General features: G+C 71.1%; 50 protein-coding genes and 4 tRNA genes. 41 read left to right on the top strand and 13 right to left on the bottom strand.

Features of this window, described 5'->3' with window-relative positions:
* Positions 1-386 precede the first annotated feature (386 nt).
* Positions 387-581 (top strand): hypothetical protein, encoded by a 195-nt coding sequence (locus M4J07_RS13865; protein ID WP_255971564.1) that lies wholly within the window; start codon positions 387-389, stop codon positions 579-581.
* A 76-nt stretch (positions 582-657) separates the two neighbouring features.
* Here the strand turns inward: M4J07_RS13865 and M4J07_RS13860 are convergent.
* A tRNA-Gly gene (locus M4J07_RS13860) sits at positions 658-728 on the bottom strand.
* A 175-nt stretch (positions 729-903) separates the two neighbouring features.
* Here M4J07_RS13860 and M4J07_RS13855 point away from each other — a divergent pair.
* The 5 genes from M4J07_RS13855 to clpX all read left to right on the top strand — a co-directional run bounded on the left by M4J07_RS13855 (position 904) and on the right by clpX (position 5,651).
* Positions 904-980: transfer RNA gene (locus tag M4J07_RS13855), tRNA-Pro, on the top strand.
* Positions 981-1,143: 163 nt separating this feature from the next.
* Positions 1,144-2,541: a trigger factor gene (tig, locus tag M4J07_RS13850; RefSeq protein ID WP_255971562.1), complete on the top strand. Its 1,398-nt coding sequence runs from the start codon at positions 1,144-1,146 to the stop codon at positions 2,539-2,541.
* Between the two features lie 335 nt (positions 2,542-2,876).
* Positions 2,877-3,482, top strand: coding sequence for an ATP-dependent Clp protease proteolytic subunit (locus tag M4J07_RS13845; RefSeq protein WP_255971568.1), 606 nt, complete (start codon positions 2,877-2,879; stop codon positions 3,480-3,482).
* 67 nt (positions 3,483-3,549) lie between these two features.
* Positions 3,550-4,209 (top strand): ATP-dependent Clp protease proteolytic subunit, encoded by a 660-nt coding sequence (locus tag M4J07_RS13840; RefSeq protein ID WP_018531452.1) that lies wholly within the window; start codon positions 3,550-3,552, stop codon positions 4,207-4,209.
* A 155-nt stretch (positions 4,210-4,364) separates the two neighbouring features.
* Positions 4,365-5,651 (top strand): ATP-dependent Clp protease ATP-binding subunit ClpX, encoded by a 1,287-nt coding sequence (gene clpX / locus M4J07_RS13835; RefSeq protein ID WP_255971558.1) that lies wholly within the window; start codon positions 4,365-4,367, stop codon positions 5,649-5,651.
* An 82-nt stretch (positions 5,652-5,733) separates the two neighbouring features.
* On the opposite strand, the gene M4J07_RS13830 is transcribed toward clpX, so the two are convergent.
* On the bottom strand, positions 5,734-6,696 hold the full coding sequence (locus tag M4J07_RS13830; RefSeq protein WP_255971556.1) for a hypothetical protein: 963 nt from the start codon (positions 6,694-6,696) through the stop codon (positions 5,734-5,736).
* Positions 6,697-6,811: 115 nt separating this feature from the next.
* On the opposite strand from M4J07_RS13830, the gene M4J07_RS13825 reads away from it, so the two are divergent.
* Positions 6,812-9,469: a valine--tRNA ligase gene (locus tag M4J07_RS13825; RefSeq protein ID WP_255971554.1), complete on the top strand. Its 2,658-nt coding sequence runs from the start codon at positions 6,812-6,814 to the stop codon at positions 9,467-9,469.
* Between the two features lie 64 nt (positions 9,470-9,533).
* Here M4J07_RS13825 and M4J07_RS13820 read toward each other — a convergent pair whose 3' ends face one another.
* The 4 genes from M4J07_RS13820 to M4J07_RS13805 form a co-directional block, all read right to left on the bottom strand.
* Positions 9,534-9,728: a hypothetical protein gene (locus M4J07_RS13820; RefSeq protein WP_255971552.1), complete on the bottom strand. Its 195-nt coding sequence runs from the start codon at positions 9,726-9,728 to the stop codon at positions 9,534-9,536.
* A 32-nt stretch (positions 9,729-9,760) separates the two neighbouring features.
* Positions 9,761-10,816: a glycosyltransferase family 2 protein gene (locus tag M4J07_RS13815; RefSeq protein ID WP_255971550.1), complete on the bottom strand. Its 1,056-nt coding sequence runs from the start codon at positions 10,814-10,816 to the stop codon at positions 9,761-9,763.
* Between the two features lie 158 nt (positions 10,817-10,974).
* Positions 10,975-11,700 carry a response regulator transcription factor gene (locus M4J07_RS13810; RefSeq protein ID WP_255971548.1) on the bottom strand — a complete coding sequence of 242 codons (726 nt, stop codon included), beginning with the start codon at positions 11,698-11,700 and terminating at the stop codon, positions 10,975-10,977.
* Positions 11,697-12,266, bottom strand: coding sequence for a hypothetical protein (locus M4J07_RS13805; RefSeq protein WP_255971546.1), 570 nt, complete (start codon positions 12,264-12,266; stop codon positions 11,697-11,699). Before M4J07_RS13805 ends, M4J07_RS13810 begins: the two co-directional genes overlap by 4 nt.
* A gap of 273 nt (positions 12,267-12,539) precedes the next feature.
* Between M4J07_RS13805 and M4J07_RS13800 the strand changes: the two genes are divergently transcribed.
* Positions 12,540-13,730, top strand: coding sequence for a sensor histidine kinase (locus tag M4J07_RS13800; RefSeq protein WP_255971544.1), 1,191 nt, complete (start codon positions 12,540-12,542; stop codon positions 13,728-13,730).
* 33 nt (positions 13,731-13,763) lie between these two features.
* Here M4J07_RS13800 and M4J07_RS13795 read toward each other — a convergent pair whose 3' ends face one another.
* A complete protein-coding gene (locus M4J07_RS13795) occupies positions 13,764-14,774 on the bottom strand; it encodes a rod shape-determining protein (RefSeq protein ID WP_255971542.1) in 1,011 nt (336 codons plus the stop codon).
* A gap of 133 nt (positions 14,775-14,907) precedes the next feature.
* Here M4J07_RS13795 and folC point away from each other — a divergent pair, with 133 nt between their 5' ends.
* From folC to M4J07_RS13745, 10 genes are all read left to right on the top strand, one after another.
* Entirely contained in the window at positions 14,908-16,446 is a 1,539-nt protein-coding gene (folC, locus tag M4J07_RS13790; protein ID WP_374215034.1) for a bifunctional tetrahydrofolate synthase/dihydrofolate synthase, read from the top strand.
* A 5-nt stretch (positions 16,447-16,451) separates the two neighbouring features.
* The gene (locus M4J07_RS13785) at positions 16,452-16,796 is read left to right on the top strand and encodes a DUF4233 domain-containing protein (RefSeq protein WP_255971540.1); all 345 of its coding nucleotides are present in this window, start codon (positions 16,452-16,454) and stop codon (positions 16,794-16,796) included.
* Positions 16,797-17,002: 206 nt separating this feature from the next.
* Positions 17,003-17,416 (top strand): nucleoside-diphosphate kinase, encoded by a 414-nt coding sequence (ndk, locus tag M4J07_RS13780; RefSeq protein WP_255971538.1) that lies wholly within the window; start codon positions 17,003-17,005, stop codon positions 17,414-17,416.
* A gap of 296 nt (positions 17,417-17,712) precedes the next feature.
* Entirely contained in the window at positions 17,713-18,732 is a 1,020-nt protein-coding gene (locus M4J07_RS13775) for a rod shape-determining protein (RefSeq protein WP_059131610.1), read from the top strand.
* Between the two features lie 155 nt (positions 18,733-18,887).
* Positions 18,888-19,838, top strand: coding sequence for a rod shape-determining protein MreC (gene mreC, locus M4J07_RS13770; protein WP_255971529.1), 951 nt, complete (start codon positions 18,888-18,890; stop codon positions 19,836-19,838).
* Positions 19,839-19,856: 18 nt separating this feature from the next.
* Positions 19,857-20,531 carry a rod shape-determining protein MreD gene (gene mreD, locus M4J07_RS13765; protein ID WP_255971527.1) on the top strand — a complete coding sequence of 225 codons (675 nt, stop codon included), beginning with the start codon at positions 19,857-19,859 and terminating at the stop codon, positions 20,529-20,531.
* An 86-nt stretch (positions 20,532-20,617) separates the two neighbouring features.
* On the top strand, positions 20,618-22,798 hold the full coding sequence (gene mrdA / locus M4J07_RS13760; protein ID WP_255971525.1) for a penicillin-binding protein 2: 2,181 nt from the start codon (positions 20,618-20,620) through the stop codon (positions 22,796-22,798).
* A gap of 6 nt (positions 22,799-22,804) precedes the next feature.
* On the top strand, positions 22,805-24,007 hold the full coding sequence (gene rodA, locus M4J07_RS13755; RefSeq protein WP_255971523.1) for an FtsW/RodA/SpoVE family cell cycle protein: 1,203 nt from the start codon (positions 22,805-22,807) through the stop codon (positions 24,005-24,007).
* 92 nt (positions 24,008-24,099) lie between these two features.
* Positions 24,100-25,620: a CYTH and CHAD domain-containing protein gene (locus M4J07_RS13750; protein WP_255971521.1), complete on the top strand. Its 1,521-nt coding sequence runs from the start codon at positions 24,100-24,102 to the stop codon at positions 25,618-25,620.
* A gap of 41 nt (positions 25,621-25,661) precedes the next feature.
* On the top strand, positions 25,662-27,617 hold the full coding sequence (locus M4J07_RS13745) for a TIGR03960 family B12-binding radical SAM protein (protein WP_255971519.1): 1,956 nt from the start codon (positions 25,662-25,664) through the stop codon (positions 27,615-27,617).
* 71 nt (positions 27,618-27,688) lie between these two features.
* On the opposite strand, the gene M4J07_RS13740 is transcribed toward M4J07_RS13745, so the two are convergent.
* A complete protein-coding gene (locus M4J07_RS13740; RefSeq protein ID WP_255971517.1) occupies positions 27,689-28,273 on the bottom strand; it encodes a TerD family protein in 585 nt (194 codons plus the stop codon).
* Positions 28,274-28,418: 145 nt separating this feature from the next.
* Between M4J07_RS13740 and M4J07_RS13735 the strand changes: the two genes are divergently transcribed.
* From M4J07_RS13735 to obgE, 7 genes are all read left to right on the top strand, one after another.
* A complete protein-coding gene (locus M4J07_RS13735; protein ID WP_255971515.1) occupies positions 28,419-29,582 on the top strand; it encodes a hypothetical protein in 1,164 nt (387 codons plus the stop codon).
* Between the two features lie 46 nt (positions 29,583-29,628).
* Entirely contained in the window at positions 29,629-30,426 is a 798-nt protein-coding gene (locus M4J07_RS13730) for a TIGR03936 family radical SAM-associated protein (protein ID WP_255971513.1), read from the top strand.
* A gap of 249 nt (positions 30,427-30,675) precedes the next feature.
* Entirely contained in the window at positions 30,676-34,743 is a 4,068-nt protein-coding gene (locus tag M4J07_RS13725; RefSeq protein WP_255971511.1) for an Rne/Rng family ribonuclease, read from the top strand.
* A 236-nt stretch (positions 34,744-34,979) separates the two neighbouring features.
* Entirely contained in the window at positions 34,980-36,302 is a 1,323-nt protein-coding gene (locus M4J07_RS13720; RefSeq protein ID WP_255971509.1) for a phospholipase D-like domain-containing protein, read from the top strand.
* Positions 36,303-36,490: 188 nt separating this feature from the next.
* Positions 36,491-36,811, top strand: a complete 321-nt coding sequence (gene rplU / locus M4J07_RS13715) for a 50S ribosomal protein L21 (RefSeq protein WP_030362614.1) — start codon at positions 36,491-36,493, stop codon at positions 36,809-36,811.
* 14 nt (positions 36,812-36,825) lie between these two features.
* The gene (gene rpmA / locus M4J07_RS13710; protein ID WP_255971503.1) at positions 36,826-37,080 is read left to right on the top strand and encodes a 50S ribosomal protein L27; all 255 of its coding nucleotides are present in this window, start codon (positions 36,826-36,828) and stop codon (positions 37,078-37,080) included.
* 107 nt (positions 37,081-37,187) lie between these two features.
* Positions 37,188-38,627: a GTPase ObgE gene (obgE, locus tag M4J07_RS13705; RefSeq protein ID WP_255971501.1), complete on the top strand. Its 1,440-nt coding sequence runs from the start codon at positions 37,188-37,190 to the stop codon at positions 38,625-38,627.
* 144 nt (positions 38,628-38,771) lie between these two features.
* On the opposite strand, the gene M4J07_RS13700 is transcribed toward obgE, so the two are convergent.
* Positions 38,772-40,865: a hypothetical protein gene (locus M4J07_RS13700; RefSeq protein WP_255971499.1), complete on the bottom strand. Its 2,094-nt coding sequence runs from the start codon at positions 40,863-40,865 to the stop codon at positions 38,772-38,774.
* Between the two features lie 250 nt (positions 40,866-41,115).
* Here M4J07_RS13700 and proB point away from each other — a divergent pair, with 250 nt between their 5' ends.
* The 5 genes from proB (at position 41,116) to M4J07_RS13675 (ending at position 46,130) form a co-directional block, all read left to right on the top strand.
* The gene (gene proB, locus M4J07_RS13695; RefSeq protein ID WP_255971497.1) at positions 41,116-42,243 is read left to right on the top strand and encodes a glutamate 5-kinase; all 1,128 of its coding nucleotides are present in this window, start codon (positions 41,116-41,118) and stop codon (positions 42,241-42,243) included.
* Between the two features lie 167 nt (positions 42,244-42,410).
* A complete protein-coding gene (locus tag M4J07_RS13690; protein ID WP_255971495.1) occupies positions 42,411-42,896 on the top strand; it encodes a hypothetical protein in 486 nt (161 codons plus the stop codon).
* A 124-nt stretch (positions 42,897-43,020) separates the two neighbouring features.
* A complete protein-coding gene (locus tag M4J07_RS13685) occupies positions 43,021-44,307 on the top strand; it encodes a glutamate-5-semialdehyde dehydrogenase (protein ID WP_255971493.1) in 1,287 nt (428 codons plus the stop codon).
* Positions 44,308-44,375: 68 nt separating this feature from the next.
* On the top strand, positions 44,376-44,972 hold the full coding sequence (locus tag M4J07_RS13680; RefSeq protein ID WP_255971490.1) for an SCO2584 family spore wall biosynthesis protein: 597 nt from the start codon (positions 44,376-44,378) through the stop codon (positions 44,970-44,972).
* 78 nt (positions 44,973-45,050) lie between these two features.
* Positions 45,051-46,130 carry an SCO2583 family membrane protein gene (locus M4J07_RS13675; protein WP_255971488.1) on the top strand — a complete coding sequence of 360 codons (1,080 nt, stop codon included), beginning with the start codon at positions 45,051-45,053 and terminating at the stop codon, positions 46,128-46,130.
* A 9-nt stretch (positions 46,131-46,139) separates the two neighbouring features.
* Here M4J07_RS13675 and M4J07_RS13670 read toward each other — a convergent pair whose 3' ends face one another.
* Positions 46,140-47,234, bottom strand: a complete 1,095-nt coding sequence (locus M4J07_RS13670; RefSeq protein WP_255971486.1) for a M48 family metallopeptidase — start codon at positions 47,232-47,234, stop codon at positions 46,140-46,142.
* A gap of 112 nt (positions 47,235-47,346) precedes the next feature.
* Between M4J07_RS13670 and M4J07_RS13665 the strand changes: the two genes are divergently transcribed.
* The 7 genes from M4J07_RS13665 to M4J07_RS13635 all read left to right on the top strand — a co-directional run bounded on the left by M4J07_RS13665 (position 47,347) and on the right by M4J07_RS13635 (position 51,607).
* Complete coding sequence (locus M4J07_RS13665) at positions 47,347-47,490, top strand: hypothetical protein (protein ID WP_255971484.1); 144 nt, start codon at positions 47,347-47,349, stop codon at positions 47,488-47,490.
* Positions 47,491-47,605: 115 nt separating this feature from the next.
* Positions 47,606-47,770, top strand: a complete 165-nt coding sequence (locus tag M4J07_RS13660; RefSeq protein WP_255971482.1) for a hypothetical protein — start codon at positions 47,606-47,608, stop codon at positions 47,768-47,770.
* Between the two features lie 43 nt (positions 47,771-47,813).
* Positions 47,814-48,476 (top strand): nicotinate-nucleotide adenylyltransferase, encoded by a 663-nt coding sequence (gene nadD, locus M4J07_RS13655; RefSeq protein WP_255971480.1) that lies wholly within the window; start codon positions 47,814-47,816, stop codon positions 48,474-48,476.
* 25 nt (positions 48,477-48,501) lie between these two features.
* Positions 48,502-50,163, top strand: coding sequence for an LCP family protein (locus M4J07_RS13650; RefSeq protein WP_255971478.1), 1,662 nt, complete (start codon positions 48,502-48,504; stop codon positions 50,161-50,163).
* A 140-nt stretch (positions 50,164-50,303) separates the two neighbouring features.
* Positions 50,304-50,762: an RsfS/YbeB/iojap family protein gene (rsfS, locus tag M4J07_RS13645; protein WP_255971476.1), complete on the top strand. Its 459-nt coding sequence runs from the start codon at positions 50,304-50,306 to the stop codon at positions 50,760-50,762.
* Positions 50,759-51,403: a histidine phosphatase family protein gene (locus M4J07_RS13640; protein ID WP_255971474.1), complete on the top strand. Its 645-nt coding sequence runs from the start codon at positions 50,759-50,761 to the stop codon at positions 51,401-51,403. Before rsfS ends, M4J07_RS13640 begins: the two co-directional genes overlap by 4 nt.
* 131 nt (positions 51,404-51,534) lie before the next feature.
* Positions 51,535-51,607 (top strand) — tRNA-Ala (locus M4J07_RS13635).
* Positions 51,608-51,633: 26 nt separating this feature from the next.
* Here M4J07_RS13635 and M4J07_RS13630 read toward each other — a convergent pair.
* Entirely contained in the window at positions 51,634-52,521 is an 888-nt protein-coding gene (locus tag M4J07_RS13630; protein ID WP_255971472.1) for a helix-turn-helix transcriptional regulator, read from the bottom strand.
* Positions 52,522-52,734: 213 nt separating this feature from the next.
* On the opposite strand from M4J07_RS13630, the gene M4J07_RS13625 reads away from it, so the two are divergent.
* The 3 genes from M4J07_RS13625 (at position 52,735) to M4J07_RS13615 (ending at position 54,629) form a co-directional block, all read left to right on the top strand.
* Positions 52,735-54,090 carry an MFS transporter gene (locus M4J07_RS13625; protein WP_255971470.1) on the top strand — a complete coding sequence of 452 codons (1,356 nt, stop codon included), beginning with the start codon at positions 52,735-52,737 and terminating at the stop codon, positions 54,088-54,090.
* A gap of 88 nt (positions 54,091-54,178) precedes the next feature.
* Positions 54,179-54,385 (top strand): hypothetical protein, encoded by a 207-nt coding sequence (locus M4J07_RS13620; RefSeq protein WP_255971468.1) that lies wholly within the window; start codon positions 54,179-54,181, stop codon positions 54,383-54,385.
* 10 nt (positions 54,386-54,395) lie between these two features.
* Positions 54,396-54,629: a hypothetical protein gene (locus M4J07_RS13615; RefSeq protein ID WP_127831505.1), complete on the top strand. Its 234-nt coding sequence runs from the start codon at positions 54,396-54,398 to the stop codon at positions 54,627-54,629.
* Here the strand turns inward: M4J07_RS13615 and M4J07_RS13610 are convergent.
* Positions 54,598-55,788, bottom strand: a complete 1,191-nt coding sequence (locus M4J07_RS13610) for a glycosyltransferase 87 family protein (protein WP_255971462.1) — start codon at positions 55,786-55,788, stop codon at positions 54,598-54,600. The two genes, M4J07_RS13615 and M4J07_RS13610, sit on opposite strands and share 32 nt — an antisense overlap.
* Positions 55,789-55,934: 146 nt before the next feature.
* On the opposite strand from M4J07_RS13610, the gene M4J07_RS13605 reads away from it, so the two are divergent.
* A tRNA-Ala gene (locus M4J07_RS13605) sits at positions 55,935-56,007 on the top strand.
* A gap of 72 nt (positions 56,008-56,079) precedes the next feature.
* Here M4J07_RS13605 and M4J07_RS13600 read toward each other — a convergent pair.
* Positions 56,080-57,654 carry an NADH-ubiquinone oxidoreductase-F iron-sulfur binding region domain-containing protein gene (locus M4J07_RS13600; RefSeq protein WP_255971460.1) on the bottom strand — a complete coding sequence of 525 codons (1,575 nt, stop codon included), beginning with the start codon at positions 57,652-57,654 and terminating at the stop codon, positions 56,080-56,082.
* Positions 57,655-57,671: the final 17 nt, after the last annotated feature.

Below are 57,671 nucleotides of genomic sequence, written 5' to 3'. Positions count from 1 at the left end.
GACTCCGGGGATATGCCCGATTCGGTGGAATATGTTCCGCAGTAATTCAGCCGTCGGATTCTGTTGATTTCCTTGTGCGTACGCCAAGGGGAAACTGCGGGAAAACCGGGAAAGACATGCGTGGGGCATGTGTGCACCGCATGTGCGCCGATGGAAACGATCAAGCCGAATTCCGACCCCCGCCGGACACCCCCACGGCCCCGCCGACGTGCACTGCTCATGCGCCCCAAGGCCACAGGCCCCTCGCGCCCCCGCGCGCGCATGGCCGACGATGCGTCACCGACCGCATACAGGAGCCGTGTTGGTGGCACGATGGTTCTGGCGGGGGGTGTGTGGGGCTGAGCCCCCCGGGCCGGGAGAGCGGACCGACCTAGGGTGTGATCAGTGTGGCCATTTCGCTGTCAGTGGTGCTGTTGTTGGCGATCGTTCTCGTCGTGCTGATGCGCGGCGGCTCGATCAAGGCAGGGCCCGCCATAGTGGCGGTGCTCTTCGGCTTCTTCCTGGCCTCGACGGGAATGGCCCCCGCCATCAACAACTTCCTCAACTCCGTCGCGGACAGCATCAGCGCGATCAATTTCTGAGGCGGCGGCCGGGGACGCGAAAAAGCCCCCGGCCCGGTCCACGCGGAGTGGATCCGGGCCGGAGGCCTTTGTCGAGAGCGGGCGACGGGAATCGAACCCGCGTAGCTAGTTTGGAAGACTAGGGCTCTACCATTGAGCTACGCCCGCACGGCTCGCACCGCAGGTCGGTGACAGCGGCACGGTGGCATCGTAGCGGGTCCGGGGCCCCGCCCGCACACCCCATTACCGAGCCCCTCCGGTGCGCCCTCGATGCGCCCTCCGATGCGCCCCGCAATGCGGGAGCCGCACCGCCTGCGGGCATGTACCCTACGTGTCGCACCGACGGGGTGTGGCGCAGCTTGGTAGCGCGTCCGCTTTGGGAGCGGAAGGCCGTGGGTTCAAATCCCGCCACCCCGACCAGCGTTGTCGCGGCGTCGTGCGGGCCGCTGCGGATCACCGTAGGGCCCAGTTCAAGATCGCATTGTGGGCGGGCTCCGGCGTGCCGTTACTATGCAAGCTGCATGCCCGTGTGTCTCTCAAGCCGGGCAGAACCCAAGAAGTCAGCCCCCAAGGAGACCGAACCGTGAAGAGCGCCGTGGAGACCCTGAACCCGACCCGGGTTCGGCTCAGCATCGAGGTGCCCTTCGAGGAGCTCAAGGACAGCCTCGACGCGGCGTACAAGAAGATCAACCAGCAGGTCACGGTGAAGGGCTTCCGCAAGGGCAAGATCCCGGCCCGCGTCATCGACCAGCGCTTCGGCCGCGGTGCGGTCCTCGAGGAGGCCGTCAACGACGCGCTCCCGAAGTTCTACACCGAGGCGGTCAACGAGGCCGAGCTCAACGTCCTCGGCCAGCCCGAGGTCGACATCACGGAGCTGAAGGACGGCGAGACGCTGAACTTCACCGCCGAGGTCGACGTCCGCCCGACCATCGAGATCCCGGACTACTCCGGCATCGAGGTCGAGGTCGACGCCGTCGAGGTCACCGACGAGGACGTCGACAAGTCGGTCGAGCAGCTGCGCGACCGCTTCGCCTCGACGAACCCGGTCGAGCGCGCCGCCGAGGACGGCGACGTCGTGACGATCGACCTGGAGGCCAAGGTCGAGGGCGAGGTCCTCGAGGACGGCGTCGCCTCCGGCGTCTCCTACACCATCGGTTCCGGCGAGCTGCTCGACGGCATCGACGAGGCCGTGAAGGGCCTGGAGGCCGGTGGCGAGGCCACCTTCACCTCCGAGCTCAAGGGCGGTTCCGCCGAGGGCAAGGAGGCCGAGGTCACCGTCAAGGTCACCCAGGTCGCCGCCCGTGAACTCCCGGCCCTGGACGACGAGTTCGCCCAGCTCGCCTCCGAGTTCGACACCCTCGACGAGCTGAAGGCCGACAGCCGCAAGCGCCTCGAGAACATGAAGCAGTACGACCAGGCCACGCAGGCCCAGGAGCGCGTCCTGGAGAAGCTGCTCGAGCTGGTCGAGGTCCCCGTTCCCGAGAAGCTGCTCGAGGACGAGGTCAACACCCGCAAGCACAACCTCGAGCACCACCAGCTCGGCCAGATGGGCCTGGACATCGAGAAGTACCTCGAGATCCAGGGCAAGACGGTCGAGGAGTTCGACGCCGAGACGCGCGAGCAGGCCGTCAAGGGCATCAAGACGCAGTTCGTCCTCGACGAGCTCGTCAACAAGGAGAAGCTGAACGTGAACCAGGAGGAGCTCACCGAGCACCTCATGCGTCGCGCCGCCTCCTCCGGCATGTCCCCCGACCAGTTCGCCCAGGCCGTCGTCGAGGGCGGCCAGGTCCCGATGCTGGTCGGCGAGGTCGCCCGCGGCAAGGCCCTTGCCGTGGTCGTCGAGGCCGCCACCGTCAAGGACACGAACGGTGAGGTCGTCGACCTGGAGGACGATGAGGAGGAGACGACGGAGGAGGCCACCGAGGCCGCCGCCGACGCCACCGAGTCCGTCGAGTCCGCCGAGGACAAGACCGAGGCCTGAGCCTCGCAGCAGTACCTGTGACAGGCCCCCGGAACTTCGGTTCCGGGGGCCTGTCGTGCCCCGCAGGGGCGCGGGGAACGGCGCGAGCGACCACGGACCACTCGCACCCGCCGACCGGCACCGCGAGGCAGACGCGTCCGCGGGTCCCGCCACGAGCGGAGCGACCTGCGCTCACAGCGAACAGTTCCTTCTGCGGGATTCCCCGGAGGGACCCGCGCGTTAGGGTCCATGAAGAGGCGGGCAGGGGAGTCCCGAGCGAGGCCCCCGCCCCCAGCTAGAGACGCGAGACGGCGCGTAGCCGTCAGAGACGAGCAGGTGGATACGTGACGATTCAGATGCCTTCCGCCGCCGGCGAGCCGTCCATCGGTGGTGGCCTCGGCGACCATGTCTACAACCGGCTGCTCGGCGAGCGAATCGTCTTCCTCGGCCAGCAGGTCGACGACGACATCGCCAACAAGATCACCGCGCAGATGCTCCTCCTGGCCGCAGACCCGGACAAGGACATCTACCTCTACATCAACAGCCCCGGTGGCTCGGTGACGGCCGGCATGGCGATCTACGACACCATGCAGTACATCCCGAACGACGTCGTCACCATCGGCATGGGCATGGCCGCCTCCATGGGCCAGTTCCTGCTCACCGGCGGCACCGCGGGCAAGCGCTTCGCGCTCCCGAACACCGACATCCTGATGCACCAGGGCTCCGCCGGCATCGGCGGCACGGCCTCCGACGTCAAGATCCAGGCCGAGTACCTGCTGCGCACGAAGCAGCGCATGGCGAGGATCACGGCCCAGCACTCCGGCCAGACCGTCGAGACGATCATCCGTGACGGCGACCGCGACCGCTGGTACACCGCTGAGGAGGCCAAGGACTACGGCCTCATCGACGAGATCATCACTGCCGCTACGGGTGTTCCGGGCGGCGGCGGCACCGGCGCCTGATCCCCGCGATCAGCGTCGGCCTGCCCCAAGCCCACTGCTTCCTTCACCAGGACGGAACACCGCCATCATGAACAACATCCCCGGCAGCGGCCTCTACACGGGCCCGCAGGTCGACAACCGCTACGTGATCCCGCGCTTCGTCGAGCGCACCTCGCAGGGCGTGCGCGAGTACGACCCGTACGCGAAGCTCTTCGAGGAGCGCGTGATCTTCCTCGGCGTGCAGATCGACGACGCGTCGGCCAACGACGTCATGGCGCAGCTGCTGTGCCTGGAGTCGATGGACCCGGACCGCGACATCTCCATCTACATCAACAGCCCCGGCGGCTCGTTCACGGCCCTCACGGCCATCTACGACACGATGCAGTTCGTGAAGCCGGACATCCAGACGGTCTGCATGGGCCAGGCGTCCTCCGCGGCCGCCGTGCTCCTCGCCGCCGGCACCCCGGGCAAGCGCATGGCCCTGCCGAACGCCCGCGTGCTGATCCACCAGCCCTCCGGCGGCACCGGCCGTGAGCAGCTCTCCGACCTGGAGATCGCGGCGAACGAGATCCTCCGGATGCGTACGCAGCTGGAAGAGATGCTGGCCAAGCACTCGACGACGCCGATCGAGAAGATCCGCGACGACATCGAGCGCGACAAGATCCTGACGGCCGAGGACGCCCTGGCGTACGGCCTCGTCGACCAGATCATCTCGACGCGCAAGATGAACAACGAGGCGATCGCGTAACGGCTCGCTGTATCGTCTGCCATCCCTTGGCACGGTTCACGTCAAAGTGAACCGTGCCAAGGGGGGCCCGAACGGGGGGCCCGGCAAGGTACCGTCGGATACAGGCACCAGGAGCCGCTGAACGTGGCGTCTCCCAGGCGAAGGGGAAGCACCTCGTGGCACGCATCGGTGACGGCGGCGATCTGCTCAAGTGCTCGTTCTGCGGAAAGAGCCAGAAGCAGGTCAAGAAGCTCATCGCAGGCCCCGGTGTATACATCTGCGACGAGTGCATCGACCTCTGCAACGAGATCATCGAGGAAGAACTCGCGGAGACGAGCGAAGTGCGTTGGGAAGAACTTCCCAAGCCGCGCGAGATCTACGAGTTCCTCGAGGGCTACGTCGTGGGCCAGGAGGCCGCCAAGAAGGCGCTCTCCGTGGCGGTCTACAACCACTACAAGCGCGTCCAGGCCGGCGAGAACGGCGGCGCGAGCGGCCGTGACGACGCCATCGAACTGGCGAAGTCCAACATCCTGCTGCTCGGCCCCACCGGCTCGGGCAAGACGCTCCTCGCCCAGACGCTGGCGCGGATGCTGAACGTCCCGTTCGCCATCGCCGACGCGACGGCGCTCACGGAAGCGGGCTACGTCGGCGAGGACGTCGAGAACATCCTGCTGAAGCTGATCCAGGCGGCCGACTACGACGTCAAGAAGGCCGAGACCGGGATCATCTACATCGACGAGATCGACAAGGTCGCCCGCAAGAGCGAGAACCCGTCGATCACGCGCGACGTCAGCGGCGAAGGCGTGCAGCAGGCCCTCCTGAAGATCCTCGAGGGGACCACGGCGTCGGTCCCGCCGCAGGGCGGCCGCAAGCACCCGCACCAGGAGTTCATCCAGATCGACACGACGAACGTGCTGTTCATCGTGGGCGGCGCGTTCGCCGGACTGGAGAAGATCATCGAGTCGCGGGCGGGCGCCAAGGGCATCGGCTTCGGCGCGACGATCCACTCCAAGCGCGAGCTGGAGGAGAAGGACCAGTTCCAGGAGGTCATGCCGGAGGACCTGGTGAAGTTCGGGATGATCCCCGAGTTCATCGGCCGTCTCCCCGTCATCACCTCGGTCCACAACCTCGACCGCGAGGCGCTCCTGCAGATCCTCGTCGAGCCGCGCAACGCCCTGGTGAAGCAGTACCAGCGCCTCTTCGAACTCGACGGCGTGGAGCTGGACTTCGAGCGCGAGGCCCTGGAGGCCATCGCCGACCAGGCGATCCTGCGCCGCACCGGCGCCCGCGGCCTGCGCGCGATCATGGAGGAAGTCCTCCAGTCGGTGATGTACGAGGTCCCGTCCCGCAAGGACGTGGCGCGCGTGGTCATCACCGCGGAAGCCGTTCACTCGAACGTGAACCCGACGCTGATCCCGCGGGACGCGCGCGGCGGCGGCAGCGGCGAGCAGAAGTCGGCGTAGCCGCGGAGCGGTCGACACGACGTGAGAGGGGCCCCGGTCGGACATCCGACCGGGGCCCCTCTCGTGCGCTGCGATCCGGGCGTCAGGCCTTGACGCGGACCTCGGCGCGGAACTTCTTCGTGGTCTCCGAAGCCGTCTTCAGGTCCGGGCTCTTGCCGGCCATCATGTCGGCGATCTCGACCGGCGCGACGAGCGCGACGGTGCTGTGGTCGCCCCAGATGCAGACCGGCATGTGGACCTTCTTGGGCCCGGTGGACGTACCCGACGACGGGTCGGTGTTCTCGACCGTCATCTCCTGGCACTTCAGGATGTAGTCGTCCGTGCTGTAGTCGGTCGGGTCACCGACGAGCTCGGCCTTGGCGTCGTCGCTGTCGCCACCCTTCGCGGCCTCCAGCGCACCCTTGGAGAACATGCCGTCGACGACCGACTCCGGGTCCTCGATCTCTCCGTACGCGCCCTGGAACTGGAGCACCTTGCCCGCGAGCGGGTTGGAGGTGTCCTGGACCTGGTACGAGGCGTTGACCGGCTTGCCGTTCTTCAGGCCGTCCTTCTCGGCGTCCTTCATGTCCTGCTCGTCGAAGCCGTCGCCGTCGTCGGCGCCCTTCTTGTACTCGCCCAGGACCGTGGCCGGCGTCGTCAGCTTGTGCGCGCCGTCGTCCGCCACCGACGCGCCGCCGCCCCCGCCGAGCACGAAGTACGCGCCCACGCCGAGCGCCGCCACCACCGCGACCGCGGCGATGATGATGCCGGTCTTCTTCTTGCCGCCCCCCTGCGGCGGGGCCGGCGGGTACTGGCCGTACGCGTCCTGCTGCGGCTGGCCGTAGGGGCCGGGCTGCTGCGGCTGGCTGTAGCCGCCGGGCTGCTGGCCGTACGGGTTCGGCTGCTGCGGCGGGACGCCCTGCGGCGCCTGCTGCGGGTAGCCGTAGCCGGGCTGCGGGGCCTGGGGCTGCTGGCCGTACGGGCCCGGCTGCTGCGGCTGCTGGCCGTAGGGCCCGGGCTGCTGGGGCTGCTGGCCTCCGTAAGGGCCCGGCTGGTTGTAGCTCATTGGTGGGGTTCCCTCCCGATGCTTATGTGCTCCCGACATCCTGACGTACGCGCGTGCGGTTCGGGCCACCGGATTCGGTTTCAGTACAGCCTTGTGACCCCTCTAAACTGGCGGCGTGACCGAGAACTCTCAGCAGCAGAACCCAGCGCCCACCACCGAACTGCCGACCCAGTACGCGCCGGCCGAGGTAGAGGGGGCGCTGTATCAGCGCTGGGTGGACCGCGGCTACTTCACCGCTGACGCCAAGAGCGAGAAGGATCCGTACTCGATCGTCATCCCGCCGCCGAACGTCACGGGCGCGCTGCACCTGGGCCACGCGTTCCAGGTGACGCTGATGGACGCCCTCACGCGCCGCAAGCGCATGCAGGGCTTCGAGACGCTCTGGCTGCCGGGCATGGACCACGCCGGCATCGCCACGCAGAACAAGGTGGAGCAGCAGCTCGCCGAGGAGGGCAAGTCCCGGCACGACATCGGCCGCGAGGCCTTCGTCGAGAAGACCTGGCAGTGGAAGAACGAGTACGGCGGCCGGATCCTCGGCCAGCTGAAGCGGCTCGGCGCCGGTCTCGACTGGTCGCGTGAGCGGTTCACCATGGACGAGGGGCTGTCCCGCGCCGTCCAGAAGATCTTCAAGGACCTGTTCGACGACGGCCTGATCTACCGTGCCGAGCGCATCATCAACTGGTGCCCGCGCTGTCTGACGGCCATCTCGGACATCGAGGTGGACTACCAGGACGACGACGGCGAGCTGGTCTCGCTGAAGTACGGCGAGGGCGACGAGACCGTCGTCGTCGCGACCACCCGGGTCGAGACGATGCTCGGTGACACCGCGGTCGCCGTCCACCCGGACGACGAGCGGTACGCGCGCCTCATCGGCAAGCGGATCAAGCTGCCGCTGACCGACCGGACGATCCCCGTGGTCGCGGACACGCACGTCGACCCGGAGTTCGGGACCGGCGCGGTCAAGGTCACCCCGGCCCACGACCCGAACGACTTCGCGATCGGGCAGCGGCACGACCTGGAGACCCTGACGGTCATGGACGAGCGCGGTGTGATCACCGTGCCCGGTCCGTTCCAGGGCCTCGACCGCTTCGAGGCGCGGTCCGCGATCGTCGCCGCGCTGCGCGAGCAGGGCCGGGTGGTCTCCGAGAAGCGGCCGTACGTCCACTCCGTGGGCCACTGCTCCCGATGCAAGACCACCATCGAGCCGCGGCTCTCGCTGCAGTGGTGGGTCAAGGTCGAGACGCTCGCCCAGGCCGCCGGTGACGCGGTCCGCGACGGGCGGGTCGAGCTCCACCCGAAGGAGATGGAGCGCCGGTACTTCGACTGGGTCGACAACCTCAACGACTGGTGCATCTCGCGCCAGCTGTGGTGGGGCCACCGGATCCCCGTCTGGTACGGGCCGGAGGGCCAGGTCGTCTGCGTCGGTCCCGACGAGGAGGCGCCCGGCACCGAGGCCGAGGGCTGGACGCAGGACGAGGACGTCCTGGACACCTGGTTCTCGTCCGGCCTGTGGCCGTTCTCCACGCTCGGCTGGCCGGAGCAGACCGAGGACCTCGCGAAGTTCTATCCGACCTCGGTGCTCCTGACCGGGCACGACATCATCTTCTTCTGGGTCGTCCGGATGATGATGTTCGGGCTCTACTCGATGGACGGCGAGATCCCGTTCCAGACGGTCGCCCTGACCGGTCTGGTGCGCGACGAGTTCGGCAAGAAGATGTCGAAGTCGAACCCGAACGCGGTGGACCCCATCGACTGGATGGACGCCTACGGTTCGGACGCCGTCCGGTTCACGCTGGCCCGCGGCGCCAACCCGGGTGCGGACGTGCCGATCGGCGAGGACTGGGTCCAGGCCTCCCGGAACTTCGCCAACAAGATCTGGAACGCGACCCGCTTCGCGCTGATGAACGGCGCGACGATCGAGGGCCCGCTGCCGGAGCCGTCGCAGATGACGGCGACGGACCGGTGGATCCTGTCGCGGCTCAACAAGGTCGTGGCCGAGGTCGACGCGTACTACGACGACTACCAGTTCGCGAAGCTCTCCGACTCGCTCTACCACTTCGCGTGGGACGAGGTCTTCGACTGGTACGTCGAGCTGTCGAAGACGACGTTCATGGCGGGCGGCGAGCCGGCCAAGGTGTCGGGCCGGGTCCTCGGTGAGGTCCTGGACGTGACGCTGCGACTGCTGCACCCGGTCGTGCCGTTCGTGACGGAGACGCTGTGGACGACGCTGACCGGTGGTGAGTCCGTGGTCGTCGCCGACTGGCCGAAGGCTGTGTCGGTTCCTGGTGCTGACGCACCGGGCGGCTTCCGGGACGAGGCGGCCGAGAAGGAGATCGAGACGGTCCAGCAGGTCGTCGTCGAGGTCCGCCGCTTCAAGGCCGAGCAGGGGCTGAAGGCCGGGCAGCGCGTCCCGGCCCGGCTCACCCTGGACGGCACGGCGCTGGCCCCGCACGAGCCGGCGATCCGTCAGCTGCTCAAGCTGCAGCCGGAGGGCGAGGACTTCGCGGCCGCCGCGACGCTGCCCGTCGCCGGTGCCGAGGTGGCGCTGGACCTGTCGGGCGCGATCGACGTGGCCGCCGAGCGCAAGCGTCTGGCCAAGGACCTCGCCGCCGCCGAGAAGGACAAGGCGCAGGCCGAGGGCAAGCTGGGCAACGAGAAGTTCCTGAGCAAGGCCCCGGACCACGTGGTCGACGGCATCCGCGCGCGCCTCGCCAAGGCGGACGAGGACATCGCCCGCATCCAGGCGCAGCTGGAGCGACTGCCGCAGGCGTGACCCTCGTACGGGCATGACGAAGGCCCCCGGGACCGCAGGGTTCCGGGGGCCTTCGTGCGTGCGGCTACGCGGTGGGGCCGGGGCCGTCGTCCTTGCCGCGCAGCACCGGGACCAGGCTGCGCAGGGCGAGTCCCGCGGCGATCAGGGTGAGACAGCCGACGACCAGGGCGAGGATGGCCAGCGGGTTCGAGCCGGTGGCGGCGAGGGCTCCGGTGCCGCCGCCACCGAGTATCGCGGCGTCGGTGGGCTTTCCGTACATGGTGGATCAACTCCTGTGCGTGGGGCGTGAGTTCAGGTGGCGACCCAGCGGGCCTCGCGGCGCAGCGCCAGATCGACGAGGGAGCGGACGAAGACGGCCTGGCGGAAGACGTCGTAGAGCAGCTCCGGGATGAGTGGCGCGGCCAGCAGCGCGGCCCGCCAGCCGAGGCGGCGCACGGTCAGGGTGCGTTCGGCGACGAACAGCAGGGTGATCGCGGTCCAGAAGACGGAGAAGCCGCCCCAGCCCACGAGCGTCAGGTTCAGCACGGCGAACAGGGCGAACAGGGCGAGCGCCAGGGCGCCGGCGCCGAGCAGCATCTGCTGGCGGAAGTACGGCGCGGTGACCTTGGTCCAGCCGTAGTCGCGCAGGTTCTCCAGGGCGCCGCGCTGCCAGCGCAGCCGCTGGTGCCACAACTTGCCGATGGAGGGCATCACTTCGGTGACCAGCCAGCAGCCGTCGGGGGAGACCGTGCGGTGGCCGAGCGTCTTGACCGCCTTGGTCATCTCGTCGTCCTCGGTGAGCGAGGCCAGCGAGTAGTAGCCGTCACCGCCGCCGATCGTCCCGGCGAGCCGGGCGTCGCGGACCTGGCGCAACACGTCGGCGCGGAACAGGGTGCCGGTGCCGGTGAGGACCACGGCCTCGTTCTTCTTGCGGCGGATCTCCAGTGCGTAGCGCTGGTACTCCATCCGCTGGAGCATGCCGAGCACGCCGCTGCCCTGTTCGCCGTAGAAGATGCCGCCGACCGCGCCGACCGTCCCGTCCTCGTCGAAGGCCTCGACGGCGCAGCGCACGAAGTCCGGGTTGAGGACGGTGTCGGCGTCCTGCACGAGGACGTACGCGTCGTCGTCCAGGTCCGCGAGCAGGGGCGCGAGAGCCTGGTTGAGTGCGCCGGCCTTCTTGTCCCTGTTGTCGGTGGGGAGGAAGACCTCGGCGCCGCAGTACTCGGCGATGCGGGCCGTCCTGTCGGAGCAGTTGTCGGCGACGACCACGATGCGGTCGGGGCGCCGGGTCTGCCGGTACAGGCCGGCCAGGGTGGCGACGATGCGGTCCTGTTCGTCGTGGGCGGGTATCAGGGCGACGAGTGTCATGGAAGAGCTGTCCCTTGCTCTGTCGTCGAAGCGTCGCAGGCAGGTCTTCCTGCGACACCGACGACTGTGGGACGGCAGGGTGGTGGGACCGTGGCACGCGGGTTGCGCGACGGTTGCTGAGGGCGGCGCGGGACGGAAAGGGCCCTTCGGCCCGGGTCCTAGGGCCGGGTCCGGCCGGGCGGAAGGTACCGGTAGCCGACGCCGCGGACGGTTTCCACGGGGGCGGGCCGGCCGGTGGCCCGCTCGATGCTGCGGCGCAGGCGCAGCACCGTGTACTTGACCTTCGACGGGTCCCCGTCCGGCCGGGTCCGCCAGGCCCGGTCGATGAGCTGCTGCGGGCTGAGCACCTGTCCGGCGTTGTAGGCGAGCGCGAACAGCAGGTCGAACTCCAGCGGGGTGAGGGGGACGAAGGTGCCGTCGAGCGAGGCTTCCCGGGTGGCGACGTCGAGGCTGAGGCAGCCGTCGTTGAGCAGCTGGTGCGTCGGTTCGGCGGGCCGGGCCCGGCGCAGTCGCGCCAGGATCAGCGCCTTGGCCAGGGGCCGGGGCATGTCGAGCCACAGCAGATCGTCGGCGCCCGCCCGGAGCGCCCGCAGGGCGATCCGCTCCCGGTAGCTGCGGTCGAGTGCCATGACGCGCAGGTCCTCGCTCAGGGCGCGGACCTGTTGCAGCACCTCCCACGGACCCGGGTCGCGCACCCGCAGGCTGAGCAGCATCAGATCCGGCCGGTACTTGTAGAGGTCGCGCAGGGCGTCCCGGCCGGTGTGCACGAGGTGGTACGTGAAGTGCTCGTCCTGCAGTTGCTGGAGGATCTCAGGGGGAGCGTCGGGCGGCGTCGCCACCAGCAGCAGCGGCAGGGCCCGTCTCCCGGGCGTGCCGTGGGTCATGCGACGCGCAGCCCGAGCCGGACCAGCTCCGCCTCCGCCAGCGCGTCCAGGGTCGCCGGGTCGCCCTCCCGCCAGCTCTCGGCGAGGCTGCCCGGGGTGCTGTCGGGGAGCGTGTCGGCGGTGCGGCCGACCTCGTCGAGGGGGCGCAGCAGGGCACGCAGGGCGAGGAGTTCACGGCCGTCCTCGGTGGCCGCGAGGTCCCGGGCGGCGGCGGCCTGCCGGACCCAGCGCAGCCGTCGCGGCAGCCACAGCAGGAGCAGCAGCCCCACGGGTACGACGAACAGGGCGACGGCCGCGAGGAGGGCCAGTGCCCGGGCGGGGCCCGCCCCGGGCGGCGCGGCGCTCGCGAGCCGGTCGCCGGCCAGGGCGACGTCGTGCAGCGTGCCGTTCATCCGCGGTCCGAGCAGCGGGATCCGGGGCCGGGGGTGGGGCGCGGGACGGGCCTCGAAGGAGATGAGCCGGTGCGCGACGACGGCGGCCGCGGCCCAGCCCGCGGTCCACAGCAGGACGGCTCCGTCGCCGAGGAGCTGCCGGGCGCGGCGGCCGGGGTGATGTGCGTACCACATGCTCCGATTGGACCCCCGGAGTCCCCGGACGGGGTGGTCACCGCGCCGGACGGCCGAGCGGGTTACGGCGGATGGACGCGCGCGACCGGCGGGCCGGGCGGGCCGCGCCGCGAACTGCGGCCGGGCCGGGCCGCGTTGACGGCCGGGGCCGCGCCCGGCCTTCCGGCGGCGGCCCGGCCCGGGAGCGGGGACCGGCGCGCCGGGGCGCCCGCCGTCACCCGATCAGGCCCCGAGCCGCCCGAACCGGGCACGGGGCCTTGGATGATGGACCCCATGCACGACCAGGCCGGCACACGGGCGATCCGCCGGGCGACGGCCGCGGGCCGTCGTCTGGGGCGCTGGTGGCCGCGGATGGAGCGCTGGCGCGGCACCCCGCACGCCGTCGACCTGGCCACGGCCGGCGGCTGCTTCGCCCTGATGAGTCTGGACATCCCGGGCCTCGCCAAGGCGGACAACTCCCTCAACGGCACGATGGCCACGATCGTGCTCGCCCTCGGCGCCGCGACGCTGCTGCTGCGCCGCCGGGTGCCGTGGGGCCCCTGGCTCCCGTACGCGGTCGCCCTCGTGTTCCTGGGCTGGCTGCACGAGCTGACCCTGATCCAGTTCGCGCTGTACTCCGTGGCCCGCTACCGGAGCCGCACCGCGGGCGTCCTCGCGTGCGCCGGATATCTCGTCGTGTGCGGCGTCTCGTACGCGCTCCCCGACTGGCCGGCCCACCGCGGCGAGACGGTCAGCCAGTTCCTCGGTCTCGTCGTGCCGGTCGGCGTGCTCGCCACCGGCGTCGGCATCGCCGCGAACCGGCGCGACCTCGTCCAGGCACTGGAGCGCCAGCGCACCGAGACCGCGCTGCTCCAGGCCGTGCAGGAGGAGCGCAGCAGCGTCGCGGGGGACGTGCACGACTTCGTGGGCCGCGAGCTGACCATGCTCGCGGTGCGTGCGGAGGTGCTGTCGCGGCGGGCCCGCGGCGAGCCCTGGGAGCGGGACTTCGACGAGCTGTCGGAGACGGCCCGCCGGGCGCACCTGCTGCTGAACGAGATCGTCGTGCGCCGCGGCAGCGGAGGCGGCGCCCCGACCCCCGGCCTGGAGGCCCTGCCCCGGCTCGCGCGGGAGAGCGGCGGCGCGGGCAACGAGGTGCGGGTGCACGTCGACGCCGCCGCCCACGACCAGTCCCCGCTGCGCCAGGCCGCCGTCTACCGGGTCGTCCAGGAGTGCCTGACGAACGCGGCCAAGCACGCCCCCGGGCAGCCGGTCGAGATCACGGTCGGGCTGACCGCGGACCGCCTCCGCGTCACGGTCGCCAACCCCCTCCCGGACACCGCCCCCGGCCTCGCCCCGGTCTCCGCGGGGACCGGTACGGCGGGGATGGCGGAGCGGGTGCACGCGATGGGCGGCACGTTCCGGGCGGGCGAGCGGGACGGCACGTACGAGGTGGAGGCGGAACTGCCGAGGTCCGGCGGCGGGTGAACCGGGCCCCTCGGGGCCCGGCGGGGGAGCGGGCTACGCCGCGGTCAGCATCCGCTGCAGGTCGTCGAACTCGTCCACGCACTTCCCGCAGCCGAGCGCGACGCTGTCCAGCGGATCGTCCGCCACGAACACCGGGATCCCGGTGGCGGACGCCATCCGCAGGTCGAGGCCCGGCAGCAGCGCGCCCCCGCCGGTCAGCACGATCCCGTGCTCCATGACGTCGCCCGACAGCTCCGGCGGGCACTCCTCCAGCGTCGCCCGCACCGCCGAGATGATCGCCTCGACCGGCTCGTCGAGCGCGGCCCGCACCTCGCGCACCGTCAGCTCGACGGTCCTGGGCAGCCCCGCGACCTTCTCCCGGCCCCGCACGGTGAACGACCGCATCTCGAAGGCGTCCTCACCCGGCACGGGCCACGCGGACCCGATCGCGACCTTCACGTGCTCGGCGGTCCGCTCCCCGATCAGCAGCCCGTGCTCCTTGCGCACGAAGTCGGTGATCGCCTCGTCGAGCCGGTCGCCGCCCACCCGCAGCGACTGCGACGTGACGACGCCGCCCAGTGAGATGACGGCCACCTCGCTCGTGCCGCCGCCGATGTCCACGACCATCGACCCGCGCGGCTCCGCCACCGGAAGGCCCGCCCCGATCGCCGCCGCCATCGGCTCCTCGATCAGGTGCACGGCCCGGGCCCCGGACCGCTGGGCGGCGTGCACGATGGCGCGCCGCTCGACCGGGGTGACGCCGCTGGGCACGCAGACGACCATCCGGGTGCGGGGCCGCCGGCCCGGCACGGCCTTGCGCACGAAGTGCCGGATCATCTCCTCGGCCGCCTCGTAGTCGCTGATGACGCCGTCGCGCAGCGGCCGGATCGCGGTGATCGACCCCGGGGTCCGCCCGATGGTCTCCTTCGCCTCGCTGCCCACGGCCAGCACGCCGCCCCGGCCGCCCTCCTTGACGGCCACGACCGACGGCTCGTTCAGCACGATGCCCTGACCGCGCACGTAGAGAAGGGTGTTGGCGGTGCCGAGATCGATGCCTATGTCCATGATCGCCAAGTTTGCAGGGCGATGCTGTGATCCGGGGGGCCCAAGGTCCCGAAACGGACGGGTCCAAGGTCCTGAACCGGCGCGGCGGGTGGTGTCCGCGCCGCTGTCGGTGCGGCTCCGTAGACTGGCGTACGTGAGTGACCTCCCCCCGCGCGACAGCAGCGACGACCACGCCCCCTTCGACGACGACGGCGCAGACGCCTTCGAGGAGATCGTGGGTGCCGAGACGACCCGCGATCCCGACCTCGCGGTGATCGAGGCGGGCAGCCGCACCCTGCGCACGCAGGGCGGGGCGCCGCAGGGCGACGGCATCCCGGCGCGCCCGCAGGACCCGGAGGTGGTGAAGGCGCTGCGCGAGGTGGAGGCCGACCTCGCCACGCGCTGGGGCGAGACGAAGCTGGAGCCGTCCGTCGCCCGCATCGCGGCCCTGATGGACGTCCTGGGCGAGCCGCAGAAGGCATACCCCTCGATCCACATCACGGGGACGAACGGGAAGACGTCCACGGCCCGCATGATCGAGGCGCTCCTCGGCGCCTTCGAGCTGCGCACCGGGCGGTACACGTCGCCGCACGTCCAGTCGATCACCGAGCGCATCAGCCTGGACGGCGCGCCGATCGGGCACGAGCGCTTCGTCGAGACGTACAACGACATCAAGCCGTACGTCGAGATGGTCGACGCCCAGCAGGAGTACCGGCTCTCGTTCTTCGAGGTGCTGACCGGCATGGCGTACGCGGCCTTCGCCGACGCCCCGGTCGACGTGGCGGTCGTCGAGGTCGGCATGGGCGGCAGCTGGGACGCGACGAACGTGATCGACGGATCGGTCGCGGTCATCACCCCCATCGACCTCGACCACACCGACCGGCTCGGTTCCACGCCCGGCGAGATCGCGGGCGAGAAGTCCGGGATCATCAAGCAGGGCGCCACGGTGATCATGGCGCAGCAGCCGGTCGACGCGGCGCAGGTGATCCTGAAGAAGGCCGTCGAGACGGACGCGACCGTGGCCCGCGAGGGCCTGGAGTTCGGCGTCGTCTCGCGCCAGGTCGCCGTCGGCGGCCAGCTCATGACGCTGCGCGGCCTGGGCGGTGAGTACGAGGAGGTCTTCCTCCCGCTGCACGGCGCGCACCAGGCGCACAACGCGGCGGTGGCGCTCGCCGCGGTCGAGGCGTTCTTCGGCGTCGGCGCGGAGCGGGTGGAGCCGCTCGACATCGACACGGTCCGCAAGGCGTTCGCCGCGGCCACCTCGCCCGGCCGCCTCGAAGTGATCCGCCGGTCGCCCACCGTCGTCCTGGACGCCGCGCACAACCCGGCGGGTGCCCGGGTCACCGCCGAGGCGATCAGCGAGGTCTTCGACTTCAGCCGGCTCATCGGCGTCGTCGGCGCGAGCGCCGACAAGAACGTGCGGGGGGTGCTGGAGGCCTTCGAGCCGATCTTCGCCGAGGTCGTGGTCACGCAGAACTCCAGCCACCGCGCCATGGACGCCGACGAGCTGGCGGGCATCGCCGTCGAGGTCTTCGGCGAGGACCGGGTGCAGGTCGAGCCGCGGCTCGACGACGCGCTGGAGGCCGCGATCACGCTCGCCGAGGAAGAGGGCGAGTTCGCGGGCGGGGGTGTGCTCGTCACCGGATCCGTGATCACGGTCGGCGAGGCCAGGCTGTTGCTGGGGAAGGGCTGATCGCTGTGCGTACGTTGTGTTCCTCGACCCTGATCGGGGAGTTCTTCATCATCGGCTTCGCCGGTCTCGTGGCGATGAAGGACCCCGATCTGTCGAGCGGTGTGGTGTGGACGGTGTGCGGCATCGCGATGCTGCTCAGCGTGCTGCTGTGCGGGATGGTGACGCGGCCGGGCGGGGTCCAGCTCGGCTGGGCGCTGCAGGGTGCGCTCGTCGTGAGCGGGTTCTTCGTCCCGCTCATGTTCTTCCTGGGGGCGTGCTTCGCGGCGCTGTGGTGGGCCTCGGTGCACTTCGGGCGCAAGGTCGACGAGGCGAAGGCCCGCTGGGCGGAGCAGGGGTCCAGCGCCGCTTGAGGGTGGGCGCGCGGTCGGGTGCGGGTCTCGTCGTGGTTGCTCGCGCAGTTCCCCGCGCCCCTGAAGGCGTGCGCTGGCGCGCAGCCTTCCCCCGGCCCCACGCGCCCGCAGACCCCCAGAACCTCGCCCCTACGGCGAGTGGCCCCGGTGACCCCCTGTAACCTCAGGGACCCGCACACCTAGGCCGCACAAGGAGTCCAGCCAAAATGACCCAGCGCACGCTCGTCCTGCTCAAGCCCGACGCCGTCCGCCGCGGCCTGATCGGCGAGATCATCGGCCGCATCGAGCGCAAGGCCGGCTGGACGATCAGCGCGCTCGAACTGCGCGGCCTGAGCCAGGAGACGCTGGAGCAGCACTACGGCGAGCACCAGGGCAAGCCGTTCTACGAGCCGCTGGTGGCGTTCATGTCGTCCGGCCCGGTCGTCGCCCTGGTCGTCGAGGGCGAGCGCGTCATCGAGGGCGTCCGCCAGCTCGCGGGCCCGACCGACCCGATCGCCGCCGCTCCCGGCAGCATCCGCGGCGACTTCGGCGTCATCGTCCGCGAGAACCTGATCCACGCCTCGGACTCCGAGGAGTCGGCCGAGCGCGAGCTGAAGATCTTCTTCCCGGGCCTGGCGTAAGTTTCTTTTCTGACGTCGCGTCAGTCACGCACGGCGACCGACCAGGGGCGGCCCGAGAAATTGGGCCGCTCTTTGGCATATGCGCCCCGATTGGGGGAACGGGACCCTCCGTCGGCACGTCCCCATTAGCGGGGCGGGGATTCATCTGCTGACAATGGCGAAGACCCTCGCGCCGTGATCGTGCAGGCGAGACTACGATGGAAGCCTCCACGCCACACGCGTCCACCTCTCGCCTACCTGACAAGCAATCAGAAGCTCCACTTGGGAAGGCCAGACGAATCCTGATGGGGAACTCAATGTCGTTCATCGGCCGTGACATGGCTGTCGACCTCGGGACCGCCAACACGCTGGTGTACGTCAGGGGTCGCGGGATCGTACTCAACGAGCCGTCCGTGGTCGCGATCAACACCAACACCGGTGGCATTCTCGCGGTCGGTGCCGAAGCCAAGAAGATGATCGGGCGGACCCCCGGCAACATCGTTGCCGTGCGTCCCCTGAAGGACGGCGTGATCGCCGACTTCGAGATCACCGAGCGCATGCTCCGCTACTTCATCCTGAAGATCCACAAGCGGCGCTACCTCGCTCGGCCTCGTGTGGTGGTGTGCGTGCCGTCGGGCATCACGGGAGTCGAGCGCCGCGCGGTCATCGAGGCCTCCTCGCAGGCCGGTGCCCGCCAGGTGCACATCATCGAGGAGCCCATGGCCGCGGCCATCGGCTCCGGCCTCCCGGTCCACGAGGCCACCGGAAACATGGTGGTCGACATCGGCGGCGGCACCACCGAGGTCGCGGTGATCTCGCTCGGCGGAATCGTCACGGCGCAGTCCATCCGCGTCGCGGGCGACGAGCTGGACAACGCGATCATTCAGCACATCAAGAAGGAGTACTCGCTGCTTCTTGGTGAGCGGACCGCAGAACAGATCAAGATCACGATCGGCTCCGCGTACGACCTCGACTCCGACGAGCACACCGAGATCCGAGGCCGGGACCTGGTGTCCGGCCTCCCGAAGACCGTCGTCATCTCGGCGGCCGAAGTCCGCAAGGCGATCGAGGAACCGGTCAACGCGATCGTCGACGCCGTCAAGACCACCCTCGACAAGTGCCCGCCCGAGCTCTCCGGTGACGTGATGGACCGCGGCATCGTGCTCACCGGCGGCGGTGCGCTGCTGCGCGGCCTCGACGAGCGGCTGCGCCGCGAGACGGGCATGCCGATCCACATCGCGGAGGACCCGCTGGACTCCGTGGCGCTCGGCTCCGGCAAGTGCGTCGAGGAGTTCGAGGCGCTCCAGCAGGTGCTGGACGCCCAGCCGCGCAGATGAGGTGACGCGAAAACGTCCGCCGTACGAGTGCCTGCCACTTCGTGCGGCGGATCGTTGATATAGAGGCAAGGCATAGAAATCCTCCGTACCCAGCTCTGCACGAAGCTCCACACGAAGCTCCGCAGTAACGATTGAGGAAGGCACGGCCGCCGCACGTGAGGGACACACGAGAGAGCCGGCTGCTCCTGGTGCTGCTGATCGCCATCGCGTTCGCACTGATCACGGTGGACATCCGCGGCGGCGAGGACTCGCCGGTCGACGGTGCCCGACAGGCCGCCGCGACGGTCTTCGGCCCGGTGGAGAACGGCGTCTCGGGCGCCGTCGACCCGATCGGCAACGCCATAAGCGCGGTCCGCGACTCCGGCAAGCGGCACGACCGCATCGGCCAGCTGGAGCGGGAGAACGCCGCGCTGAAGGCGAAGCTCGGCAGCGACGACCGCAACCAGAGCAAGATCCGCCAGCTCGACTCCATGCTGAAGACGGCGGGCGCCGGCCAGTACGGCATCAAGGGCGCCCAGGTCATCGCCATAGGGTCCGCACAGGGCTTCTCCTGGACCGTCACCATCGACGCGGGGGCCAGCGACGGCCTCAAGCGCGACATGACCGTCCTGAACGGACAGGGGCTCGTCGGCCGCGTCACGACCGTCGGCCCGAACACCGCGACGGTGCTGCTCGCCAACGACCCCGACTTCACCGTCGGCACCCGCATGGAGAAGACCGACGAACTCGGCTTCGCCTCCGGCCAGGGCGACCGGCCGCTGCGCGTCCAGCTGCTCAACGGCAAGGCGAAGGTCAAGAAGGGCGACCGGCTCGTCACGTTCGGCTCGCAGGCCGACAAGCCGTTCGTACCCGGCGTCCCGGTCGGCAAGGTCGTCCGCGTCGACCCGTCCGGCGGCGACCTGACCCGCACCATCTACGTCGAGCCGTACGTCGGCTTCACCAAGCTGGACATCGTCGGCGTCGTCGTCCAGGCCCCGCGCACCGACCCGCGCGACGAGGTCCTGCCGGCCAAGCCCGCCAAGCCGAAGCCCGCGCCGACCGTGACGGTCACCGCCACGCCGTCCGCGCCCGCCGGCGGCGGTGTCGACAACGGCTACGAGCAGTAGCAGGAGGAGCAAGAAACCATGCGCTTCAACCGAATGCTGCTCTCCACCACCCTCGTCGTCGTCGCCCTGGTCATCCAGGTCTGCGTCCTCGCGAGGCTCCAGCTCCCCGGCGCCGTACCGGACCTGCTGCTGCTGACCGTCCTCGGCCTGGCCCTGGTCTACGGCCACGTGGGCGGCGCCCTCATCGGCTTCGGCGCGGGCCTGCTCGCCGACCTCGCCCCGCCCGCCGACCACGCCGCCGGGCGCTACGCCCTGGTCCTGTGCGTCATCGGCTACCTGGCCGGACTCGCCAAGCCCGACAACGGGCAGCTGCGCTCCGCCGCGGGACCGATGCTCGTGGTCGTCGCCGCCGCCGTCGGCACGACCCTGCTGTACGCCGGCGTGGGCGCGCTCGTCGGCGACACCGCCGCCCGCCACGTGGGCCTCGGCAGCCTCCTGTTCACCGCCGCGCTCTACGACCTGCTGCTCGCGCCGTTCGTCGTGCCCGGCGTGATGGCCCTCGCCAGACGCGCCGAGAACGATCCGCTGGCCGACAGCTCCGGCGGCTCGGCCAAGGCCACCGACGTCTCCGCCGGCTGGCTCTCCGCCGGCACGGGCCTGCGCATCGGCAACCAGCGCAGCGGACTGCGGATGAAGTCGATCAAGGCGCGCACCGCCCGCGCGGGGCGGATCAAGGGGGTCAAGCGCCTGTGAGCACACGGCAGTTGACGCACAGCTTCGGCGTGTACAAGTACGCGTACCCGTACTCGTTCACGTACTGAGAGGGGGAGTACAACACCGTGACCAACATCCCCGAGACCGGCCGGACCCCACGGGTCCAGATCCGCCTCATCGTCCTCCAGATCCTCGTCCTCTCCCTGCTGCTCACGCTCGGCGGCCGGCTCTGGTACCTCCAGATCCGCAACGGCGACGAGTACGCCAAGGAGGCCTCGGGCAACCACGTGCAGCAGGTCGTCACCCCCGCCGTGCGCGGCTCGATCCTCGACGCCCGCGGCGTGCCCATCGCGGACAACGAGACCCGGCTCGTGGTCTCCGCCTCCCGTACCGACCTGATGAAGATGGAGGACGACGGCAAGGGCGTCCTCACCAAGCTCGCCGGTGTCCTCGGGATGGCGCCCAAGGAGGTCGAGGAGAAGGTCCGGCTGTGCGACGCCAAGACGCCGCAGCCCTGCTGGAACGGCTCGCCGTACCAGCCCATCCCGATCACCGACGAGGCCACCCCCAAGCAGGCGCTGCAGATCCGCGAGCGCGGCGAGGACTTCCCCGGCATCACCGCCGAGCCCACCGCCGTCCGCCGCTACGCGGGCCCCGGCAACTCCAACACCGCGCAGGTCCTCGGCTACCTCTCCCCGGTCACCGACGCGGAGATCGAGAAGGCCAAGGACACCGAGTCGCCCTACCTCCGCTCCGACCAGGTCGGCCGCAGCGGCCTGGAGCGCACCTACGACCAGCAGCTGCGCGGCAAGGCCGGCGTCACCCGCTACGAGGTCGACAACCTCGGCCGGGTCATCGGCCGCGCCAAGAGCGACAAGGCCGAGCCCGGGGCGAACGTCGTCACGTCGATAGACGCACGCGTCCAGTCCGTCGCCGAGTACGAGCTCAACGAGGCGATGAAGGCCGCCCGCCACGAGTTCGACAAGAACACCAACGAGAACTACAAGGCCGACTCCGGCGCCGTCGTCGTCATGGAGGCCAAGACCGGCCGCGTCGTCGCCATGGCGTCCAACCCGTCGTACGACCCGAACGCCTGGGTCGGCGGCATCTCCGGCAAGGACTACGCCAAGCTCACCGGCAAGAACTCCAACTACCCGCTGCTCAACCGCGCCATCCAGGGCCAGGCGGCCCCCGGCTCGATCTTCAAGGTCGTCCCGACGACGGCCGCGGTCAACGCGGGCTACCCCTTCAACGGCAACTACGACTGCTCCAGCTCGTACTCGATCGGCAGCCAGGTCTTCAAGAACTTCGAGTCCAAGGGCTACGGGCCGATCTCGCTCGGCCGCGCCCTGGAGGTCTCCTGCGACACCGTCTTCTACCGCCTCGCCCACGAGGAGTGGAAGAAGGACGGCGGCCTCAAGGGCCACAAGGACACCCAGGACTGGTTCTACAAGACCGCCAAGCAGTTCGGCCTCGGCAAGGAGACCGGCATCGACCTCCCCAACGAGGTCACCGGCCGGATCCCCGACCGCCAGTGGAAGCAGCGGTTCTGGAAGGCCAACAAGGACGCCTGGTGCAAGGCCGGCAAGAAGGACGGCGACTACGTCCAGCGGCTCAGCTACGAGAACTGCCTCGAAGGCAACCTCATGCGCGCCGGTGACGCGGTCAACTACTCCATCGGCCAGGGCGACACCCTCGTCACCCCCATCCAGATGGCGTCCATCTACGCCGCGATCTCCAACGGCGGCACGCTGCACGCCCCCGAGGTCGGCAAGGCCATCGTCAGCGCCGACGGCAAGCAGGTCCAGGAGATCGAGCCGAAGGTGAACGGCAAGCTCCCGATGACCGCCAAGACGCGCGACGAGATAGACGGAGCACTGGCGGGAGTGGCGACCCGCGGTACGGCGGCCTGGCGCTTCGGCGGCTGGCCCCAGGACAAGATCCCGATGCACGCCAAGACCGGTACGGCGGAGGTCTACGGCAAGCAGACGACGTCCTGGTTCGCGACGTACACCAAGGACTACTCGATCGTCATGACGATCTCCCAGGGTGGTACGGGTTCCGGCGCGTCAGGACCGGCGGTCCGCAAGATCTACGACGCCATCTACGGCCTCGACAGCAGCGGCAAGCAGGACCTGAAGAAGGCGCTGCTGCCCGAGCCGCAGAAGGCGCTGCCGAAGATCGAGTCGGACGGTTCGATCGACTCCCCGAAGATCAAGCCGTACGAGCCGAACAAGGAAGAGCCGCCCGCACAGCAGGAGTTGGCGGCCGGGCTGCCCACCTCCACGTTCACGAGGAGGGACTGACCGACGATGGCCGGCACCAATGGCTTCTCCGTCTCCGGGTACGGGCCCCAGCAGCGCTCCACCATGTCCCGGCTCATGGCCCGCGACTCGGTGGTGCGCCGGCTCGACTGGCCGATACTGCTGTCGGCGGTCGCGCTGTCGATGATCGGCGCCGCGCTCGTCTACTCGGCGACCCGCAACCGGACCGAGCTCAACCAGGGCGACCCGTACTACTTCCTGTTCCGGCACCTGCTGAACACCGGCATCGGATTCGCGCTGATGATCGGCACGATCTGGCTGGGGCACCGCACGCTGCGGACGGCCGTCCCGATCCTCTACGGCATCTCCGTCTTCCTGGTGCTGCTCGTCCTCACCCCGCTCGGCGCCACCGTGAACGGCGCGCACGCCTGGATCATCATCGGCGGCGGCTTCTCGCTGCAGCCCTCCGAGTTCGTGAAGATCACGATCATCCTGGGCATGGCGATGCTGCTCGCGGCGCGGGTCGACGCCGGTGACCGGGAGTTCCCCGACCACCGGACCGTCATGCAGGCGCTCGGCCTCGCCGCCGTCCCGATGATGGTCGTCATGCTGATGCCGGACCTCGGCTCCGTCATGGTCATGGTGATGATCGTGCTCGGCGTGCTGCTCTCGTCGGGCGCGTCCAACCGGTGGGTCCTCGGACTCATCGGCGTCGGCGCGGCGGGCGCGGTCGCCGTGTGGCAGCTGGGGGTCCTCGACGACTACCAGATCGCCCGGTTCGCGGCGTTCGCCAACCCCGCACTCGACCCGGCGGGCGTCGGCTACAACACCAACCAGGCGCGCATCGCGATCGGCTCGGGCGGCCTGACCGGCTCCGGACTCTTCCACGGCTCGCAGACCACCGGGCAGTTCGTGCCCGAGCAGCAGACCGACTTCGTGTTCACGGTGGCCGGCGAGGAACTCGGCTTCGTGGGCGCGGGCGCGATCGTGCTGCTCCTCGGCATCCTGCTGTGGCGGGCGTGCCGGATCGCGCGCGAGACGACGGAGCTGTACGGCACGATCGTCGCCGCCGGGATCATCGCCTGGTTCGCGTTCCAGGCGTTCGAGAACATCGGGATGACGCTCGGCATCATGCCGGTCGCGGGCCTGCCCCTGCCCTTCGTCTCGTACGGAGGATCGTCGATGTTCGCCGTGTGGGTGGCGGTGGGGCTGTTGCAGTCGATCCGGGTGCAGCGCCCCATGTCGGCGTAGGCGAGTCAAGCCCCTGCGGCGATTGAGCAGCGGGGTCCGGGGCGGAGCCCCGTGGCCTTGGCGGCGGTCCTGGTGGCGTCTAGATTCAGGCTATGGCGGAGACCAAGCGCGAGATCGAGCGGAAGTACGACGCCCCTGCCGAGCCCTTCCGGCTGCCCGACCTGCGCAAGGTCCCGGGAGTCTCGGACGTCATCGACAAAGGCGTCATGGAACTCGACGCCGTGTACTACGACACCGACGACCAGCGCCTCGCCGCCGACGGGATCACCCTGCGGCGGCGCACGGGCGGCGACGACGCGGGCTGGCACCTGAAGCTGCCCGTCGCCCTCGCCGAGGGTGTCAGGGACGAGGTGCGGGCCCCGCTCTCACCGGACGTGCCCCGCACCCTCGCCGGACTCACCCGCTCCCGGGTCCGCGCGGCCGAACTCGTCCCCGTCGTACGGCTGTTGTCCTCGCGCGACGTCTCCCATCTGACCGGCGCCGACGGCGCGCTGCTCGCCGAGGTGAGCGTGGACGCCGTCCGCGCCGAGCGGGCCGACGGGGCGCGCGCCGTCGCCTGGACCGAGATCGAGGTCGAGCTGGCGGACGGCGGCGACCCGGAGTTCCTCGGCAAGGTCGAGAAGCGGCTCCGCAAGGCCGGCATCGAGCGGTCGGGATCCGCGTCGAAGCTGGCGCGCGCCCTGGACGCGACCGGGTCGGGCCGGCGCGGGAAGAAGACCGCGGGCCCGTCGGCCCCCGTCACCGCGGGCGACCACGTCCTCGCCCACCTCAGGGCCCAGCGCGACCTCCTGGTCGAGCTCGACCCGGCCGTCCGCCGCGACCTGCCGGACTCCGTGCACCAGATGCGGGTGGCCACGCGGCGCATGCGCAGCGCGTTCAAGACGTACAAGAAGGTCCTCGACCCGGCCGCCACCGGACCGGTCGGCGAGGAGCTGAAGTGGCTCGCCGGGGAGCTGGGCGTCGACCGGGACCGCGAGGTGATGACCGAGCGGCTCACCGGACGCATCGAGGAGCTGCCCCGCACCCTGCTGCTCGGGCCCGTCCGCGGCCGGCTGCGGATCTGGGCGGTGGCCACGCGGCACGGCTCGCGCCGGCACACGGTCGCCGTGCTCGACGGCAAGCGGTACCTGGCCCTGCTCGACGGCCTCGACGCACTGCTCGCCGACCCGCCCCTGAAGGCGGCCGCCGACCGCCCCGCCACCGACGTGCTCACCAAGGCCGCCCTCAAGGACCACGCCCGCCTCGCCGCCCGCGTCGAGCACGCCCTGTCCCTGGCCCCGGGCCCCGACCGCGACCTCGCCCTGCACGAGGCCCGCAAGACCGCCAAGCGCGCCCGGTACGCGGGCGAGACGGCCGTCCCCGCCCTGGGCAAGGACGCAAAGCAGTTCGCCCGGCGGATGAAGGACGTCCAGACGGTGCTCGGCGACCACCAGGACAGCGTGGTCGCGCGCGAGGTGCTGCGCGATCTGGCGGTGCAGGCGTACGCGGCGGGGGAGAGCGCGTTCACCTGGGGCCTGCTGTACGGGCAGGAACAGGCGGCCGCCGCGGACCGCGAGCGGGAGCTGCCGGAGGTGTGGGCCCGTGCGGCGGAGGCGGGTCTCGGGGCGGGTTAGGCTTGAGGGTCATCCCTGTCAGCTCACAAAGGTCCACGGTTATGCCTGCCGAAGCCGCCGCCGCGGCGTCCCAAGTGGTCGAGTCTGTGTTTCCGCAGCTCGAAGCGCTGCTCCCGCACGTGCAGAAGCCCATTCAGTACGTCGGTGGTGAGCTGAACTCCACGGTGAAGCCGTGGGAGAGCTGCGACGTGCGCTGGGCGCTCATGTACCCCGACGCCTACGAGGTCGGCCTGCCCAACCAGGGCGTCATGATCCTCTACGAGGTGCTGAACGAGCGCGAGGGCGTCCTCGCCGAGCGCACGTACAGCGTCTGGCCCGACCTCGAAGCGCTGATGCGCGAGCACCGGGTGCCGCAGTTCACGGTCGACTCGCACCGCCCGGTGAAGGCCTTCGACGTGTTCGGGCTGAGCTTCTCCACCGAGCTCGGCTACACGAACATGCTGACCGCGCTCGACCTGGCCGGGATCCCGCTGGAGTCCAAGAACCGCACGGTCGACGATCCGATCGTCCTCGCGGGCGGCCACGCGGCCTTCAACCCGGAGCCGATCGCCGACTTCATCGACGCGGCGGTCATCGGTGACGGCGAGCAGGCCGTGCTCGACATGACGGAGATCATCCGCGCGTGGAAGGCCGAGGGCCGCCCCGGCGGGCGCGAGGAGGTCCTCTTCCGCCTCGCGAGGACCGGGAACATCTACGTCCCGGGCTTCTACGACGTCGAGTACCTGCCCGACGGCCGCATCGGCCGCGTCGTGCCGAACAAGTCGGGCGTGCCGTGGCGCGTCTCCAAGCACACCGTCATGGACCTCGACGAGTGGCCGTACCCGAAGCAGCCCCTCGTGCCGCTCGCGGAGACCGTCCACGAGCGGATGTCCGTGGAGATCTTCCGCGGCTGCACCCGCGGCTGCCGCTTCTGCCAGGCCGGCATGATCACGCGCCCCGTGCGGGAGCGAAGCATCACCGGTATCGGCGAGATGGTGGAGAAGGGCCTCAAGGCGACCGGCTTCGAGGAGGTCGGCCTGCTGTCCCTGTCGAGCGCCGACCACACCGAGATCGGCGAGATCGCCAAGGGCCTCGCGGACCGGTACGAGGAAGACAAGATCGGCCTCTCCCTCCCCTCGACCCGCGTGGACGCCTTCAACGTCGACCTCGCCAACGAGCTGACCCGCAACGGCCGCCGCTCCGGCCTCACCTTCGCCCCCGAGGGCGGCAGTGAGCGCATGCGCAAGGTCATCAACAAGATGGTCAGCGAAGAGGATCTGATCCGGACCGTCGCCACCGCGTACGGCAACGGCTGGCGCCAGGTGAAGCTGTACTTCATGTGCGGCCTGCCGACGGAGACGGACGACGACGTCCTGCAGATCGCCGACATGGCGATGAACGTGATCCAGAAGGGCCGCGAGGTCTCCGGGTCGAACGACATCCGCTGCACGGTCTCGATCGGTGGCTTCGTCCCGAAGCCGCACACCCCGTTCCAGTGGGCGCCGCAGCTCAGCGCCGAGGAGACGGACGCGCGCCTGACCAAGCTGCGCGACAAGATCCGCGGCGACAAGAAGTACGGCCGCTCCATCGGCTTCCGCTACCACGACGGCAAGCCCGGCATCGTCGAGGGCCTGCTCTCCCGAGGTGACCGCCGCATCGGCGACGTCATCCGCGCCGTCTACGAGGACGGCGGCCGCTTCGACGGCTGGCGCGAGCACTTCAGCTACGACCGCTGGATGGAGTGCGCCGCCAAGACGCTGCCCGCCCACGGCGTGGACGTCGACTGGTACACGACGCGTGAGCGCACGTACGAGGAGGTCCTGCCCTGGGACCACCTGGACTCCGGTCTCGACAAGGACTGGCTCTGGGAGGACTGGCAGGACTCGCTCGACGAGACCGAGGTCGAGGACTGCCGCTGGACGCCGTGCTTCGACTGCGGCGTCTGCCCGGCGATGGACACGAACATCCAGATCGGCCCGACGGGCAAGAAGCTGCTGCCGCTGACGGTCGTCAAGTAGCGCACGCGCACAGCGAGAAGGGGCGGCCGGTCGAGAACGACCGGCCGCCCCTTTCGCGTCCCGCTGCGCGGCTACTTGCTCGCGGCGAAGCGCATCAGGGCGTGCTCGTCGCCCTGCTTGATCTTGCCCGGCGTGTTGATGACCTCGAGCTTCCAGCTGGAGCCCACCCGCATGGCCTTCGCCACCGCACAGCCGTTGTCGGCGCTGAGCAGGCTCGGCCAGATGTCGGCGACCTGCTGGCTGCTGCCGCCCGTGGCGTCGTACACCTTGAAGCTGATGTTCCGGGCCTTCTGGAACGAGCTGCCCTTCTTGTACGCGGCGGCGATGAACACGATCGACGTGATGTTGCCCGGGATGCGGGCGAACTCGACGGTGACCGTCTCGTCGTCGCCCTCGCCCTTGCCCGTCTGGTTGTCACCGCTGTGCACCAGCGAGCCGTTGCCCATCGGGTCCAGCGAGTCCAGGCCCGCCAGCCGCACCGGGTCCCCGCCCGCCATCGCGATGGCGATCAGGTCGAGGTCCGTGCCCTGCTTGCGGCGCAGCGAGCCGAGCACCCCGCCGCTGCTCCCGGAAGTGGGGTCCCAGGACACTCCGATGGACAGGTGCGTGACGCCGTCCAGGTCCGCCGGGCCGTCTTCCTTGGTGAGCGTGATCATGCGTGAATCTCCCCCTTCTTTCGAGCTGCGGTGCGCAGACTGCCCGAACATACGACGTTTGTGTTCAGGCAGGCTACGCCGGGGTCGTGGGAACGAGCTGGGCGTGGTCCGCATCCACCGGGCCGCCGCGGGCGTCTGAGAAGACATGGACCTGGAGAAGCCGCCCCCCGCGCCCGTGGCGCCCGTCACACCCGCAGCCCCGCCCGAGGGCTGTCTGGTCGCGGCGATCCGCATGCCGGTGCGGATCGTGGTGTTCGTCGTCGTGGTGCCGGTGCGCCTCGTGTGGGACGCCCTCGTCGCGGGCGGCCGCCTCCTCCACGAGAAGGTGCTCGTGCCGCTGGCCCGGGGGATCGGGTGGCTGCTGTACGGGCTGCTGGTGTGGCCGTTCGTGGCGCTGTGGCGGTACGTACTGGCCCCGGTCGGACGGGTGCTGATCGTGGTCCCGGCCCGGTGGCTGTACGCGCGGGTGCTCACCCCGCTCGGCCGGGCGATCGCCTTCCTGGGCCGGGCGGCCGGCCTCGGCCTGGCCTGGCTCGGCCGGGCCCTGTTCGTGTGGCCGTGGGTGGCGCTGTGGCAGTACGCCCTCGTGCCGGTGGGCCATGGACTGGCTTGGCTGGCACGGCAGTTGGGGGCCGGGCTCGAAGCGGTGGGGCGCGGGGTCGGGTGGCTGCTGCGCGTGCTGCTCGTCGTCCCCGCGGTGTGGCTGTACACGTACCTGCTCACGCCCGTCGGCCGGGCGATCGCCGCGCTGTGCACCGGAGTCGGGATCGCGGTGGCCCGGCTGGCGCGCGTCCTCGTCGCCGTGCCCGCGGTGTGGCTGTACGCCAACGTGCTGACGCCGCTGGTCCGGTGGCTCGTCGTGCTGCCGGTGCTCGCCGTGTGGCGCTGGGTCCTGGTGCCGGTGGGCCGGGCGCTCGCCGTGCTCGTCCGGGAGGTCGGGGAGGCCCTGGGGCACGCGTGGCGGGTGGCGGGGTACGTGTCGCTCGCCGTCGGCCGGTTCCTCGGCCGGCTGCTGCGGTGGGTCTTCGTGGACCCGGTCCGGTGGGCGTACCGCACCGTGCTCACCCCGGTCGGGCACGCCGTACGGGACCAGGTGTGGCGGCCCGTCGCCCGGGCGGCGCGGCAGGCCCTCGGTGCGGCCCGCGACACTTTCCGGCAGGCCCGCGCCGATCTGCGGCGCGCCCTGTTCGGCTCGCCCCGGCAGCCGGAACCGCTGGTCAGGGGCCAGCGGGAACCGGGCGCGGCCGAGGCACGTACTCTAGGTAGCAGTACGACCGCTCTCACGAAGACCGCATTCATTAAGGATTAGGACACTGGGCAAGCGACAGCCCGTAGGCCCGCCGCCCGCACCCGCGGTGCAGCGCATCCGACTGCGCTACACCAAGCGCGGCCGCCTCCGGTTCACCAGCCACCGTGACTTCCAGCGCGCCTTCGAGCGTGCGCTGCGCCGCGCCGAGGTGCCCATGGCGTACTCGGCGGGGTTCACGCCGCACCCGAAGGTGTCGTACGCCAATGCCGCACCCACCGGCACCGGCAGTGAGGCCGAGTACCTGGAGATCGCGCTCACCGCGCAGCGCGACCCCGAGAAGCTCCGTGCCCTGCTCGACGAGTCGATGCCCGTCGGGCTCGACATCGTGGAGGCCGTCGAGGCCCGCACCTCGGGCCTGGCCGACCGGCTCACCGCCTCCGTGTGGGAGCTGAGGCTCGACGGAGTGACGGTCGAGGACGCCTCGCGCGCCGCGGAGGCGTTCCGCGCCGCCGAGACCGTGGAGGTCCAGCGCCGCACGAAGAACGGGATGCGGACGTTCGACGCCCGCGAGGCCGTCGTCAGCCTGGAAGCGGCGGAAGCCACCTCCGATGTTCCGGCTGATAGGCCCAGCGACAAGGCCTGTGCGATACTGCGCCTGGTTGTTCGGCACGTGACGCCTGCCGTTCGACCCGACGACGTCCTGTCCGGTCTTCGCGCCGTGGCCGACCTGGCGCCGCCGGTCCCCGCAGCGGTGACCAGGCTGGCGCAGGGGCTTTTCGATGAAGAGACCGGCACGGTGACCGACCCGCTCGCGCCCGACCGCGAGGCAGTCCAGGCCGCTCCCCACCCGGGGGCCGCAGGATCTGCCGCCGCGAAGGTGCCTGCCGTGGAAGGTTCCGCGTAAGGCGGTCGTCGTAGCGCCGCCCTCGTACTCGGGAGCCACCTGGGTCGGGCAGCGCACCCACCCAAGGACTTTCGCCAGGCCGTACGTACATCGCGTACCGGAACCGGCGAGAACAGACAGAAGAGCCCCCGTGCGGCGCCCGCGCCCCGGACCGGCGGCACCGCGCTCGACACGCAGCGCGTGAGCCGCAGACGTCACCGGTCACGGACCAGGCGCGGCGCCCGGGGGCCTGACGGGAGATCCACCCGCATGCCCGAGCCGACCGAACCCACCACTCCTGAGCTGGACAGCCCCAGCGACACCCTGCCCCCGCGCCGCCGGCGCCGGGCCGCGTCGCGCCCCGCGGGCCCGCCGGTGGCGAACGCCGCCGTGGAGAGCACGCCGGCCATACCGGCCGCCGATGTGACCGATCCGGCCGTCGAGGCCGAGGAGAGCGACGAGCTCGCCGAGGCCGCCGCCGAGACCCCGGCGCAGGACGCCGCGCCCGCCGGGCGCCCGCGCCGTCGCGCCACGCGCCGCGCCTCCGCGCCCGCCGGCGCCCCCCAGACCACCGCCGACGACGCCGAGCAGGCCGCCGCCGCGCCCGCCGAGGAGCCGGTGGCCGCTGCCGCCGCACCGGCCGAGGACGCCGCGCCGAAGCGTGCGCGCCGTCGCGCCACGCGTACCGCCTCCGCGCCCGCCGGTGCGCCCGCGCAGACGCAGAGCGAGACCGAGGAGGCCGTCATGGCCGAGCCCACCGCCGCTGCCGAGCCCGTCGAGGACGCCGCGCCGAAGCGCAGCCGTCGTCGTGCCACGCGGACCGCGTCCGCGCCGACCACCGCTGTGGAGACGCAGGAGGTGGCGCCCGCCGCTGTCGAGGAGCCGGTGGCCGCTGAGGCTGCCGCCGCTGCCGAGCCGGTCGAGGACGCCGCGCCGAAGCGCAGCCGTCGTCGTGCCACGCGGACCGCGTCCGCGCCGACCACGGCCGTGGAGACGCAGGAGGCGGCGCCCGCCGCTGTCGAGGAGCCGGTGGCCGCTGAGCCTGCCGCCGCTGCCGAGCCGGTCGAGGACGCCGCGCCCAAGCGCAGCCGTCGCCGCGCCACCCGCACCGTGTCCGCGCCCCCCGAGGTGTCCGACGCCCTGGCCGCCGAGGCCGCCGCGCCCGCCGCCGAGGAGGAGGCCGAGGCCGAGGGCCCGCGCCGTGGCCGCCGTCGCGCCACCCGCAAGGCCGCCGCCGGGTTCTCCGAGCCGGCCCAGCGGTCCGGCCGCAGGGCCGTCGCCCGTGACGAGGACGGCGAGGGCGGTGGACGCCCGAAGCGTCCCTCCGTCGCCGTGTTCCAGGCGCCCGTCTTCACCGAGCCGATGTTCCAGACCCCGGAGCGCGCCGCCGCCGCGGCCGCCGCCGAGGCCGCCGAGGAGCAGCAGCCCGAGCCCGAGCAGGCTCCGGTCGCCGCCGCCCCGGCCGTCGTGGAGGAGGAGCAGACGCCGCGCCGTCGCCGCCGCCGTCGCGCCGCGGACGAGCAGCCGGCCGCCGAGCAGCCCGTGGCCGTCGAGCCGGAGCCGGAGCCGGAGGCCGAGGCGGAGCCCGAGGCCGACGCCGAGGAGCACGACGACCACGAGGACCACGACGAGCACGGGGACCGGCCCACGCGCCGCCGTCGCCGGGGCGGCCGTCGCCGTCGTCGCGGCGAGTCCACCGACGCCGAGCACGACGCCGACACCGAGCCGGGCGCCTCCGACGAGGACGCCGAGGACGCCGAGGGTCACGAGGACGCCGACGAGGCGGACGAGCAGGCCGACGAGCGCGACGACCACGGCGCGTCCGGGTCGAGCAGCAGCCGCCGTCGCCGTCGCCGCCGCCGTCGTGCCGGTGACTCGGGCACCGAGGGCGAGCCGTCCTCGGACGACCCGGAGCGCACCGTCGTCAAGGTCCGCGAGCCGCGCAAGAAGGAAGAGAAGTCCACTTCTTCGGACGAGGTGCAGTCCATCAAGGGCTCCACGCGTCTCGAGGCCAAGAAGCAGCGCCGCCGCGAAGGCCGCGAGCAGGGCCGCCGCCGCGTCCCGATCATCACCGAGGCCGAGTTCCTGGCGCGCCGCGAGGCCGTCGAGCGCGTGATGGTCGTCCGCCAGAACGGCGAGCGCACCCAGATCGGCGTGCTCGAGGACAACATCCTCGTCGAGCACTACGTCAACAAGGAGCAGTCGACCTCGTACGTCGGCAACGTGTACCTGGGCAAGGTCCAGAACGTGCTGCCGTCGATGGAGGCCGCCTTCATCGACATCGGCAAGGGCCGCAACGCGGTGCTGTACGCCGGTGAGGTCAACTTCGAGGCGCTCGGCATGGCCAACGGGCCGCGCCGCATCGAGACCGCCCTCAAGTCCGGCCAGTCCGTGCTCGTCCAGGTCACCAAGGACCCGATCGGCCACAAGGGCGCCCGCCTGACCAGCCAGGTCTCGCTGCCCGGCCGCTACCTGGTCTACGTGCCCGAGGGCTCGATGACCGGCATCAGCCGCAAGCTCCCCGACACCGAGCGGGCGCGTCTGAAGACCATCCTCAAGAAGATCGTCCCCGAGGACGCGGGCGTCATCGTGCGCACCGCCGCCGAGGGCGCGAGCGAGGACGAGCTGCGCCGCGACGTCGAGCGTCTGCAGGCCCAGTGGGAGGACATCCAGAAGAAGTCCAAGCAGATCTCGACGTCGTCGCCGAGCCTGCTGTACGGCGAGCCGGACATGACCGTCCGCGTCGTGCGCGACATCTTCAACGAGGACTTCTCCAAGGTCGTCGTCAGCGGTGACGAGGCGTGGGACACCATCCACGGCTACGTCAACCACGTGGCGCCCGACCTGGCCGACCGCCTCTCCAAGTGGACGAGCGAGGTCGACGTCTTCGCGACGTACCGGATCGACGAGCAGCTGGCCAAGGCGCTCGACCGCAAGGTGTGGCTGCCGTCCGGCGGCTCCCTGGTGATCGACAAGACCGAGGCCATGATCGTGGTCGACGTCAACACCGGTAAGTTCACCGGCCAGGGCGGCAACCTCGAAGAGACCGTGACCAGGAACAACCTGGAGGCGGCCGAGGAGATCGTGCGCCAGCTGCGGCTGCGCGACCTGGGCGGCATCGTCGTCATCGACTTCATCGACATGGTCCTGGAGTCCAACCGGGACCTGGTCCTGCGGCGTCTCCTGGAGTGCCTGGGCCGGGACCGGACCAAGCACCAGGTCGCCGAGGTCACCTCGCTCGGCCTGGTCCAGATGACGCGCAAGCGCGTCGGCCAGGGCCTGCTGGAGTCCTTCTCCGAGACCTGCGTGCACTGCAACGGCCGTGGCGTCATCGTCCACATGGAGCAGCCCACCGCCGCCGGCGGTGGCGGCAAGCGCAAGAAGCGCGGCCGCGGTGGCAACGGTGCGGACCACACGCACGAGCACACCCACGAGGTCGCCGAGTCGGCCGAGGCCGTCGAGACCGAGGCCGAGGTCGCCGCGGAGGTCGCCGCCCCCGTGGCGCTGGCCGAGCCGGAGTTCGTGCCCGACGAGGAGCTGTACTCCAGCCCGGCCGAGGCGGAGGCCGCGGCCGGTGGCCGTGGTGGCCGCTCGCGCCGCCGTGCCACGCGCCGCGCGTCGGCCCCGGCCGGTGCGCCGAAGGCGGAGAAGGCAGAGCGGGCGGAGAAGCCGCAGCGGGCGGAGAAGGCCGTGAAGGCGGAGGAGCCGGTGCCGGCCCCCGAGCCCGAGCCGGTCGTCGAGGCGCCGCAGGCCGAGCCCGCCCAGCCCGTGCAGGAGGAGGCTGCCGAGGCGCCCGCGCCGCGCACCCGTCGCCGTGCCACGCGCAAGGCGAGCGCTCCCGCCGGTTCCCCGAAGGCGTCCGCCGACGAGGCCGCCACGGTGACGGTCACGGAGCCGGTGAAGGCCGAGGAGCCGGAGCCCGTCGTGGCCGAGGAGCCGAAGGCCGACGAGGCGAAGCCGGTGGAGACCGAGGCCGCGGCCCCGGCCCGCCCGCGCCGCCGCGCCGTCCGCAAGGCCACCGCCCCGACCGCGACCGAGGAGCCGGCCGTCGTGGTCGTCCCCGCGGCCTCGGACGAGGGCGCCGAGGCCCCCGAGGCCCCCGAGGCCCCCGAGGCCGAGGAGGCGCCCGCCGCCAAGAAGACGGCCCGTAAGACGGCCAAGAAGGCGACGGCGAAGAAGGCGGCCACCAAGAAGACCGCGGCCAAGAAGACGGCCGCGAAGAAGACGACGGCCAAGAAGGCGGCGAAGACCACCGCCAAGAAGACGACCGCGAAGAAGACCGCGGCGGCCGAGCAGCAGGCGCTGCCGTCCGTCTCGGCCGCGGCCGACGAGGCCTGAGCCACCGCCCGGGAGACCGGGTCCGCGGGCGCCCCGTACAGCAGTCGCTGTGCGGGGCGTCTGCGTATATCCGGGCATACGGGGCCGATGTGGTCTCCGGGGGCACGCGAAGTGACACCTGACTCTCCGTGCGCGCTGAACTACCTGTAAAACTCATGGAATAGTTCGGGTGAATGCAGGGGCGCGCGTTGGGGAGACGGGTGTCCGTGCCAGGGGAGGGGTGGACGATGGCGCACATGCGTCTCAGAGGCACGGGCCGGCACCGTGCGGCGAAGCCGGTGAAGAGCGGACGGCAGGCGGTGGCGCTGGCCACCGTGCTCTCCGCGGCCGGTGTGCAGGCGGGGGTCTCCGCGGGCACCGCGTCGGCCGACGAGGCGAGGGTCTGGACCGAGGGGCCGATCTTCAACGACCCCAAGGGCAGCGTGGACGCCCAGTACGCGATCCGCACGCGGCTGCTGGAGCTGACGAACGCGGCGCTGCCCGGCTCGTACATCAAGGTCGCCGTCTACCACGTGTGGGAGACCTCGGTCTCCGACGCGCTCGTGGCCGCCAAGAACCGCGGCGTGAACGTGCAGATCGTGCTCGACTCCTCCAGCCTCAAGGACCGGCCCACCAACCCCGTCTACGAGCAGCTGAAGGCCGCCCTGGGCACCAGCAGGACCGCGCAGTCCTTCGTGACGCTGTGCCCGACCGACAAGTCGTGCCTGGGCGACCCGAAGTTCGGCAAGTCGATCATGCACAACAAGTTCTGGCTGTTCTCGGCCGTCGAGGGCGCCACGAACATCGTCGTGCAGACCACGTCGAACTCGACGCCGTCCGCGAGCACCAAGTTCTACAACGACGCGCTCCAGCTGCCCAACAACCGGGTGCTCTACGGGGCGTACGCGGACTACTTCGACGACATGGTCGTCCACGACTGGGCGAACTGGGACTACCGCACCGTCAGCAACGGCCACTACAAGGCGTACTTCTTCCCGCGGGCCGGCACCACGAACTCCACGGACACGCTGTACTCGGTCCTCAACAACGTCTCCTGCTCGTACAAGGACGCGGCGACCGGCACCACGAAGAAGACGGTCGTGCGGGCCGCGATCTTCCAGATCACCCGGCAGGCCATCGCCGACAAGCTGGTCTCGCTGAAGAAGGCCGGCTGTACGGTCCAGATCGAGTACGCCACGGCCGACAGCGGCACGTGGAAGTCGATGCACGCCACGGGTGCCCCGCCGGTGCGCTGCTACAACGACGACCGGGACCCGCTGAACCCCGCCGCCAAGCTCGCGACGCCGTACATCATCCACACCAAGTACGTGGCGATCGACGGCATGTACGACGGCGCGCGCAACAAGATCACGTTCACCGGGTCGCAGAACGCGTCGGGCCCCGCCCTGCGCGAGAACGACGAGGCCTACGTCAAGATCGACGACGACTCCGTGCACGACACGTACGTGCAGCACTTCAACAAGGTGTGGGGCGTCGCGTACCCCGGCGCGTCGGACAGCACGAACCTCTGCAAGGGCGTCAAGGTCCTGCCGCAGGACGGTGAGGTCAAGACCACCTGAGGGGCCGGTTTGACCCTTCTGAGGGGCGACCCGTAACCTTGACCGTCGGCGTGTCCATCGACGCGCCTCACTCCCGTAAACCTTTCTTCCTCCTGAGTCCGGGGTTCCCCAGGTTCCACGGATTCGGGAGAGGCCGCCTCGTGCGGCTGGACTGCGGGGGTTCCGTTCCGAGCGAGAGAGAGATCCGCGTGTACGCCATCGTGCGCAGCGGTGGTCGCCAGCACAAGGTTGCTGTCGACGACATCGTTGAGGTTGACAAGATTTCCACCGCCAAGGTTGGCGACACCGTAGAGCTCTCTACGCTGCTCGTTGTCGACGGCGACGCTGTGACCAGCGACCCGTGGGTCCTGGCCGGCATCAAGGTCACCGCCGAGGTCGTGGACCACCACAAGGGTGCCAAGATCGACATCCTTCGGTACAAGAACAAGACCGGCTACCGCCGTCGTCAGGGTCACCGTCAGCAGTACACGGCGATCAAGATCACCGGTATCCCCACGGCTGCGAAGTAAGGGACTGAGACAAGATGGCACACAAGAAGGGCGCATCGTCCACTCGGAACGGGCGCGACTCCAATGCTCAGCGGCTCGGTGTGAAGCGCTTCGGCGGTCAGACCGTGAACGCCGGTGAGATCCTGGTCCGCCAGCGCGGCACCCACTTCCACCCGGGCAACTCGGTCGGCCGCGGCAAGGACGACACGCTGTTCGCCCTCGCCGCCGGTGCGGTGGAGTTCGGTACCCACCGCGGCCGCAAGGTCGTGAACATCGTCCCGGTCGCCTGACCCGGACTTTCTCGCGAGGCGGACCTCACTTCCCGTGACGGGAAGCGGGTCCGCCTTTCGCGTGTTGAAGTAGAGACATTTCCGCTCGTTTCTGGAGGCACTGAACCATGACCACCTTCGTGGACCGCGTCGAGCTGCATGTCGCCGCGGGTAGCGGGGGCCACGGCTGTGCCTCCGTACACCGGGAGAAGTTCAAGCCGCTCGGCGGCCCGGACGGCGGCAACGGCGGCCGTGGCGGCGACGTCATCCTGGTCGTCGACCAGTCGGTGACCACGCTCCTCGACTACCACCACTCCCCGCACCGCAAGGCCACCAACGGTGCGCCGGGCGCGGGCGACAACCGCTCCGGCAAGGACGGCCAGGACCTGGTCCTGCCCGTCCCCGACGGCACGGTCGTCCTCGACAAGGCGGGCAACGTGCTGGCCGACCTGGTCGGCCAGGGCACCACCTTCATCGCCGCCCAGGGCGGCCGCGGCGGCCTCGGCAACGCGGCCCTCGCCTCGGCCCGCCGCAAGGCCCCCGGCTTCGCGCTGCTCGGCGTCCCCGGCGACCTGCGCGACGTGGTCCTGGAGCTGAAGACGGTCGCCGACGTGGCGCTCGTCGGCTACCCGAGCGCCGGCAAGTCCTCGCTGATCTCGGTGCTCTCCGCCGCCAAGCCGAAGATCGCCGACTACCCGTTCACGACGCTGGTCCCGAACCTGGGCGTCGTCACCGCCGGTGCGACCGTCTACACCATCGCGGACGTGCCCGGACTGATCCCGGGCGCCAGCCAGGGCAAGGGCCTCGGCCTGGAGTTCCTGCGCCACGTCGAGCGGTGCAGCGTGCTCGTGCACGTCCTGGACACGGCGACCCTGGAGTCCGACCGCGACCCGGTGTCCGACCTGGACGTCATCGAGGCCGAACTGAGGGAGTACGGCGCCGGCCTGGAGAACCGCCCGCGCCTGGTCGTCCTCAACAAGATCGACGTGCCCGACGGCCAGGACCTCGCCGACCTGGTCCGGCCCGACCTGGAGGAGCGCGGCTACCGCGTCTTCGAGGTCTCCGCCGTCGCCCACAAGGGCCTCAAGGAGCTGTCCTTCGCGCTCGCCGAGCTGGTCGGCGCCCACCGCGCCGCGCAGCCCAAGGAGGAGTCGACCCGCGTCGTCATCCGTCCGAAGGCCGTGGACGACGCCGGCTTCACGGTCGTGCGCGAGGAGGACGGCCTGTTCCGGGTGCGCGGCGACAAGCCGGAGCGCTGGGTGCGCCAGACCGACTTCAGCAACGACGAGGCCGTGGGTTACCTGGCCGACCGCCTCAACCGCCTCGGGGTGGAGGACGAACTGATGAAGGCGGGCGCCCGCAGCGGCGACGGCGTCGCGATCGGCCCCGAGGACAACGCGGTCGTCTTCGACTGGGAGCCCACCATGATGGCGGGCGCCGAGATGCTCGGCCGCCGTGGCGAGGACCACCGCATGGAGGCCCCGCGTCCGGCTGCTCAGCGCCGCCGCGACCGGCAGGCGGAGCGGGACGAGGCCCAGCAGGAGTACGACGACTTCGAACCGTTCTAGCCTCCGGCGAACGGAAGTCTCCGCGGGCCGCACCCCTGGGTGCGGCCCGCTCTGCTGCGCCCGCTCGCCGCTGTGCGGCGGGTGCGCCACGCACGAAGGGGCCCCCGGGATTTGTCCCGGGGGCCCCTTCGTGCGCGTACGTGGCTATGCCGTGACCGAGTCCTCGGACTCCGGGGCGGCCTCGCCCTCCATGGCCTCGGCGACCTGCTCCTCGACCGAGTCCTCGCGCTGGGCGGGGATCTCCGTCTCGCCCCGCGCGGCCATCCGCACGCGGCGCTCGTCGGCCCGCTCGCACAGTGCGCGCACGGCGACGTTGAAGCGGTCCATGGACGGCGGGTCCGAGGGGCCCAGAAGGTGCTCCTTGAGCTCCAGACGCGCCTCGGCGTGGATGTCCTCGGTCTCGCCCCGAACGGCCGCGAGAAGGGCAGGTACGCCCTCTGCCTCCGGCGCCAGGATCGTCGCGGCGCTCACCGTCGGGAAGCCGGCGCGGAAGTCCGTCTCCGACAGGCCCGAGGTGTTGGCGACGGCGTACGGCTTCTCGCTGCTCAGCCAGTCGGAGACGACCGAGGAGACGTCCGAGACGAGGACGTCGGCCTGGTTGAAGCAGGTGAAGATCGCCGGGCGGGCCTCGGTCACGATGAGGTGCTCCCACTCGGGGAACGACGCCCAGTACGCCCGCTCCCACGCGGCGGTCGCCTCGGCCACGGCCGCGGCGCGGTCGCCGTCGGGCTTGCCCTGCAGCAGCATCTTCTCCATCTCGTCCGCGCTGGTGCGGAACGACGTGGAGGTCAGCTCGTCGAGCGCGGCGGCGGTGCGGGTCAGTTCGGCGGCGGCCTCGGGGCCCGGGCGGGCGCCGGAGCGGCGGGTGTTGGCCTCGCGGATCATCGCCATGATGCGCTTGTTGGCCTCACCGGCGGCCGGGACCTGCGAACCGGTCATCGGGTGCGGCTTGTAGATCAGCCGCACCTTCTCGTCGGCGAGCAGGTGCCGCACGATGTTCTCGCCGGCCAGGATCACCGACGTGTTGCCCGGGTTGCCGTCCCAGCCCTCCCAGGTGGGGGCGTACAGGACGGTCGTGTACGCGCTCTTCGCGGGGCCCGTGCCGACCGTGATCGGGGAGAGCTGCGGGCGGCCCACCTCGACGACGTCCTTGTCCTCGACGCCGACGTCGGCCAGCTGGTAGCGGTCGCGGGCCGCGGGGCCCGCCACCCACACCTCGTCGTACGCCTTCGCGTACGGGTTGCAGGACGACAGCTTGTCGGACTCGCCGTGGTTGATGAACGCGTGCTTGATCGTCGGGATGCGCAGCACCTGCGAGGTCTTCGCGGCGTTCGCCGGGTGCAGCATCATCTTCAGCGTCGAGTTCTCCAGGGAGAACATCGTGGCGACCTTCGGGAAGCAGATGATCGGCACGTCGGTCGCGTCGATCTTGTTCACCATGAAGCGCTCGCGCAGCACGATCAGCGGCTTGCCGTCCACGTCGGCGAGCGTGGAGAGCCACATGTTCGCCTGGTACGCGGAGGTCGTGCCGCCGGAGAAGTACATGGCGACGGTCGGCTTGTACGCGGCCAGCCACTTGTCGAGCCACTCGATGACCTTCTGGTCGTTCAGCGCGCGCTTCTTGGGCAGCAGCCAGGTGCCCAGGTAGAGCGCGCCGCCGCCGAACAGGGCGATCGAGATGCCCAGACCGATGCCGCCCCAGTAGGCGTCGGTCGTCGCCGCCGTGATCACCAGGCCGACGGTGGCCGGGATCGAGAAGCTCAGCAGGCGGTGGCTGGCGCGGCGGGCCAGGATCCGCGGCGGGGCCGTGGACAGGCGCAGCGCCGTGGTGTCGATGTTGCGCGTGACGATCGGCAGCGTGCGGGTGCGGCGGACCAGGACCGCGGCCGCCTGGCAGGCGAAGTGCGTCCCGTAGACGGCGAGCAGCGCGATCAGGAGCGGCGCCTGCTCGCCGAGCGGGTCGATGCCGTCGATACGCAGCAGGCCGACCAGGATCAGCATGTCGCGCAGCAGCTGCCGCACGGTGACGTCGAAGCGGATCTTGCCGAGAAGCGACAGCAGGCCGGGCTGCTTGTACTGGAGATACGTGTCGAGGGCGAGACCGGCCGCGCTCGCTGCGACGAAGACCGGGACGTACGGAACGAGCGCGCTGACGAGCTGGGCCACATAGAGCGCGAACATCGCGAACAGCGCTGAGAGCTGCACGATGCGGCGCGAGGCAAGTCCGGCGGAGGGCACGGGCTGGGCTCCTGGCAGGGATAGGAGGGTGGGGGGACCCTTGGGGGGATGGTCCACCTCGGTGAAAAGGCTGACCACTGACCGTATGACTTTCGGCGGTCCCGTAGCAATCCTCCGTGACATCAATCACCGGATAAAGGGGCAAAGGGTACGAACCAAAGTGACCAAGTTCCCGTCCGGACCGCCCGACGGTGTCCGCCCCTCGAAACCCCAGGGCGCACGGATGACCACGTCACGTAAATTGCCAGCCATGTCAAGGGCAAGGCAAGGCGTCGCGGACGCGCGCCGGATCGTGGTCAAGGTCGGATCGTCGTCGCTCACCACGGCCGCGGGGGGCCTGGACGCGGACCGGGTCGACGCCCTCGTGGACGTCCTGGCGAAGCACCGCAGCGGGGGAGAGAAGGAGATCGTCCTCGTCTCCTCCGGTGCCATCGCGGCCGGCCTCGCCCCACTCGGCCTGACCCGCCGCCCCAAGGACCTCGCCCGCCAGCAGGCCGCCGCGAGCGTCGGACAGGGACTCCTCGTCGCCCGCTACACCGCCTCCTTCGCCCGCTACGGCGTCCGCGTCGGCCAGGTCCTGCTCACCAGCGACGACATGGCCCGCCGCGCCCACCACCGCAACGCCTCGCGCACCCTCGACCAGCTCCTGGCCATGGGCGCCTTCCCGGTGGTCAACGAGAACGACACGGTCGCCACCGACGAGATCCGCTTCGGCGACAACGACCGGCTCGCCGCCCTCGTCGCCCACCTCGTCCACGCGGACCTGCTCGTCCTCCTCTCCGACGTCGACGGCCTCTACGACGGCGACCCCAGCAAGCCCGGCACCTCCCGCATCGCCGAGGTGCGCGGCCCCGCCGACATAGCGCACGTCAAGATCGGCTCCGCCGGGAAGGCGGGCGTCGGCACCGGCGGCATGGTCACCAAGGTCGAGGCCGCCTCGATCGCCGCGGCGGCCGGCATCCCCGTCGTGCTGACGAGCGCCAGTCACGCCGCCGACGCCCTCGCCGCCCGCGACACCGGCACCTGCTTCCACCGCACCGGCCGGCGCAGCGCCGACCGCCTGCTCTGGCTGCAGCACGCCTCGACCCCGCAGGGCGCGATCACCCTCGACGACGGCGCCGTGCGCGCGGTCGTCGACGGGCGCAAGTCGCTGCTGCCGGCCGGCATCGCCGCCGTGGAGGGCGAATTCAGCGCGGGCGACCCCGTGGAACTGCGTGACGAGAGCGGCCGGGCGGTCGCCCGCGGCCTCGTCAACTTCGACGCCAAGGAGATCCCGCAGCTGATCGGCCGTTCAACACGGGAGCTCGCCCGCGACCTCGGTCCCGCCTACGAACGGGAAGTCGTACACAGGGACGACCTGGTCCTCCTGCGGGCTTGATCTGCCCCGGTCCGCCTTCGAAACGCCTGTGTAAACGGCCGAAAGCCTGCCACCCGAGGGGGACCTTCCCCAAAACCACCCCATGAAGCTCCGTGGCCTGCTCAACTCTTGATGCAGGGTGTTCACGCAGGGAAGTTCCGCACGACCATTGCGCAAAGGAGGCCGTCGTGAGACGAGCGCGCCCGGGGGCCGCACCCAAGGGGTCTCGAGGGTCTGCGGAGCGGGCGCTGACCAGCGTGGCCGCGGGGGACGCGTACGAGGAGGACTCCGCCGCCGACCCGGACACCGAGCGGACCACGGTGGCCGAAGAAGGCCCCCGCCTCTGGCACATCACGCTCAGCGTCTCCGGCGCCGAGGCGCCCCTGGCCGAAGTGCGCCGCGGCCTCGAACAGCTCGCCCACGACCATCCCTTTCTGCTCACCAGCCGCTACGCGGTCGACCACGCCGAGATCCGCTACTGGGAAGAGGCCCGCGACCTGCACGACGCGGCGGCGGTGGCCCTGCGCCTGTGGGGCGAGCACCGCCAGACGTCCCAGCTGCCGCCCTGGGAGATCGTCGGTCTGGAGGTCATCGACCGCCAGACCTACCACCACCGGATCGCGGCGGGCTACGGCCCGCTCCCGGCGACGCCGGTGGGCGTGCACCCCTTCTAGGCAGCGCCGACCCCGCGCAGCCGGAACCAAACGGGCCCGACCCGCTCCCAGCCCGTTTTCGGCCATGTCTCAGCACCCGGAATACGGTCTGGACGCCACCACGCCCCCCGTTACCCTGCGGGGCATGACGCCTTCGCTCAACCCGTACGACTCGATGACCCCGGTCACCCAGGCCGCCTACCGCGCCCGCGCCGCGGCCAACGACATCGCCTCCCTGCCGCGTGCGGAGAAGGACGACGCGCTCGCCGCGATGGCCGACGCCCTCGAAGTCCGTACGGCCGAGATCGTCGAGGCCAACGCCAAGGACATCGCCAAGGCCCGCGCCGCCGGCACCTCCGAGGCCATCATCGACCGGCTCACGCTCACCCCCGAGCGGGTCCGCGCCATCGCCTCCGACGTGCGCGACGTCATCGCCCTGCCCGACCCGGTCGGCACCGTCGTGCGCGGCAACACCCTCCCGAACGGCATCGACCTGCGCCAGGTCCGCGTCCCGCTCGGCGTCGTCGGCATCATCTACGAGGCCCGGCCGAACGTCACCGTGGACGCCGCCGCCCTCTGCCTCAAGTCCGGCAACGCGGTCCTCCTGCGCGGCAGTTCGTCGGCCTACGAGTCGAACACCGCGCTCGTCCGCGTGCTGCGCGACGCCGTCGGCGGCAGCGGCCTGCCCGCCGACGCCGTGCAACTGGTGCCCGGCGAGGGCCGCGACTCGGTCACCGAGCTGATGCGCGCCCGTGGCCTGGTCGACGTGCTGATCCCGCGCGGCGGCGCCTCGCTCATCAAGAACGTCGTGGAGAACTCGATCGTCCCCGTCATCGAGACCGGCACCGGCAACTGCCACGTGTACGTCGACGCGGCCGCCGACATCGACATGGCGATCGACATCCTCGTCAACTCCAAGGCCCAGCGCCCCTCCGTCTGCAACGCCGCCGAGACCCTCCTCGTCCACCAGGACATCGCCGACGCGTTCGTGCCGCGCGCCCTCGACGCGCTCGCCGAGGCCGGCGTCACCGTCCACGCTGACCCGCGGATCCTCGGCTACGCCGCGCAGTCGAAGGCCGAGGTCGTCGAGGCGACCCCGGACGACTGGGAGACCGAGTACCTCTCGTACGACATCGCGGCCGCCGTCGTCGACGACCTCGACAAGGCCGTCGAGCACATCCGCCTGTGGTCCTCCGGCCACACCGAGGCCATCGTCACCACCTCCCAGCAGGCGGCCCGCCGCTTCACCCAGCTCGTCGACTCCACGACCGTCGCCGTGAACGCCTCGACGCGCTTCACCGACGGCGGCCAGTTCGGTTTCGGCGCCGAGATCGGCATCTCCACCCAGAAGCTGCACGCCCGCGGCCCCATGGGACTCCCGGAGCTGACGAGCACCAAGTACATCGTCACGGGCGACGGCCACACCCGTTAAGCAGCGTCTTGTGGGGTGAATTCCCTTACCGTCTGCCCAAATTGACCCCTCAGGTCTACTCTGGACGGGTGCCGGAGGACGTGGGGGGCACGCCGTTCCCGGACGGCTGGGAGCCCGACGACGACCACGACCGCGGGGGCTGGGACGAAGAGTTCGCCTCCGTGGTCTTCGACGAGGACTTCGTGAAGGCGGCCGAGGTCCATGAGCCCACCGCGGTCGAGCGCCTGCTCGCCGCGGCACAGGCCCGTGCCGAGGCCCAGGAGGCCGAGGCCCGCAGGGCCCGGATACGCCGCGGCCCGGACGACGACTTCTACGACGACACGGACCCGGACGGGTTCGGCCGGGACGGCTCCGACGGGTTCGGCCACGCCTTCGACGACGTGGACGACCTCTACGAGGAGGAGCTGGAGCGGGACGGCAGGACGCGCGCGTACGCGGGCATGATCCGCTGGCGCCGGCCCGTCGCCTGGGCGCTCGCCCTGCTCATGGGTATCGGCATGGTCGCCCTCGCCTTCACCGCCGTCTACCGCGGCGCCTCGGCCGGCCGCTCGGACCAGGTGCCGCCGCCCGCGACCACGGAACTGGAGAAGAACGTCCCGGGTCCGCCGTCCGCCTCCGCGGACTACTCACGGCCTGCGGTTTCCGCGGTGCCGCGCACCCCCTGACGATTCGCGTGGGGCGCCGTCGGAAGTTGTCGTGCACCGAGGCGTTTACCTGGGGTGCCAGAGACCTACCCTGAAGGTATGGGCGGGCCAGGAGACCCACCGGAGGGGACACCGGAAGGCACCCCCGGCGGTGGTGGTGGGAGCGAGGACGAGTACCGATCCGTCGTGTTCGACGAGTCGTTCGTCCGGGCTGCCCGCCTCCAGGAGTTCTCCGCCCAGGAGCGGATCACCGACCACGCCCCGGCCGTCCGCCGCACGCCCACGCTGCGCCGCGGACTGACGCGGCAGGCCGCCGTCCTCGTCGTCCTGATCGTGATCGCCTTCGGCACCGCGATCTACATGGGCGTGCGCAGCCCGTACCGCACGGCGCCCGTCGCCCGGCACACCGAACCACTGCGGATGACCGTCATCCCGCTCGCCCCGGCCGGCAAGGTGCCCGGCTCGGACTCGGTCGCCGACCTGTACGAGCACAGCCCCGCGGCCCGGTTCCGCACGGCCGCCGACGGCATACGGCTGCCGGCCGCCCGGCGCACCGCGCACTTCTCCGACGGCCAGGTCGTCACCGCGCTGACCACGGCCAAGGACTACCTCGTCGACTCCTCGCTCGACCCGGACGTGCTCACCGGCGGCGCCGTCCGCACCGTGCGCACGCTCGTCGACCCGCAGCAGCTCGACCAGTTCGACCAGAGCTTCGCCAGGCCGGTCGTCGACGGACGGCACGCCGCGACCGGCTGGCTGGTCCGCTTCGACCCGGCGCAGACCCTCCTCGCCGACGACCACATCCGCGTGCACGGCACGCTGCACTTCGCCGAGGCCGACCCGAACACCCTCGAAGTGACCTCGGACCACACCTTCGTCTACGCGCTGCGGCCGACGACCGACTCCGGCAGCACCGAGGCGTCCCTGTTCACGGTCCGCCGCGAACTGCACTTCCGCTTCGACCGTGACGACCTGCGCAACCACCAGGCCGAACTGCTCGTGTCCTACGTCCAGGCGGGACCGCTCGCCTGCTCCGCCGACTCGGCCGAGCACCTGCATCCGCTGCTCGCGGGCCAGACGGCGAAGAAGGACGGACCGGCGGGCACCGACCCGTACGCGACGGGCGCCGCGACCGCGCTGTGCGGCGCACTCGCCCCCAGTGCCCAACCGTCCGTCTAGGAGCGGCGGTTACTCGTCCCGGTCCCGGTCGTCCTGCGTGCCGTGGTTGCCGTTGTTGCCCCCGCCGTTGCCGCCGAAGTTCCCGAAGCCGCGCCGCACCCGGCCGCCCAGGTCGCCCGCGCCGCCCGCGATGTCGCTGACCAGCTTCATCAGCGGGTCCTTCGAGTTCTTCACGTGATCCGTGTAGTGCGAGGCCGACTCGCGGAACGAGTCGGACACCTTGGTGTCCTTGTCCTCGGTGCGCCGCGGGTAGTGACCGTCCATCAGCCGCTGGTAGTCGCGGGTCTCGGACCACTTCTTCAGCTCGGCGGCGCGCACCGTGGTGAACGGGTGCGAGCGCGGCATCACGTTCAGGATCTTCAGGACCGAGTCGCGCAGATCGCCCCCGGCCTCGTACTCCTCGGCCTGCTTGAGGAACGCGTCCACGTTCATCTCGTGCAGGTGGTTGCCGCCCGCGATCTTCATCAGGCCGCGCATGGAGGCCTGCAGGTCCTGGCCGACCAGCAGACCGGCACGGTCCGCGGAGAGCTCCGACTTGCGGAACCACTCGCGCAGCGCCGTCACGATCGCCATGATCGCGAGGTTGCCGAGCGGGATCCACGCCACGCGCAGGGCGAGCGAGGTGAGGAAGAGCAGTATGGTCCGGTAGACCGAGTGGCCGGACAGCGCGTGGCCGACCTCGTGGCCCACGACCGCCCGCATCTCCTCCTCGTCGAGCAGCTCCACGAGACCGGTCGTCACGACGATGATCGGCTCGTCGAGACCGATGCACATCGCGTTCGGCTGCGGGTCCTGGTTGACGTACATCGGCGGGACCTTCTCCAGGTCCAGGATGTAACAGGCGTCCCGCAGCATCGCGTTCAGGTGCGCGAACTGGTCGTCCGAGACGCGCACCGAGTCCGACAGGAACAGCAGCCGCAGACTGCGCTCGGGCAGCAGGCCGCTGAGCGCCTTGAAGACCGTGTCGAACCCGCTGAGCTTGCGCAGGGCGACCAGCGCCGAGCGGTCCGCCGGGTGCTCGTACGCCCGCGAGGAGATCCCCGGAAAGCGCCTGCGCTGCCTGCTCGGTACGTTCTCGTGCTGCTCGTTCGGTACGTCGGGCATGCGTCCCCCATGTCGTTGTGAGTGTCCGTCGTGTCCGTTCGTGCCCCCAAGGTGGAGTCCAGACTAGGCGGAGATACCGTGACGGGGCAGCACACAGAAGGAGCGAACCGTCATGGACCACGTCGATCACGTCATCAGCGCCGCGGCGTCCGACCAGGGAGCCGGCAACCTGTTGCGCATCGTCCTGATCGTCGGCGTCCTCGGCGCCGTCTTCCTGGCCTGGTTCCTGCTGCGCGGCTACAAGCGCGACGACTGACGAGGCCGTACGGGCGGCACGTTCGGCAGAGTCGGCGTGAGCACCGCGACAGCCCCCGCTTACGATGGGTCAGAAATCTCTGTCCCGATCCCACACCGGATAGGTCCTGCTGACGATGAGCCTCCACGTCTCCGCTGCCCAGCTGGCCACACTCGCCTCCGAGGGCGGCGAGCACGGCGGCAACCACGAGAGCATCAGCCCCCTCATGACGGGCGGCGCCGCTTTCGTCATCCTCCTTCTGCTGCTGTGGATCACCACGCGCTTCAACCGCGACCGCTGACCCGGACGGGACCACACGGATCGGGCCAGTAGGCTCTGCACGCATGGGAGCGCAGGACATGCCTACCGGCCCGGTCAACAGCCCGGCCGGCGGCCCGGATCGCGAGTGGGTCTCGCCCGCCAAGCGACGCCTCGGCGTCATGGGCGGAACGTTCGACCCGATTCACCACGGGCACCTCGTGGCGGCCAGTGAGGTCGCCGCGCAGTTCCACCTGGACGAAGTGGTGTTCGTGCCGACCGGGCAGCCCTGGCAGAAGAGCGACAAGAAGGTGTCCCCGGCCGAGGACCGTTATCTGATGACGGTCATCGCCACCGCCGAGAACCCGCAGTTCTCGGTGAGCCGCATCGACCTCGACCGCGGCGGACCCACGTACACCACGGACACGCTGCGCGATCTGCGCGCGCTCAATCCGGACACGGACCTCTTCTTCATCACGGGCGCCGACGCCCTGGGCCAGATCCTCACCTGGCGATACACCGAAGAGCTCTTCTCCCTGGCACACTTCATCGGCGTCACCCGGCCGGGTCACCCGCTCACCGACCCTGGCCTGCCCGAGGGCGGTGTCTCGCTCGTCGAGGTCCCGGCCCTCGCGATCTCCTCCACGGACTGCCGTGACAGAGTCGCCAAGGGAGACCCCATCTGGTACATGGTGCCGGATGGTGTGGTGCGCTACATCGACAAGCGCCAGCTGTACCGAGGCGAATGACCCTGCACCGCCGAGAGGGGCATCGGTGAACGACCGTTACGACGGTTACGACGGTTACGACCAGCAGCAGTACGAGCTGGTCGGCTATGACGAGTTCGGCCAGCCGGTCTACCGGCAGGTCCAGCAGGCGCCGTCGTACGAGCGGTCCGCAGATGGCTCAGCGTACGGGTACGGCTACGACCCGTACGCGACGGGTCAGCAGCAGCCGGTCCCGCCCGCGCCGCCCGCCCCGCCGCAGCAGCAGCCCCCGCACGCGTACGACCCCTACGGTCACGCACAGCCCGGGAGTTACGACCCGTACGGCGCCCAGGCCGGGACCGGTGAGCAGCCCCGTGTCGCCCAGCAGGTCGACGTCGAGCAGACCGCCGCCTACATCCCGCAGCAGGCGCCGCCGCGCGAGGAGCCGGCGCGGCCGCAGGACCGGGACTACCGCACCGAGCAGTTCTCCTTCGTGGAGGAACCGGACGACAACTCCGAAGACGTCATCGACTGGCTGAAATTCACCGAGTCGCGCAGCGAGCGCCGCGAGGAGGCCAAGCGGCGCGGCCGCAACCGGATCGTCGCCCTCGTCGTGGTCCTCGCGCTGTGCCTGGTCGGCGGCGTCGGCTACCTCTGGTCGCAGGACAAGCTGCCGTTCCTGTCGAAGGACGGCGCCGCGGCCGGCGCCGCCGCCGAGGCCGGCCCGCAGAACCGGGACGTCATCGTCGTCCACCTGCACAACACCAAGGGCGGCGCCACCTCCACGGCGCTGCTGGTGAACAACACCACCACCAAGCAGGGCACCACCGTCCTGCTGCCCAACTCGCTGGCCCTGTCGGCCGAGGACGGCACCGCCACCACGCTCGGCAAGTCCGTCGGCGACGACGGCTCCGCCGGCACCGGCGACGAGATCGACACGCTGCTCGGCACCGACATCGAGGGCACCTGGCGCCTCGACACCCCCTACCTCAACAACCTCGTCGAGCTCGTCGGCAACATCGACATCGACACGAACGCGACGGTCCCCGACCCGGCGAAGAAGGGCACGGCCCTCGTCCACAAGGGCGAGCAGCAGACCCTCAGCGGCCCGATGGCCGTCGGCTACGCCACGTACCGGGCGAAGGGCGAGGACCAGACCGCGCAGCTCATGCGGTTCGGCCAGGTCATGCAGGGCGTGCTGCGCAAGCTGTCGTCGGACCCGCAGGCCGCGACGACGACCGTGCAGACCCTCGCCCAGATCCTCGACCCGTCGCTGACCGAGAAGGACCTCGGCGCCTTCCTCGCCAAGCTCGCCGACCACGCCAAGGAGGGCGACTACAAGACCGCCCTGCTGCCGGTCCAGAGCGGCGGCACCCTCTCCGAGTCCGCCGCGGACTCCGTCGTCAAGGACGTCCTCGGCGGCACCGTGAAGGCACCCGCCAAGGGCGACTCGCTGCGCGTCGGCGTCAAGAACGCCACCGGCGTCACGGCCCGCACCGAGAAGGCCAGGGTCACCCTGGTCAACGGCGGCTACACCTTCGTCTCCGGCGGCACCGGCACGAGCGTGGTGTCCTCCCAGGTCATCTACGCCGACGCCGCCCGCAAGCAGGACGCGGTGGAGGTCGCCAAGACGCTCGGCCTGCCGACGTCGGCCGTACGGAAGGGCAGGACCGCGGCGAACGCCGACGTGTCCGTCGTCCTCGGCCAGGACTACACCGGCGGGCAGTGACGCCCCGCCCGGTGGCCCCGGCGCCCTTGCGCGCCGGGGCCACCGGGAATGCAGTGAGGTCGTCCGGCGGTCCGTGAGACCCTTGAGTCAGCCCCGTGACGGACATCCGGGGATTGTGCCCGCCGACGGAAAGCCTTGTAGTGACCGCCACTGACCGTTCCCTCGAGCTCATCAACGCCGCCGCGCAGGCGGCCGCCGACAAGCTCGCGCACGACATCATCGCCTACGACGTCAGCGATGTGCTGTCCATCACGGACGCCTTCCTGCTGGCCTCCGCGCCCAATGACCGGCAGGTCAAGTCGATCGTCGACGAGATCGAGGAGCGCCTGAACAAGGAGCTCGGCGCCAAGCCGGTCCGCCGCGAGGGCGACCGCGACGCCCGCTGGATCCTGCTCGACTACGTCGACATCGTCGTCCACGTCCAGCACAGCGAGGAGCGCGTCTTCTACGCCCTGGAGCGGCTGTGGAAGGACTGCCCCGAGCTGGACCTGCCGGCCGACGCCAAGGCCACCCGTGGCAAGGCCGCCGAGCACGCCCAGCGCGAGCAGGCCGCCGAAGAGGCCGACGAGCTGCGTGAGCTGGGTGGTGAGCTGCGTTGAGCAGCTCCCGGGGGCGCCGCGTCGTCCTGTGGCGGCACGGCCAGACCGCCTGGAACCTGGAGCGCCGCTTCCAGGGCAGCACGGACATCGAGCTGACCGAGGCCGGCGTCGCCCAGGCCCGCCGCGCCGCCCGCCTGCTGGCCTCCCTGAAGCCCGACGCGATCGTCGCGTCGGACCTCAAGCGGGCCGCGGCCACCGCCGCCGAGCTGGCCGCTCTGACCGGTCTCGCCGTCACGCACGACGAGGGCCTGCGCGAGACGTACGCCGGCGAGTGGCAGGGCCTCACGCACGACGAGATCATCGGGCGGTACGGCGAGCAGTACGCCGCGTGGAAGCGCGGCGAGCCCGTGCGCCGGGGCGGCGGCGAGCTGGAGACCGAGGTCGCCGACCGGGCCGCGCCCGTCGTGCTGCGGCACGCGGACAAGCTGCCGGACGGCGGTCTGCTCGTCGTGGTCAGCCACGGCGGCACCATCCGCACCACCATCGGTCGCCTCCTGGGTCTCGAGTCCCACCACTGGGAGGGGCTCGGCGGTCTGTCGAACTGCTGCTGGTCCGTCCTCGGCGAGGGCGCGCGCGGCTGGCGGCTGCTCGAGCACAACGCGGGCACGCTGCCCGAGCCGGTCCTCGGCGACGACGACTGAGGCCCTGCCGCGGCGGTTGAGGCCGGTCCCTGCGGAGCGCGGGGACCGGATTTCACTTTCCGGCAGGTCGCAGGCTAAAGTTCTTCTTGTTCGGCCCGCCGGGGGAAAAGCCCGGAGGGGGAAGAACGCAAGGGGCTATAGCTCAGTTGGTAGAGCGCCTGCATGGCATGCAGGAGGTCAGGAGTTCAATTCTCCTTAGCTCCACAGGAATCACCGGAAATCCCGTCCCGTCAGGGGCGGGATTTTTCGTTGCCCAGACAGGTCAGGTGGGTGCGCGTGTCGTCGTCCGCGGGGGAGTACACGACGATCCGGCACTCCGGCATCCCGTCGATGGACAGGGACGTCGACGTCATCCGCAGCACACCGGACGTCTCGACGCACCGGAACGTCTTCACGCGGGAGCCCGGAGGCACGACGTCGCCGCTCTCCCACAGCTCGGCGAAGTAGGGGCTGGCCGCCGCCAGCTCGCCTATGAAGCGCTCCCAGACCGGCTCGCCCACATGACGCCCGTACGCGGAGCGCAGGGTCGCCACCATCACCGGCAGCTCCGTCTCCCGGTGGACCAGCGGGCAGGTCGCCTCGGGGGCCAGGAACAGCGTCCGCAGCGCATTGGGCACGGGGGGCTGCGTCCCGGGACGGAGGATGAACAGGGCCCGGTACGGGGCATTGGTCGCGAGCAGATCGAACCGGCCGTTGTAGACCACGGCGGGCAAGGGGGCCACCGCGTCGAGGACGCCCTGCACCTCGGGGCGCACCGACTGCCCGGTGTCCTCGTGGGCGGGGGAGAACGGCACGTCCGCCAGGTGGTACAGGTGCTCGCGCTCCGGCAGATCGAGGCGCAGGGTGCGGGCCACCGCGTCCAGGACCTGCGGCGAGGCATTGATCGGGCGGCCCTGCTCCAGCCACGTGTACCAGGTGACGCCGACGCCCGACAGCTGCGCGACCTCCTCGCGGCGCAGGCCGGGAGTGCGCCTGCGCGGGCCTCCGGGCATGCCGACGTCCTGCGGGGTCACCCGCGCCCGGCGGCCCCGCAGGAAGGCGGCCAGCTCGGGCCTGCGCCGGTCCTGCGGCCTGCCGGTGGTGCGCTCCGTCGTGGTCATCGTCGTCACGTCCCCCATCGTTCGCCCCGGTGCCGCGCCGCGGAAGGCGCGTACCGGGTGGTGCCGGTACCAGCATCAGCGGGCTCTCGGTACCCGTGCCCGACCACCGCCAGGCTCCAGGACATGACGACAACCGTCCCGGAAAGTCCGCGATCCCCAACTCCCGGATCCAGTAAAGCCCCTGGCACTGACAACGGCCCCGCGACCAAGCGCGGGCGGCTGCTCGCGGTCGTGCTGACCGCCCAGTTCATGGCCGTCCTCGACGTGTTCATCGTGAACGTGGCCGCACCCACCGTCCGGACCGAACTCGACGCGTCGGGCGCCGCGTTGCAGCTGATCGTCGCCGGATACACCATCACGTACTCGGTCCTCCTGATCACCGGCGCGCGGCTCGGCGCCCTGTTCGGGCACCGGCGGGCCGTGCTCGGCGGTCTCGCGCTGTTCACCGCGGCCTCGCTGGCCTGCGGACTGGCGCAGAGCAGCGGCCAGTTGATCGCGTTCCGCATGGTGCAGGGCGCCGGCTCGGCGCTGATGATCCCGCAGGTGCTGAGCCTGGTGCAGCGGCACTTCGCCGGACAGGCCCGGGTGCGGGCGCTCGGGGTGTACGCGGCCGTCCTCGCGGTCGGCGCCGCCGCCGGGCAGGTGGCCGGCGGGGTGCTGGTCAGCGCCGACCTGTTCGGCACCGGCTGGCGCTCGGTGTTCCTGGTGAACGTGCCGGTCGGCCTGGCCCTGCTCGTCCTCGGACGGCGGGAGCTGCCCCGCGACGGCGCCCGTGCGGGCGGCGCCCTCGATCTGGTGGGGCTCGTGCTGCTGGGCGGCTCCGTCTCGCTGCTCACCGTCCCGCTGGTGCTCGGGCAGGAGGAGGGCTGGCCGCTGTGGTCCTGGCTCTGCCTGGGCTCGTCCGTCGTGCTGTTCGCCCTGTTCTGGGCGTACGAGTCGGCGCTCGCGCGGCGCGGCGGGGCGCCGCTGATCGCGCCGCGGGTGCTGCGCCTGCCCGGCATCGGCCTGGCCGTCTTCCGGGTGTTCGCGGTGATGGCGGTCAACGCGGGCTACCTCTTCACGCTCACCCTGCACGTCCAGGGCGGCCTCGGGTACGGCGCGCTGCGCGCCGGGCTGACCTTCACGCCCGCGGCCCTCGCGTTCGGGGCGGTCGGGCTGACCTGGCGCCGCTGGCCGCAGCGGTGGCAACGGGGCATGATCCCGGGCGGGTTCGTGCTCGCCGCGGCCGGCACGCTCGGCACCGGGCTCGCACTGCGCGGCGGGAGCGGCGGCGGGCTCTGGCTCTACGTCTCGTTCGTCGTGGTCGGCGTGGGCCTCTCGCTCGGCTTCAGCCCGGCCCTGACGCGGGCCCTGGCCACGGTGCGGCCCGAGGACGCGGCCGACGCCAGTGGTCTGCTGGCGACCGTGACCCAGCTCGGCCAGCTGATCGGCGTCGCGGCCTTCGGGGCACTTTTCCTCAACCGGGTTGAGGCACAGGGGGCTCCTGGGGCGTATAACTCTGCGGACGCGCTCCTGTTGTGCGCTTATGCGCTGGCCGGAGCGGCTGTCCTGGCTGCCGTATCCGGACTGGTACGCATGCGTCGCTGACCGTATTGCTCCGGCCGTGGCAGAATCGGACGGCCGGAGGAGGGCTGCGTCCGACCGACGAAGACGGCCCGACGGGAGGGAGTGCGCGATGCCCTTGAGCATCAACGAGGAGGCCGACCGCCTCCTCGGCGTGGCAGCGATATCCACCGAGCCCTCGCCCCCGTCCCACCCGGCCGATAATGTCCCGCTTCGCCTCAACTGTCCGACCTGCGGCTCCTCCCACGTCGCCCAGATGCTGGGTGACAACGGCGGGGTCTCGTACGTGTGCACGGCCTGCGGCCACAGCTGGAGCTGAACGGATCGACATGGGGTCACACCGGAGGAAGTGCGATTGGTGCGGCAGTGGTACGCCCATCGTGCGCGACATGGAGCCCGTGAACCCCGACTACCAGTACTGGTGCGAGGAGTGCGCGCGGGCGCTGATCATAAAGGGCGACCCGATCGAGACGTATCGGGAGCTGGAGGGCGAGCCGATCTACGGCCGCCTCCTGGACGAGCACTGCACGCTCAAGCGGTTCTACTCGTTCGCCACAGCCTGACCCCGCACTGCGCCAGGAAGGCGCAGGCCACCCCCGCGTAGAGCGCCGAAAGCACCAACTGGCCGCTGTTCTGATGCAGTTCGGGCCGGCCCGAACCGTGCGGCACCCACCACAGGGCGTACGCGCAGAACGTCAGGGCCATGAGCGCGGCGACGCCGCGGCGGCCGGAGTCCCACACCAGCAGCACCAGCGGCACGCACCACACCCAGTGGTGCGACCAGGAGACCGGGCTGACCAGGAGAGCCGTCGCCGCGCACGCCAGCACCGCCTGTGCCTGCCGCCCGCGCAGCGCGGAGGCGACCGCGACGGCGAGCCCGAGCGCACCCGCCGTCGCGGCCGTGACGACCCACCAGAGGCCCGGGTCGCCGGTGTGCAGCAGCCGGGCCAGCACGCCGCGCAGCGACTGGTTCGCGGTCTCCTCGGCGTGCCCGACCCGGCTCGCCTCGAAGACCATCCGGGTCCAGAAGCGGTACGAGTCGTGCGGCAGGACGGCGGCCGCCAGGGCGGTGGCGCCCGCGAAGGAGCACGCCGCCACGCGCGCGTGCCGCAGCCACGGCCGCCAGGCGCCGCCCCGCGCCGCCTGCGCGAGCCCGGTGCACAGCAGGAACACCGCGAACAGCGCCGGGGTCAGCTTGATCGCCGCCGCGACCCCGATCCCGACCCCCGCCCAGCGGTGCCCGGGCCGCCGGGTCAGATCCCACAGGACGAGCACGGCCAGCAGCAGATTGACCTGGCCGTAGCGGAGCGTCGTCCACACGGGCTCGCACCACACGGCGCCGGCCGCCACCCACAGGGCGTGCTCCACGCGCGCGTGGCGGCCCACCAGTCGCAGGGAGAGCAGCGCGAGGGCCACGAGCAGGACCAGGTTCGCGACGGTCGCCGCGGCGCGCAGCGTGGCGACGTCCAGGAGCGTCAGCGGGGTGAACAGCAGCGCGGCGAAGGGGGGATAGGTCGTCGGAAGCCGGGCATGCGTCGCACGGAGGGCGTACAGGTCGCCTCCTGCCCGGACGGTCGCCCCCTCCGCGCGGTAGACCAACAAGTCGATCATGGAGACGTGGGCGGCCCGCTGGGCGAACCAGAAGCCCGCGAAGGACAGCAGGCAGACACCCAGAGCTGCGGGAACACGACGATGGGCGCGGGGCAGGGCGAGCGCAGTCACGTCAGGCGACAGTAGTGGCCCTATCTGGCCTCTTTGCCTACAGACCGGGTCAGAACGGATACGATTTGGTGATGCACCCGGGTGACCGTGTAATGTTGGCGTCGCCGCCGGGGAAACCGACAGGAAGACCGGGCGGATCTCAGCAAGGGGCTATAGCTCAGTTGGTAGAGCGCCTGCATGGCATGCAGGAGGTCAGGAGTTCAATTCTCCTTAGCTCCACAGGAATTGAGAGCGGGCCATCCGATCGGATGGCCCGCTTTCGTGTGTCCTGGCAGTCGTGACGGCCCGCGGCTACCTGCGGGCCCGGCTGCGGCCCGGCGGGAGCGCGGGCGGCAGCGCCGGCCGGGCGGGCAGCGCCGCGGGATCCTCCTCGATGCGCAGGGCGAGCGCAGGACAGCGCCGCACCGCCCGCACCGCACTCGCCTCCGAGTAGCGCGGCACCGCCGCCTCCGCGACCGCCGGGAAGCCGTCGGGGCCCAGCTGGATCAGCTCCGGCACGATGTCCCGGCACAGGCCGTGGCCCTGGCACAGCGTCCAGTCGACGGCGAGCCGCTTCCCGCTGGGCGCCGCGCCCGCCGGAGCCTCGTTGTGCAGCGGCAGCACCCCGCGGACCGGACGCCCGCAGCCGGCGCCCAGCACATGGGCGGCCAGGTCGTCGGTGAACGCCGAGATCGTCGACTCGATGAACGCGGCCGAACCGTCCGGGTGCTTGCACGCCCCGCGCCGCTTCACCGCGCGCGTGACCTCGCGCAACGCCTCCAGGGCGGTCGGCCCGCCGCCGTTCAGGACGTCCTCCAGGCCGCGGGCCGCCGCGGGCAGCCCCAGGTAGCAGGGCCCGCACTGGCCGGCGCTCTCCGACGCCAGCCACTGCGCCACCTTCAGAGCCTCGCCGAGCGGGCAGGTGTCAGGACCGATCGGCAGGATCGCGCCCGCGCCCAGGGCGCCGCCGCACGCCTCCAGGGAGGCCCGGGAGACGATCGCGTCCTGCGCCCCCACCCCGTCCAGCCACTTGCCGTGGTAGCCGCCCGTGAGGACGCCCTGGGGGAGCGGGGGTGCGCCCGCGAGCTGGAGGACGTAGCGCAGCGGAACCCCGGAGGGGACCTCCAGGACCATCGGGCGCGCCACGGCTCCGGAGAGCGTGAGCAGCACCGTGCCCGGCTCGTCGTGCAGACCCGTGCGGCAGTACCGCTCGGGTCCCGTGCGGGCGGCGACGGCGAGCTGGGCGAAGGTCTCCGCGTTCGACAGGAGCGTGGGGGCGCCGCCGACCCCGGAGTCAGAGGCGCGCACCTTGCGGCCCGGCGGCATCGGCGGGCCGCCGTCGGCCGAGCGGATCAGCGCCGAGGACTCCCCGGTGACCATCCGCACCGGATTGCGCTGCACGCGCGCGCGGAGCGGCGCGTTGCGGCGGTTGGTCAGGCCGCGCTCGGCGAGGGCCGCCTGCATCGACGCCTCGGTGGAGTCCCGGGTCACGCCCACGACGAGCGTGCGCGCCCCGAGCGCCTCGGCGACCAGGAGGGCGCCGTCGAGGATCAGGTGCGGGGCCCGGTTGATCAGGACGGTGTCCTTGCGGCAGGCGGGCTCGTCCTCGCTGCCGTTCACCACGACCACGGGCCGCACGCCCCGCCGGATCGCCGACTCGGCGACCGCGCGCAGCTTCTTGGCGAACGGGAAGCCCGCGCCGCCGCGGCCGCGCAGGGACACCGCCTGGGCCAGCTGGGCGAGCTGCTCGCCCGCCATGGGTTCCAGCGGGCCGTGCACCTTCAGGTGCATGTCGAGGTCGAGCCGCTCCACGAGGTCGAACCCCGAGGTGAGCTGGGGGAGACCGACGACGCGGACTTCCGGGACGTCGGGCAGTGCGGTGTTCACTGCGTGCCTCCGTAGGG

This window comes from Streptomyces longispororuber (genome assembly GCF_024448165.1).
GTDB lineage: Bacteria > Actinomycetota > Actinomycetes > Streptomycetales > Streptomycetaceae > Streptomyces > Streptomyces longispororuber_A.
This window is presented reverse-complemented; position numbering and strand designations above follow the sequence as displayed.

Excerpts from the sequence above, each read along its gene's own strand:
- M4J07_RS13845 (WP_255971568.1), top strand. The coding sequence starts at position 2,877 with ATGCCTTCCGCCGCCGGCGAGCCGTCCATCGGTGGTGGCCTCGGCGAC.
- M4J07_RS13840 (WP_018531452.1), top strand. The coding sequence starts at position 3,550 with ATGAACAACATCCCCGGCAGCGGCCTCTACACGGGCCCGCAGGTCGAC.
- M4J07_RS13830 (WP_255971556.1), bottom strand. The coding sequence starts at position 6,696 with ATGAGCTACAACCAGCCGGGCCCTTACGGAGGCCAGCAGCCCCAGCAG.
- M4J07_RS13820 (WP_255971552.1), bottom strand. The coding sequence starts at position 9,728 with ATGTACGGAAAGCCCACCGACGCCGCGATACTCGGTGGCGGCGGCACC.
- M4J07_RS13815 (WP_255971550.1), bottom strand. The coding sequence starts at position 10,816 with ATGACACTCGTCGCCCTGATACCCGCCCACGACGAACAGGACCGCATC.
- M4J07_RS13810 (WP_255971548.1), bottom strand. The coding sequence starts at position 11,700 with ATGACCCACGGCACGCCCGGGAGACGGGCCCTGCCGCTGCTGCTGGTG.
- M4J07_RS13805 (WP_255971546.1), bottom strand. The coding sequence starts at position 12,266 with ATGTGGTACGCACATCACCCCGGCCGCCGCGCCCGGCAGCTCCTCGGC.
- M4J07_RS13800 (WP_255971544.1), top strand. The coding sequence starts at position 12,540 with ATGCACGACCAGGCCGGCACACGGGCGATCCGCCGGGCGACGGCCGCG.
- M4J07_RS13795 (WP_255971542.1), bottom strand. The coding sequence starts at position 14,774 with ATGGACATAGGCATCGATCTCGGCACCGCCAACACCCTTCTCTACGTG.
- ndk (WP_255971538.1), top strand. The coding sequence starts at position 17,003 with ATGACCCAGCGCACGCTCGTCCTGCTCAAGCCCGACGCCGTCCGCCGC.
- M4J07_RS13775 (WP_059131610.1), top strand. The coding sequence starts at position 17,713 with ATGTCGTTCATCGGCCGTGACATGGCTGTCGACCTCGGGACCGCCAAC.
- mreD (WP_255971527.1), top strand. The coding sequence starts at position 19,857 with ATGCGCTTCAACCGAATGCTGCTCTCCACCACCCTCGTCGTCGTCGCC.
- rodA (WP_255971523.1), top strand. The coding sequence starts at position 22,805 with ATGGCCGGCACCAATGGCTTCTCCGTCTCCGGGTACGGGCCCCAGCAG.
- M4J07_RS13750 (WP_255971521.1), top strand. The coding sequence starts at position 24,100 with ATGGCGGAGACCAAGCGCGAGATCGAGCGGAAGTACGACGCCCCTGCC.
- M4J07_RS13745 (WP_255971519.1), top strand. The coding sequence starts at position 25,662 with ATGCCTGCCGAAGCCGCCGCCGCGGCGTCCCAAGTGGTCGAGTCTGTG.
- M4J07_RS13740 (WP_255971517.1), bottom strand. The coding sequence starts at position 28,273 with ATGATCACGCTCACCAAGGAAGACGGCCCGGCGGACCTGGACGGCGTC.
- M4J07_RS13735 (WP_255971515.1), top strand. The coding sequence starts at position 28,419 with ATGGACCTGGAGAAGCCGCCCCCCGCGCCCGTGGCGCCCGTCACACCC.
- M4J07_RS13725 (WP_255971511.1), top strand. The coding sequence starts at position 30,676 with ATGCCCGAGCCGACCGAACCCACCACTCCTGAGCTGGACAGCCCCAGC.
- M4J07_RS13720 (WP_255971509.1), top strand. The coding sequence starts at position 34,980 with ATGCGTCTCAGAGGCACGGGCCGGCACCGTGCGGCGAAGCCGGTGAAG.
- rpmA (WP_255971503.1), top strand. The coding sequence starts at position 36,826 with ATGGCACACAAGAAGGGCGCATCGTCCACTCGGAACGGGCGCGACTCC.
- obgE (WP_255971501.1), top strand. The coding sequence starts at position 37,188 with ATGACCACCTTCGTGGACCGCGTCGAGCTGCATGTCGCCGCGGGTAGC.
- proB (WP_255971497.1), top strand. The coding sequence starts at position 41,116 with ATGTCAAGGGCAAGGCAAGGCGTCGCGGACGCGCGCCGGATCGTGGTC.
- M4J07_RS13685 (WP_255971493.1), top strand. The coding sequence starts at position 43,021 with ATGACGCCTTCGCTCAACCCGTACGACTCGATGACCCCGGTCACCCAG.
- M4J07_RS13675 (WP_255971488.1), top strand. The coding sequence starts at position 45,051 with ATGGGCGGGCCAGGAGACCCACCGGAGGGGACACCGGAAGGCACCCCC.
- M4J07_RS13670 (WP_255971486.1), bottom strand. The coding sequence starts at position 47,234 with ATGCCCGACGTACCGAACGAGCAGCACGAGAACGTACCGAGCAGGCAG.
- M4J07_RS13665 (WP_255971484.1), top strand. The coding sequence starts at position 47,347 with ATGGACCACGTCGATCACGTCATCAGCGCCGCGGCGTCCGACCAGGGA.
- M4J07_RS13660 (WP_255971482.1), top strand. The coding sequence starts at position 47,606 with ATGAGCCTCCACGTCTCCGCTGCCCAGCTGGCCACACTCGCCTCCGAG.
- nadD (WP_255971480.1), top strand. The coding sequence starts at position 47,814 with ATGGGAGCGCAGGACATGCCTACCGGCCCGGTCAACAGCCCGGCCGGC.
- M4J07_RS13630 (WP_255971472.1), bottom strand. The coding sequence starts at position 52,521 with ATGGGGGACGTGACGACGATGACCACGACGGAGCGCACCACCGGCAGG.
- M4J07_RS13620 (WP_255971468.1), top strand. The coding sequence starts at position 54,179 with ATGCCCTTGAGCATCAACGAGGAGGCCGACCGCCTCCTCGGCGTGGCA.
- M4J07_RS13615 (WP_127831505.1), top strand. The coding sequence starts at position 54,396 with ATGGGGTCACACCGGAGGAAGTGCGATTGGTGCGGCAGTGGTACGCCC.